This window comes from Deltaproteobacteria bacterium (genome assembly GCA_019308905.1).
Taxonomy (GTDB): domain Bacteria; phylum Desulfobacterota; class BSN033; order WVXP01; family WVXP01; genus JAFDHF01.
The window spans coordinates 1-41,228 of sequence record JAFDHF010000048.1 but is presented as its reverse complement, the minus strand read 5'-3'; the positions used below and the strand labels follow the sequence as shown (position 1 = coordinate 41,228).

At 55.9% G+C, this 41,228-nt stretch carries 31 protein-coding genes and 1 tRNA gene; 17 read left to right on the top strand and 15 right to left on the bottom strand.

The annotated features are described in order from the left end of the window. The 8 genes from JRJ26_14740 to JRJ26_14705 all read right to left on the bottom strand — a co-directional run. Nucleotides 1–877 (bottom strand): sigma-54-dependent Fis family transcriptional regulator (locus tag JRJ26_14740; protein ID MBW2058749.1); only part of this gene is annotated, 877 nt, incomplete at its 3' end. A 29-nt stretch (nt 878–906) separates the two neighbouring features. Beyond that, nucleotides 907–2,565 (bottom strand): PAS domain S-box protein, encoded by a 1,659-nt coding sequence (locus JRJ26_14735; GenBank protein ID MBW2058748.1) that lies wholly within the window; start codon nt 2,563–2,565, stop codon nt 907–909. A gap of 20 nt (nt 2,566–2,585) precedes the next feature. Further along, on the bottom strand, nt 2,586–3,794 hold the full coding sequence (locus JRJ26_14730) for a type II secretion system F family protein (GenBank protein ID MBW2058747.1): 1,209 nt from the start codon (nt 3,792–3,794) through the stop codon (nt 2,586–2,588). A gap of 75 nt (nt 3,795–3,869) precedes the next feature. Continuing rightward, nucleotides 3,870–4,973, bottom strand: coding sequence for a type IV pilus twitching motility protein PilT (locus JRJ26_14725; GenBank protein MBW2058746.1), 1,104 nt, complete (start codon nt 4,971–4,973; stop codon nt 3,870–3,872). Nucleotides 4,974–5,040: 67 nt separating this feature from the next. After that, a complete protein-coding gene (gene pilB / locus JRJ26_14720) occupies nt 5,041–6,840 on the bottom strand; it encodes a type IV-A pilus assembly ATPase PilB (GenBank protein MBW2058745.1) in 1,800 nt (599 codons plus the stop codon). A 293-nt stretch (nt 6,841–7,133) separates the two neighbouring features. Continuing rightward, a complete protein-coding gene (locus JRJ26_14715; protein MBW2058744.1) occupies nt 7,134–7,658 on the bottom strand; it encodes a hypothetical protein in 525 nt (174 codons plus the stop codon). Continuing rightward, a complete protein-coding gene (locus JRJ26_14710; protein MBW2058743.1) occupies nt 7,655–8,515 on the bottom strand; it encodes a HAMP domain-containing protein in 861 nt (286 codons plus the stop codon). The genes JRJ26_14715 and JRJ26_14710 overlap by 4 nt, the downstream gene beginning before the upstream one ends. 4 nt (nt 8,516–8,519) lie before the next feature. Continuing rightward, nucleotides 8,520–9,188: a response regulator transcription factor gene (locus JRJ26_14705; protein ID MBW2058742.1), complete on the bottom strand. Its 669-nt coding sequence runs from the start codon at nt 9,186–9,188 to the stop codon at nt 8,520–8,522. A 341-nt stretch (nt 9,189–9,529) separates the two neighbouring features. Here JRJ26_14705 and JRJ26_14700 point away from each other — a divergent pair, with 341 nt between their 5' ends. The 4 genes from JRJ26_14700 to lepB all read left to right on the top strand — a co-directional run bounded on the left by JRJ26_14700 (nt 9,530) and on the right by lepB (nt 13,652). Further along, nucleotides 9,530–10,435: an acyltransferase gene (locus JRJ26_14700; protein MBW2058741.1), complete on the top strand. Its 906-nt coding sequence runs from the start codon at nt 9,530–9,532 to the stop codon at nt 10,433–10,435. Between the two features lie 108 nt (nt 10,436–10,543). Further along, nucleotides 10,544–12,232: an arginine--tRNA ligase gene (locus JRJ26_14695; GenBank protein ID MBW2058740.1), complete on the top strand. Its 1,689-nt coding sequence runs from the start codon at nt 10,544–10,546 to the stop codon at nt 12,230–12,232. A gap of 15 nt (nt 12,233–12,247) precedes the next feature. After that, a complete protein-coding gene (locus tag JRJ26_14690) occupies nt 12,248–12,964 on the top strand; it encodes an SPOR domain-containing protein (protein MBW2058739.1) in 717 nt (238 codons plus the stop codon). A gap of 61 nt (nt 12,965–13,025) precedes the next feature. Continuing rightward, the gene (gene lepB / locus JRJ26_14685) at nt 13,026–13,652 is read left to right on the top strand and encodes a signal peptidase I (GenBank protein MBW2058738.1); all 627 of its coding nucleotides are present in this window, start codon (nt 13,026–13,028) and stop codon (nt 13,650–13,652) included. Between the two features lie 38 nt (nt 13,653–13,690). Here lepB and JRJ26_14680 read toward each other — a convergent pair whose 3' ends face one another. Next, the gene (locus JRJ26_14680) at nt 13,691–14,653 is read right to left on the bottom strand and encodes a bifunctional riboflavin kinase/FAD synthetase (GenBank protein MBW2058737.1); all 963 of its coding nucleotides are present in this window, start codon (nt 14,651–14,653) and stop codon (nt 13,691–13,693) included. Nucleotides 14,654–14,946: 293 nt separating this feature from the next. Here JRJ26_14680 and ychF point away from each other — a divergent pair, with 293 nt between their 5' ends. Continuing rightward, nucleotides 14,947–16,038: a redox-regulated ATPase YchF gene (gene ychF, locus JRJ26_14675; GenBank protein ID MBW2058736.1), complete on the top strand. Its 1,092-nt coding sequence runs from the start codon at nt 14,947–14,949 to the stop codon at nt 16,036–16,038. 92 nt (nt 16,039–16,130) lie between these two features. Next, nucleotides 16,131–18,047 carry an excinuclease ABC subunit UvrC gene (gene uvrC, locus JRJ26_14670; protein MBW2058735.1) on the top strand — a complete coding sequence of 639 codons (1,917 nt, stop codon included), beginning with the start codon at nt 16,131–16,133 and terminating at the stop codon, nt 18,045–18,047. Here the strand turns inward: uvrC and JRJ26_14665 are convergent. Beyond that, nucleotides 18,044–19,432: an amidophosphoribosyltransferase gene (locus JRJ26_14665; GenBank protein MBW2058734.1), complete on the bottom strand. Its 1,389-nt coding sequence runs from the start codon at nt 19,430–19,432 to the stop codon at nt 18,044–18,046. The two genes, uvrC and JRJ26_14665, sit on opposite strands and share 4 nt — an antisense overlap. Before the next feature lie 90 nt (nt 19,433–19,522). After that, entirely contained in the window at nt 19,523–20,503 is a 981-nt protein-coding gene (galE, locus tag JRJ26_14660; protein MBW2058733.1) for a UDP-glucose 4-epimerase GalE, read from the bottom strand. A 411-nt stretch (nt 20,504–20,914) separates the two neighbouring features. Between galE and JRJ26_14655 the strand changes: the two genes are divergently transcribed. From JRJ26_14655 to tkt, 5 genes are all read left to right on the top strand, one after another. After that, nucleotides 20,915–22,951, top strand: coding sequence for a response regulator (locus tag JRJ26_14655; GenBank protein MBW2058732.1), 2,037 nt, complete (start codon nt 20,915–20,917; stop codon nt 22,949–22,951). 233 nt (nt 22,952–23,184) lie between these two features. Then, the gene (locus JRJ26_14650; GenBank protein MBW2058731.1) at nt 23,185–25,839 is read left to right on the top strand and encodes a valine--tRNA ligase; all 2,655 of its coding nucleotides are present in this window, start codon (nt 23,185–23,187) and stop codon (nt 25,837–25,839) included. A gap of 278 nt (nt 25,840–26,117) precedes the next feature. After that, nucleotides 26,118–26,417, top strand: a complete 300-nt coding sequence (gatC, locus tag JRJ26_14645; protein MBW2058730.1) for an Asp-tRNA(Asn)/Glu-tRNA(Gln) amidotransferase subunit GatC — start codon at nt 26,118–26,120, stop codon at nt 26,415–26,417. A gap of 14 nt (nt 26,418–26,431) precedes the next feature. After that, a complete protein-coding gene (gatA, locus tag JRJ26_14640) occupies nt 26,432–27,895 on the top strand; it encodes an Asp-tRNA(Asn)/Glu-tRNA(Gln) amidotransferase subunit GatA (protein ID MBW2058729.1) in 1,464 nt (487 codons plus the stop codon). A 119-nt stretch (nt 27,896–28,014) separates the two neighbouring features. Then, a complete protein-coding gene (gene tkt / locus JRJ26_14635; protein ID MBW2058728.1) occupies nt 28,015–30,024 on the top strand; it encodes a transketolase in 2,010 nt (669 codons plus the stop codon). Nucleotides 30,025–30,053: 29 nt separating this feature from the next. Here the strand turns inward: tkt and rnz are convergent, their stop codons facing one another. Continuing rightward, nucleotides 30,054–30,983, bottom strand: coding sequence for a ribonuclease Z (gene rnz / locus JRJ26_14630; protein ID MBW2058727.1), 930 nt, complete (start codon nt 30,981–30,983; stop codon nt 30,054–30,056). A gap of 589 nt (nt 30,984–31,572) precedes the next feature. Between rnz and dnaA the strand changes: the two genes are divergently transcribed. Further along, a complete protein-coding gene (dnaA, locus tag JRJ26_14625) occupies nt 31,573–32,718 on the top strand; it encodes a chromosomal replication initiator protein DnaA (GenBank protein MBW2058726.1) in 1,146 nt (381 codons plus the stop codon). Nucleotides 32,719–32,832: 114 nt separating this feature from the next. Here dnaA and JRJ26_14620 read toward each other — a convergent pair whose 3' ends face one another. Beyond that, nucleotides 32,833–33,063, bottom strand: coding sequence for a zinc ribbon domain-containing protein (locus tag JRJ26_14620; GenBank protein MBW2058725.1), 231 nt, complete (start codon nt 33,061–33,063; stop codon nt 32,833–32,835). A 39-nt stretch (nt 33,064–33,102) separates the two neighbouring features. Further along, on the bottom strand, nt 33,103–34,101 hold the full coding sequence (locus tag JRJ26_14615) for a hypothetical protein (protein MBW2058724.1): 999 nt from the start codon (nt 34,099–34,101) through the stop codon (nt 33,103–33,105). A gap of 445 nt (nt 34,102–34,546) precedes the next feature. On the opposite strand from JRJ26_14615, the gene gap reads away from it, so the two are divergent. The 5 genes from gap (at nt 34,547) to JRJ26_14590 (ending at nt 38,047) form a co-directional block, all read left to right on the top strand. Then, a complete protein-coding gene (gene gap, locus JRJ26_14610) occupies nt 34,547–35,545 on the top strand; it encodes a type I glyceraldehyde-3-phosphate dehydrogenase (GenBank protein ID MBW2058723.1) in 999 nt (332 codons plus the stop codon). Between the two features lie 12 nt (nt 35,546–35,557). Then, nucleotides 35,558–36,757 (top strand): phosphoglycerate kinase, encoded by a 1,200-nt coding sequence (locus tag JRJ26_14605; protein ID MBW2058722.1) that lies wholly within the window; start codon nt 35,558–35,560, stop codon nt 36,755–36,757. 34 nt (nt 36,758–36,791) lie between these two features. Continuing rightward, the gene (locus tag JRJ26_14600) at nt 36,792–37,550 is read left to right on the top strand and encodes a triose-phosphate isomerase (protein ID MBW2058721.1); all 759 of its coding nucleotides are present in this window, start codon (nt 36,792–36,794) and stop codon (nt 37,548–37,550) included. 36 nt (nt 37,551–37,586) lie between these two features. Beyond that, a complete protein-coding gene (gene secG / locus JRJ26_14595; protein MBW2058720.1) occupies nt 37,587–37,907 on the top strand; it encodes a preprotein translocase subunit SecG in 321 nt (106 codons plus the stop codon). 56 nt (nt 37,908–37,963) lie between these two features. Beyond that, nucleotides 37,964–38,047: transfer RNA gene (locus JRJ26_14590), tRNA-Leu, on the top strand. Nucleotides 38,048–38,057: 10 nt separating this feature from the next. Here the strand turns inward: JRJ26_14590 and JRJ26_14585 are convergent. Next, on the bottom strand, nt 38,058–40,703 hold the full coding sequence (locus tag JRJ26_14585; protein ID MBW2058719.1) for a PAS domain S-box protein: 2,646 nt from the start codon (nt 40,701–40,703) through the stop codon (nt 38,058–38,060). Nucleotides 40,704–41,228 lie beyond the last annotated feature (525 nt).

The window sequence follows — 41,228 nt, the reverse complement described above, 5'->3', positions numbered from 1 at the left end:
GGACGGCTTCTTCTATGTCTTTATTGGTGGCGGAGATGATCCTAACGTCCACACGGATCGGCTCGGTGCCGCCCACTCTGGTAAACTCGCGATCCTGAATCACCCGGAGGAGCTTCACCTGCATGGCGAGGGGGAGCTCCCCGATCTCATCCAGGAAGATACTGCCCCCGTCGGCGGCTTCGAAAAGCCCTCGCTTGTTGGAGATGGCCCCCGTAAAGGCACCTTTCATGTGGCCGAAGAGCTCGCTTTCAAGAAGGTTCTCGGGGATGGCACCACAATTGAGAACCACGAGGGGCTGGTTCTTCCTGGGGCTGTTGTAATGGATGGCTTTTGCGACCAGTTCCTTGCCTGTTCCACTCTCGCCTGACAGGAGAATGTTGGTTTTCGTGGGAGCGACCTTCTTAATGAGGTCGAAAATGGCTCTCATCTTTTCACTTTTGCCGATGATCGTTCCCAGGCGGTATCTCTCTTCAACAACCTGCCTCAGAAGGGTGTTTTCGGCCTGGAGGGATCTGTTCTCCAGCGCCTTCTGAATCGTCATCTTGATTTCTTCGATCTTGAACGGCTTGGTGATGTAATCGTATGCACCCTGTTTCATGGCCTGTATGGCCGTATCGGTTGAGGCGTAAGCCGTGATCATCAAGACGACGGTCTCAGGGGAGATCTCCTTGAGATGGCCGAGAGTCGCTATACCGTCCATCTTTGCCATCCGTATGTCGAGAATGGCCAGATCGAAGAGCTCCTTCTCGGCCAGGGAAAGGGCTGTCTTGCCGTTGCTGGCCGTCCGGACGTCGTAGCCTTCCTTGGTGAGCATGATCTCCAGGAATTCCCTCATGCTCCTCTCGTCGTCTACTACCAGTATTTTTTGGTTTCTCATAGGGACCGCTCTCGAAGGTCTCCGTATCATCAGCTCCGGCCGATCTCGGGGAAAAAGACGGAGAAAGTCGTTCCCTTTCCAACTTCACTTTTCACCCGAATCCGGCCTCCGTGGGTCTCCACTATTCGATGGACGATGGCCAGACCGAGACCTGTTCCGGACTCTTTGGTCGTAAAAAAGGGCTCGAATATCTTACCGAGATTCTCTCTCTCTATTCCCTTCCCCGTGTCGGAGACGGAAAGCTTTGCGCTGCCGTCCTCCTTCTCGAGTTTTACCAGGAGGAGGCCGCCGTCTTTCATCTCCTGAACGGCGTTGAGCAACAGGTTCCAGAAGACCTGTTTCAGTTGATTGGAATCCCCGAGTACGCGAACCTGATGAGAGAAGACTCGGGAGACAGAGATATGCCCGTTGAACTTGGGAGAGTTCTTCAGCATCTGCAGGGTCTCGTCAACGAGATGGTTGAGAATGATGGGGACGAGTTCGCTTCTCGGAGGCTGTGCAAAGAGAAGAAAATCCGTGACCAGACGGTTGAGCCGTTCTGACTCACGGATAACAATATTCATAAGGTTCACGTTCTCTTCGGTAAGGTTGATATCCTCCTTGAGAACCTGGATTGATCCTGTCATGGAGGCCAAAGGGTTCCGGATCTCGTGGGCGAGACCTGCCGCCATCTGGCCGATGGAAACCATGCGATCGGTTCTCTTGATTTGCTCTTCCATCTCCTTGATTCGGGTTATGTCTTGAAATATCAGAATCGATCCCACCACGGCGCCGTTTATGTCTCTCAGGGAAGATCTGGAGAGGCCCAGGTGGATGTACTTGCCGTCGGGCCGCTTGAAGCCGATCTCTTCGCGCCTGGCGGTCTTTTCCCAGCCTGTCGATTCGCCGGAAGCCGTGGACGGGCAGACGGCCAGGAGATCGTCCAGGTATGAAGAGACCTGGGAGAACCGGTCTATCCCGAGAATCCGATAGGCAGTCCTGTTTAGAAAGGAGACCTTTCCGGACCGGTCCGTGGTGATCAGGCCGCTGTCGAGACTCTCGATGATATTCTGATGGAAGGCCTCGAGCTTCTCATAGTCGAGTTGTTTCTGCTTCAGCTCCCTGCCCTTGAGTCTGAGCTCCTCTCCGAGGTGGTTGACCAAGGCCGCTACAACCGCGAAAGCCAGCAGATAGAGGAAGACGCGGTAAAAAACATCCTGGCCGGTGTAAAAGAAGAATCCCGAGCCCGCGCTGGGACGTATCAGGCCGTAGTACTGCAACCCCAGGGTGGCGCTGTACAGAGCGCCGCTGACACCGGCGATCATGTATGTGCCCCGTTTGGAAAGAAGGAGCCCGGCACTGGTGATTGAGAAGATGTAAGCCAGGGGGAAGAGGCTCTCTATTCCACCGGTCAAGTAGACAAGGGCGGTGACAAAGACGGTGTCAAACAGGATCTGAGCATAGGCAAATCGATAGACATTGCGCGTCCTTCTGAGGACTAGGGCATAGATGATCGTCAAAGTGTAGGTGAGTCCGATGAGCAGGTAGAGCGAACTACTAGGGGTGATTATTGGAGTATTTTCGCTGCCTGCCTGGATCAGGGCCGAAGCGCCTAGAAGAAGGCTGACAATCAGGACCCTTGCCGCCATCAGGACTTTTAGCCTTCTGTGGATGACTGCCCGAGAAGGACCGTGGTTCTGAAGCTCCATGAGCTTCTCCCGACTTCTATCTATCCGATCGCCGAAGCCATGTTGAATATGGGGAGATACATGGCCACCACGATGGTACCGATGGTGCCTCCAAGAAAGATCATCAGAAAGGGTTCCAAGAGAGAGGTGAGAGTGGCGACCGTGGTGTCCACCTCATCGTCGTAGAAGTCGGCTATCTTGCCGAGCATCGTGTCCAAAGATCCAGTCGACTCTCCGACCGATATCATCTGCGTCACCATGGGGGGGAAGACGTCGGCCCGTGTCAAGGGTTCTGCAATCGTCTCGCCCTCACTGATACTGCTCCGAGCCCTCATAATGGCATCCTCGACGATCTGGTTTCCGGCTGTTTTTGCCACGATGTTCAGACTGTCGAGAATGGGTACCCCGCTGCTCACCAGGGTGCTCAGGGTGCGGGAAAATCGGGCAATGGCGATTTTCCGAAAAAGCATGCCGAACACAGGAACCTTCAAGAGAAGAGCGTCTATGTTTCTCCTTCCGGATCCCGTCTTGTGGTATCTACGAAGGCCGATGCCGAGAATGACCAACCCGGCCACCACGAAGATGAAGTAGCTTTTCAGAAGTCGGCTCATGGTGACTATGATCTGGGTGAGAAGGGGAAGGCTGTGGCCGGCCGAGAGAAACATCTTTTCAAAGACCGGGATCACGAAGATAAGCAGGATGGTCACGACGATGACCGCCACACCCACGATGGCGATGGGATAGACCAGAGCCGACTTCACCTTCTTTTTCAGGGCCACGGCCTTCTCGATGTAGTTTGACAGCCGGAGGAGAATATTATCGAGGATACCTCCCTCCTCGCCCGCGACGACGAGATTCACGTAGAGGTCGTTGAACACCTTCGGGTGGCGCCCCAGAGCGGCAGCAAAGGTGGATCCTGATTCCACGTCGTCCTTGATCGTGCTGAGGACCTGCTTAAAGCTCCTGTTCTCCTGCTGGGTGGCGAGTATGTCCAAGGATTGTACAAGGGGAAGGCCGGCATCGATCATGGTGGCAAGTTGGCGGGTGAAGACCGCGATGGCCTTCTCCGTGATCTTGCGACCGCCGAGGGAAAACTGGAGCTTTATCTCTTTTCCCTTTGAGAGAACCTTGGTGGGAATGATATTCTGTTGGCGGAGTTGGATCCTGAGAGCCGCTTCGCTTGCGGCTTCCAGCTCACCCCTCTTGATGGCTCCCCTCAGGGTTTTTCCTTCCCATTTGTAGACTGGCATGGGCGACATTCCTCCGATGATTGAAATTCAGAAGACCGGCAGTCGAAGACCTCCAAGCCCTGTTGTCAGGCACGGTTAGCGCATTCGACTCCGGACGGCGGTCCTTGATGTTGAGACCCCGATATTGGACAACATCTGTTTGAACTCCTCGATGTTGTAGCTCCTCTGCATGGCCTCGTTGAGGGAGACAAGCCCCTTCTGGTAAAGAGACAGGAGGGACTGGTTCATCGTCTGCATGCCGAACTTGGACTGGCCTACCTGCATTTGAGAGTAAATCTGGTGTACCTTGTCCTCGCGGATCAGGTTCCGGATCGCTGGGTTGGGAAGCATGATCTCCATGGCCAGGCATCGCCCGCCCGATATCTTGGGAAGCAACTGCTGGGTCAGGACCCCTTCCAGGACAAAGGACAGCTGAGCCCGAATCTGGGGTTGCTGATGGGGTGGAAATACGTCGATGATTCTATTGATCGTCTCAACGCAGGAGTTGGTATGGAGTGTGGCAAAGGTCAAATGGCCGGTCTCTGCGATGGTGAGGGCCGCTTGAATGGTCTCCAGGTCCCTCATCTCGCCGATGAGAATAATATCCGGATCCTGCCGAAGGATGTGTCTTAGGGCCTCGGCAAAACTCTGGGTGTCGGAGTTGACCTCTCTCTGGTTGATGATGCATTTCTTGTGGGTATGGAGATACTCGATCGGGTCCTCGATTGTGATGATATGGGCGGAGCGATCCTCGTTGATCTTCTGGATGATGGAGGCCAAGGTGGTCGACTTCCCGGTCCCGGTGGGGCCGGTGATGAGAATCAATCCCTTTGGTTTTGTCAGTAACTCGTTGATCAAAGGGGGGATGCCGAGTTTTTCGAAATCGAGAATCTCATAGGGTATCGTGCGGAACGCCCCGGCCACTGCCCCTCGCTGGACGAAGATGTTCCCGCGGAAACGACTCAGCCCCTTTATTCCAAAAGAGAAATCCAACTCGTTGTCTTCTTCGAACCGATGGCGCTGGGCATCTGTCAGCACGCTGTAGCAGAGTCTCTTGGTATCGGTGGCGGTGAGGGGTTCTGTGTTGAGCCTGACCAACTTCCCGTCGATCCTGATAACAGGAGGCGAACCCGTGGTTATGTGGAGGTCGGATGCCTTTTTCTCGATAAGCACCTCTAAGAGATTTTTCAGCTCTACCATTTCTCCTCCTCATCGTCCCCACTGTTCAGCACAAGGGAATCTGTTCGGCCTTGGATGGGTTTGCCGGCTAACGGTCATCCATGGTGGTCCGCAGGACTTCTTCGATAGTGGTCAATCCTTCCTTGATCTTAATGATCCCAGCCTGTCTCAGGCTCTTCATCCCCAGCGAGATCGCCTTCTTCTTCAGGTCGAAATTGGATGCCCTGGACAGCACCAGCTCCTTAAGTTCGTCGGTCACGGGCATTACCTCGTAGATGCCGATTCTTCCCTTGTAGCCTGTCCCGTTGCACATCTGGCAACCCTTACCTCGGAATACGCGAAATCCCTCGATCTCCTCGGGAGGTACGCCCAGGCCAGCCAGAACCTTGGGGCTGATCTCGACCTCTTCCTTACACTCACGACAGATCTTGCGAATCAGTCTCTGGGCCAGGATGAGGTTTACGGAGGAGGTGATAAGAAAGGGTTCGATCCCCATATCGATGAGCCGGCTGATTGTGCTCGGAGCATCGTTTGTATGCACCGTACTGAGCACCATATGGCCCGTGAGGGACGCCTGGATCGCGATCTGGGCGGTCTCAAAGTCACGGATCTCACCTACCATGATGATATCGGGATCCTGCCTGAGAAACGATCGTAACGCCGAGGCGAAGGTGAGGCCGATCTCCTCGTGCATCTGCACCTGGTTGATACCCATGAAATTGTATTCTATCGGGTCTTCCGCTGTCATGATGTTGTCTGTTTCTTTGTTCAGTTCCACGAGAGCAGAGTAAAGGGTTGTGGTCTTGCCGCTCCCTGTGGGCCCGGTTACGAGGACCATGCCGACCGGCTTGTGGAAGGCCTCCTGGAAGAGTCTGAGGCTTTCAGGGTCGAAGCCGAGTTTGGTCATATCGAGCTGGAGGGACGACTTATCCAGGATTCTCAGGACAACCTTTTCGCCGAAGATCGTCGGAATGACGGAGACACGGAAGTCCATCTCCCGGCCTTTGGCGAGCCGGAGTTTGATCCGGCCGTCTTGGGGAAGGCGCTTTTCGGCTATGTCCAGGCGGGCCATGATCTTCAGGCGTGAAGTTATGGCGTTCCGTATCTGGAGAGGAAGGCCCATGACTTTTCGAAGCACGCCGTCGGTACGGTATCGGACCCGGAATACCTTCTCGTAAGGTTCAAAGTGAATATCACTGGCCCCCACCTTGATCGCTCTGATAAGGATTCCATTAACCAGTTTGATGATGGGAGCATCGATATCCTCGATACTGACGTCCTCTTCTCCCGTTTCAACCACTTCGATGTTGTCCACGGCTCCATGGACGAGTTTGTCGAAGTCGCTCACATCGACGGTCTCCAGGGAATCATCAAAGGAACTCTCAAAGGATTCGGACTGGGTGTCTTCCAGGGTGTAATCCCTGGCATCCAGATTTGTGGCACCCATCCCGGCTATCTCTCCCCCTCCGCCATAGTGCTTTTTGATGGCCTGGACCAGATCCCTGTCGGTTGCCACCACGGGTTGCACATTGTAACCGGTGATGAACTTGATCTCGTCGATGACGACTATGTTGCTTGGATCCGACATGGCAACAATCAGTTTCGGGCCTATCCTCTTGACCGGGATGAGGAGATGCTTCTTCGCGATCGAAGAGGGGACAAGCTTGGTGGCCTTCTGGTCGATGTGGACCTGAGAGAGTTTGACGGATTCCACGTGGTAGTATTTGCCCAGGAAGGTTAAGAGGGTGTCCTCGTCAACATAGCCGAGTTTGATGAGGTTCGTCCCGATGCTCCCCCCTGTCACTCTCTGTTCGTCTAGGGCCCTTTTTACCTGATCTGGAGTCACCAGATTCGCCTTTATGAGGAGTTCACCCAGCCGTTTGGTCATCGCTATCCCCGGGGTTCAGTGAGATTAGAAACTGTGATTTTGCAAAATGAGTGCCACAAATGGTCACCCCCGACGCTCCAGGCCTGCGGCTTCTGCCCGGTCACGGCCTTTTCCGGGGCATCCGTGGGAACACATACAGGCAGATAGACGAAAAATCTCACATGCTACCAAGAGACTGACGGAATGAAAATCCCTCTGGACAAAGAGCCCGTTGCTCCCGGTCCCCTATTCCCTGTGGAGAAGGACGAGAAACAGGCAGTGAGCGGAGACTGACCAGGTCAGACCGGGGGCGATCAACTCATCGTGGGGAGCCTTACGGCAAAGGTGCTCCCCTTTCCCAACTCACTCTTGACCGATATGCTCCCGTTGTGCGCCTCGGCCACCCACTTGCAGATGCTCAAGCCGAGGCCGGTTCCGCCCTCATGGCGGGAACGGGCCTTGTCGACTCTGAAGAAACGGTCGAAGACATGGGGCAGTGCTTCCTGTGGGATGCCGATGCCGTGGTCCTTGACGGTGATCAGGGCGAAGCCGTCATCTTCTTCCAAGGCGATATCGATTCGGCTCCCCTCTGGGGAGTACTTGATCCCGTTCTCAACAAGGTTGAGCATCATGGATTTCAAGCGGAGAGGATCTGCCAGAGCATAGATGCTTCGGTTCTTATGAAAGGAGACGTGGATAGACTTGGCGGTGGCGAGAAGCTGGGACTGGGCCTGGATTTCGGAGAGAAAATGAGAAAGGTCGATCATGGATTTTGTAAGGGGAACCTCTCCATTGTCGGCATGGGAGAGCAAAAGGAGGTCATCCACTATCTTTGTCATGTTATTGATCTCCTCCAGTATTCATCATTCTTCCTCTCCCTGCGCAAGGCGACTTCGATTTCCCCTTTCAGAACCGTCAGGGGAGTCTTGAGTTCATGAGAGGCATCTGCGCTGAACTGACGCATCTGTTTGAAAGAACGGTCAAGGCGGGAGATCATCTCATTGAAGGTTTCAGCGAGACGGCCGATCTCGTCCTTGCCTTTCTTGATTCGGATTCTCCTGTTGAGGTTATGGGATGTGATAGCCCTGGCCGTGTTGGTCACCTCCTCCACCGGCCTGAGGGCCCTGTTCGCCAGGAAATTTCCACCGAGGCTTGCCACTGCCAGAGCCGAAGGAATCGTAATCGAAAGGATGAGAAGGAGGGTATGTAGGGCTTTCTCCATGTCTTCGAGGGAACTGGCCACCTGGACGATATTGGTGACGCGATGCCCTGCAACGATCGGAACGGTCACGATCCGGATGGGAGAGGTGCCTATGGTGCGATTAGTCTCGAAGGTCACCCTTCCCCTGGACGCGTTTCTCAAGGCTCGGATGGAAATGGGAAGCTGAAACCTTCCGAGATTGCCCGATTTCAGGCCGATCCGTCCTGTCGTGTCCAAAACCTGGATGAACTTGCCGGTGGGTCTCATGCCGGTCGCCTCTTCCACGATTCGATCCAGGTTAACCCCGTACTTGGCATAGGGACTCGAGTAGGAGGAGGCGACAAAGTCGGCTATGGTCTTGATCTTTGCATCCATGTAATGATGGAGGCTCCGGGAAAGGGTGAGATAGAGAAACCCGCTGAAAGAACAGAGGATAACTCCCAGGATCGCTACATACCAAAGGGTAAGACGAAACCGAATGCTCTGGAAGTTCACCTTCTTACTCCTTCATCATGTAGCCGACGCCTCGAATCGTGTGGATCAGCTTCACATCGAACCCTCGATCGATCTTCTTTCTGAGGAAGTTGACGTAGACGTCGACTACATTGGTATCCGTGTCGAAATGGTAGTCCCACACATGCTCGGATATCATGGTGCGCGTAAGCACTCTGTTTGGATTCCTCATGAAGTACTCGAGGAGGGCATACTCTTTTGCCGTCAACGGGATCTTCTTGCCGCCGCGGGTGACCTCATGGGTCAGCGGGGAGAGCCTCAGGTCTGAGAGCTGAAGAACAGGCGTCTTTGCTTCCCTGTCGCGCCGGAGAAGGGCACGGATCCGCGCCAGAAGTTCACTGAAGGCAAAGGGCTTGGTGAGGTAGTCGTCCCCCCCCGCATCGAGGCCCTCCACGATACTCTCCACCGAATCCTTGGCCGTCAACAGGAGGATAGGGACCGAGTTGGAACCCTTCCTTATCTGCTTCAAAACGGTCATGCCGTCGACTCTCGGAAGCATGATGTCGAGGAGGATGAGGTCATAATCGTTCACCTCTACCATGTAGAGGGCTTCCTCGCCGTCATAGGCGAGGTCCACGGCATAATACTCTTCCTCCAATCCTTTTTTTAGAAAGCTGGCGACCTTTCTCTCGTCCTCCACGACAAGAAGTCGCATCGATGCACCACCCGAGCCCCTGTGGGATTCCAGCAATCATTATACTGAGGTGGAGCAAAAAGGCAAGGGGGCCCGGGCTCAAGGGGGTCTCCGCCTTCCGAGGCGGATGTCCTAACGTCTCTCGATCTATAAGGGTGTTCCTCGGCTGTCGAACAAGAGCTTTCCCCAGAACGGGAGGCAGTCTCGCCGCCCCGAGCCTTGACAGCCCAGTTGGGCTCTGCTAGAATTTTTTTTCTGTTTTGACGCTGGGTTTGGCTCCCCGGGGCCTTTCCAGAGTCGACGAGCCCGACGCGGATAGGTGAGGATTCGGCCGTACCGATTCAGTGTGGCAGGGGGTGTTTGTGATCAAGGTGGCGGGGATTCAGATGGCTTGCAGTGAAGACAAGGAGAGAAACGTTGAAAAGGCCTTCAGGCTGGCATGTCTCGCTGCAGACCGCGGGGCCAGAATCATCTGCTTTCAGGAACTCTTTCACACCCACTGGTTTCCGAAGGAGATAGACAGGGAAAGCTTCGACCTCGCCGAACCCTTTGACGGACCCACCGTCGAAGCGATCAGGCCCCTGGCAAGGGACAAGGATGTGGTCTTGATCTGCCCGATTTTTGAGAAGGACTCTGAGGGAGGCTTCTACAACTCGGCCACAGTGATCGATGCCGGAGGCGAGATCGCCGGTGTTTACCGGAAGGTCCATGTTCCCCAGATCCCCCTGTGGGAGGAGAGGTCATATTTCGCTCCGGGCAACACGGGGCTAACCGTTTTCCCCACGTCCCACGGTAGAATCGGTATCCAGATATGCTGGGATAACTTCTTTCCTGAAGGGACGAGATGCCTCGCCTTGAAGGGCGCTCAGATTGTATTTTCGCCGACGGCGGCGGCCTTTGCCTCGCAGGACCGGTGGCAGACCATGATTCGTGCCAATGCCCTGGCAAACGGTGTCTACATTATGAGGGTGAACCGCGTGGGAAGCGAAAAGAGACAGGACTTTTACGGTCAGAGCTTCTGTGTAGGGCCGGACGGAGAGGTCGTCGCCGGTCCCAGCGGGATGAAAGAGGGGATCGTATTTGCGGATGTGGATTTCAGCGAGATCGGCCGGTACCGCAAGGAGTATCCCTTCCTCTCCGATCGCCGGCCAACCACTTACAGGGATATCTGCGACCCTGCCCTGCCGCTTCCCCAGACTTCCCAAGAGATTGAGAGACAGGAAATTGCCGGGCAAGGGGGGTCTCCTTCTATGCTCAGGCGTCACTGAAAATGCCCGTGGGGGGAAGATCACGGGTTTGCGGGGCGGTCCCTTGTGTTCCCCGGAGGGCCTGGTGGCAGGTTGGGGGGAGAGAATCCCCGACTTACTGGAAAAGGGATGACCGTCAAAGAAGCGCTCAAAGATATTCTCGCCTCGGCTGCTGAGAGAGCCATGAAAGGGGAGGGCATCCCGGGAGGAGAGATTCCCCGGGTCTCCCTGGAGATCCCGAGAATCAGGGATCACGGGGATTACGCAACCAATATTGCAATGGTTCTCGCTTCCCGTGGCGGTCGACCTCCCAGGGTCGTGGCCCAAGCCATAGTAGAGAACATCGTCGATTCTGAGGGTTTGATAGATCGGGTGGAGGTTGCGGGGCCGGGGTTCATAAACCTCTTTGTTCGGAAGGACGCTTGGGTTCGCCTCCTCGGCATGATTGAGCAGGAGGGACGGAGCTACGGCAAAAGCGAAATAGGGCAGAGAAGGCGGATACAGGTGGAGTTTGTCAGTGCCAATCCAACCGGACCTCTTCATGTAGGCCACGGACGGGGTGCAGTGACGGGAGACGTGCTGGCCCGCCTTCTGAAAGCCGTGGGGTACAGGGTCTCGAAGGAGTATTACATAAATGACGTGGGAAGCCAGATAGAGAATCTAGGGAGATCCGTATTGGCCAGGTACAGGCAGGTTCTCGGACAGGACGTCTCCTTTGAGAGCCGGTGGTACCAGGGGGAATACGTCGTCGACATTGCCAGGGAGATTGCAAGGAACAGAGGCGGGGATCTCCTCGAGTGGGAAGAGAAGGAGGCTCTCCGGTTTTGCACGTCTTTTGCGGTCTCCCGGATCATGGAGGGCATCCGGGGAGATCTCAGGGATTTCGGGGTTCGCTTTCAGAACTGGTTCAGCGAGGGAAGGCTCTATGCCAAGAGGCTGGTAACCCGGGCCATCGAGCATCTCAGAAGGAGGGGGTTGGTCTACGAGAGAGAGGGTGCAACCTGGTTCGCCAGCAGCCGCTATGGAGATGAGAAGGACCGTGTTCTAATAAAGGCCGACGGGTCCACCACATATTTCGCCTCAGACATTGCATACCACTGGGACAAGTATCGGAGAGGGTTCGACACGGTCATAAACGTCTGGGGAGCTGACCATCACGGCTACATCCCAAGGATGAAGGCGGCCGTCCAGGCCTTGGGGAGAAGGGAAGAGGATCTCAAGATCGTGCTGGTCCGGTTGGTCAACCTGTTGATCGAGGGCAAACCTCTTGCCATGTCTACCAGGGCGGGACAGTTTACGACCCTCCGGGAGGTGTTGGATGAAGTGGGTCCGGATGCTTCCCGCTTCTTTTTCCTCATGAGGAGGTCTGACAGCCCTTTGGATTTTGATCTCGCCCTGGCCAAGAGGAAAGAGAGCGATAACCCGGTCTACTATGTTCAGTATGCCCATGCCAGGATAGCGAGCGTCTTGAGAGAGGCCCGGAGGCGGGGCATCCCGATCCCATCCTTTGGAGAGATCCAGATCGGGAGGCTCACTCTCCCTGAAGAGTTGGAACTCATAAAGACCCTGTCTGCCTTTCCTGAGATCGTGGAGGGAAGTGCTCTTTCCCTGGAACCCCACAGGCTGTGTTTCTACGCCCAGGAAGTGGCAAGCCTTTTCCACTCATACTACAACTTGGGGAGCAGGAACAGGGCCCTGAGAATCATCGGCGATGACGAGGAGACCACAAAGGCACGGCTTTTTCTGGCAAGGGCAACCCGCATCGTTTTGGGAAACAACCTCAGACTCCTTGGGGTATCAGCCCCAAACCGCATGTAGGAGAGTCTGCGGGTAATGGTCCGAGATCTGAAGAGATATGGGCAACAGAAGGAGGAAAGGGGAGGGCCGGCGGGCTGGTCGATTCTCGCCGTATCCCATATGGCTATTTTCGTCATAGGTACACTGTTGGGATACTGGATCGGCCAACACTTTACCGCAGCCACGACCTCGAGGGGGGAGCCTTCGCTCTCTGCTAAAGCGGAGGAGAGGGTAGTCCCTGAGGCTGTGGTCAGGGAGGGGGAGAGAGGCGAGGAAGGCGGAACCGGTGTAGAGGGGCCGAAATCAGAGGCTCGCCCGGATAAGGAGGAGGCACGGTTTACCTTTTATGAATCACTTCCCAGAGCGGCTCTGCCCGGCACGGAGGGAACGAGGGATTTCAAGGAAGAGGGAAAGACTCCTCCACCAAGAGAGAGATCGTCTGTACCACGCGAGGCAGCGTCCGAGTCCCGGCCGGCAGGGCCGGCCCGCAAGCCTACACCTCTGGTCTACTATGTCCAGGTAGCCTCCTTCCGAGAGGAAGCAAGAGCGGAAAGACTCCGGAAACATCTCAGGGCAAAGGGGTTTGCTGCTGAGGTTGTCTCTGCCGTCGTTCTGGACAAGGGAATCTGGTACAGGGTGCGCTTGGGGCCTTTTGGGAACAGAGAAGAAGCAAGAAAAAGGGTGAAGGCCATAGCGGCGAGTGAGGGGCTCAAGCCTATTGTTCTGTCTGAAAGAGCGAAGATGAAGCGGTGAGAGACGCAGCACGCCGTGCCCCAGGCCGGAAAAGTCGCCGACAGAGGAGTGAGAGAACACCATGGTGCAAAGAGCAAAACCACAGAAGAGTCAACTGAGAGAATGGACCGAAGCGATCGTTGTCGCCTTCTTGATAGCTATGTTCATCAGGACTTTCGTGGTCCAGGCCTTCAAGATCCCATCCAGCTCCATGGTGCCCACCCTCCAGGTGGGAGATCACATCCTGGTTTGGAAGTTTATCTATGGCATAAAGATCCCCTTCGTCGACAAGAAGCTCTTCGTGAGATGCCCGAACAGGGGCGATGTCATCGTCTTCATCTATCCCAAGGACAAGAGCAAAGACTTCATCAAGCGGGTCATAGGACTGCCTGGAGAAAAGATCCAGATCGTGGGAAAGGAGATCCTCATAAATGATAAACCCCTGGAAGACCCATGGGGTAGATATTCGAAAAACCATGTGAATACGGCCTCGGTAAGGGATAACTACGGCCCCGAGGTTGTTCCACCTGGTTCCCTATTCGTCATGGGAGATAACCGGGACAACAGCCAGGACAGTCGGTACTGGGGATTCGTCGGTTTGAACGCCGTGAAGGGTCGTGCCTTTGTCATCTATTTTTCATGGGACAAAACCTCTCCCACCCTGGTGGGGAAGATCCGGTGGCGCAGGTTCGGCCATCTGATAAGATAGGGGAACAGAGAGGTGTGGAAGGGCGCGCTTTGTTGGGATCAATCGGTGGTGAGATTCTTCTCTTCCCAGGGAAACCTCTCCGAAGCGAGAATTCTCCGTGCCTGATCCATGTCCCTCTGAATTTGCTCTACCAAGGCCTCGGGGCTGTTGAAAGCCCTCTCGCTGCGGATCCTTTCGATAAACGCCACCTGGATATCCTTGCCGTAGATGTCCTGATGGAAGTCGAAGATATGAACCTCGAGTGAGAATCGATCTCCTCCAAAGGTGGGGTTCATTCCCACATTTGCGACTCCCCCGTAGGTCTGGTCCTCAACCAGCACTCTCACCGCATAGACACCGTTCTTCGGGTAGAGTTCGTTCAGGATCTCCACGTTGGCCGTGGGCACGCCAAGCAGCCTTCCCCTAGCCGTGCCCCAGATCACCTTCCCGAGAACCATGTAGTAACGACCAAGAAAACGGGCCACTTCGGCCACTTCGCCCTGCTGGATGAGGCCTCGAATCACCGAGCTGCTGACGATCCGGCCCCCTATCCGAACGGGTCCCACCACTATGACCTGGAAACCGAATTCTCGGCCGTAGCGTCTCAGGTCTTCCACGGTCCCCTGCCTCCTGAACCCGAAGCAGTAATTGTAGCCCACCACGATCTTCCGGATGCCGATTCGGTCTACAAGGACGGATTCGACAAACTCCCTGGCTCCGATGGCCGAGAATCGCCTTGTAAAGGTTGCACAGATAACCACGTCTACGCCGAGGCCCTCGATAAGCATCAGCTTCTTCTTGAAAGGCGTTATCAGAGGGGGGCAGTCGGGTCCTCGCAGCACCTTTAAGGGGTGGGGTTCGAAGGTGAAAACCAGAGATTCTCCTCCGATCTTGCCCGCTTCCCCTCTTGTACGTTCGAGAATTAGCTGGTGACCCAGATGGACACCGTCGAAGTTGCCCAGGGCTGCAACGGGATTTCGAAAGGACCGCCTGATCCTTTCGACGCCGAGTATGATCTCCATGGCTGTCCGGATCGATCGTCTTGTACTATTGCATCGAGCAGCCAGTAAATATAATGGCTGGCCACGGGAGAGTCAAGCCAGGGGGCCCTGCCCCACGCAGGATCGCCGGGCTGTTCCGGCAATTGGACCCTTGGGAAAGTGCGTGCTATAATTGGCTAAGGAAGATATGCTGGGAGGCAAGTAGTTGGAAAAGCATTGGAAATCGGTTTTGCTTTCGCTCCAAGAAAGGATCTCCTCTCTGCACGTTGGTCCTGTCGGGGTGTTTCCGGCTCTGATTTAACAGGAGAATTGTCATGGGTTTCACCTGTGGGATCGTAGGGCTTCCTAACGTTGGGAAATCGACCATATTCAACGCGTTGACAGCGGCGGGTGCGGAAGTGGCGAGCTATCCCTTCTGCACGATCGAACCGAACATCGGAATCGTGAGTGTCCCTGACAGGCGGTTGTCCCTTATCGCTGATATTATCAAACCCAGGAAAGTAACACCTACTCAACTCGAGTTTCGAGACATAGCAGGCCTGGTCAAGAATGCAAGTAAGGGGGAAGGTTTGGGCAATCAGTTTCTCGGGCACATAAGAAGCGTAGACGCCATTGCCCATGTAGTGCGGTGCTTCAAAGGCGAAGACATCGCCCATTCAAGCGGATCCGTGGATCCTCCCCATGATGTCGATATCGTAAACACGGAGCTGATCCTTGCGGATCTCGAGAGCCTTGAGAAGAGGATGGCCAAGGTTGAGAGACTCCTCAGGACCGGAAACAGGGAGATGGCCGAGAGGCTGGAAGTCTACCGGAAGATCCATGAAGAATTGAACTCGGGGAGAATGGCCAGGAGCTTGGCATTCCAAGGAGACGCCCTGAGGATACTCGAGGAGCTGCAGCTTTTGACGGCAAAGCCGATGTTCTACGTGGCCAATGTGGAGGAGGAGGCGGGGGATGGGGATTCATACGTCAAGGCCCTGGTCGAGAAGGCCGGGAGAGAGGGTATCCCCGTCGTTTCGATCTGTGGCAGCCTGGAAGCCGAGATCGCCCAACTTCCCGAGTCTGAAAGAGATGCCTTCAAGAGGGATTTCGGTATTGATCAGTCGGGTCTGGAGAGACTGATTCAGGTCGGTTACCAGGTGCTCGGGCTGGTGACCTTCTTTACTACTGTGAGTTCTGAATTGAGGGCGTGGACCGTCCCCAGAGGAACAGAGGCCCCGGCTGCGGCTGGCAGGATCCATTCGGACATGGAAAGGGGGTTCATAAGGGCAGAGGTAATCTCTTTTGATGATTTCCTGGAGTGTCGTTCCGAGCAGGCCGCCCGCGAGAGGGGACTGCTCAGGTCAGAGGGGCGCGACTACATCGTCCAGGACGGAGACGTAATCCATTTCAGATTCAATGTCTAGCTCGGAAATGGGTCTCGGCCTTGCCGCCCGCCAGCTTGATCCGGCATGGGTACCGGGTGGCGGGATGTGTCCGAATTGCAGGTACTTTGGAAATGTTTGACGAGGAGAGAATCAAGAACCTTCCAAGTCGGCCGGGTGTTTACCTTATGAAAGACAAGACCGGGAAGGTCCTTTACGTGGGTAAGGCGAAGAATCTCAGCCAGCGGGTGAGATCGTACTTTACCGGATCCGGAGACTCCAGGTTTCTTGTTAGGTTTTTTGTCTCCAAGATTGAGGATGTCGACTGGCTGGTGACGGATACGGAGAAAGAGGCCCTTATCCTGGAGAACAACCTGATAAAGAAGCACAAGCCCCGGTACAATGTCAATCTGAAGGACGACAAGACATACTACAATCTGAAGCTGGACGTTCAGAATCCTTTCCCAAGGCTGATGCTGACCAGGAGGGTACGAAATGATGGAGCCCGTTACTTTGGTCCATTTTCCTCGAGCAAGGCGGTGAGGCAGACCCTGAGCTTTGTCCAGAAGCACTTCCAGTTGCGTCGATGTAACAACAGCAGTTTCAGAAACCGGAGCCGGCCCTGTCTGTATTACCAGATGGGCCAGTGTCTGGGAGTCTGTGTGGGACTCGCAGATCAGGAGCTGTACCGGGAAAGAGTGAAAGAGGCGATCCTTTTTCTGGAGGGGAAGAATCGGCAACTCATCGAGATTCTGAAAAAGAGGATGGACTCTGCTTCCGAGAACCTTCTTTTCGAGGAGGCTGCACGCCTGCGAAACCAGATCCGCTCGATCGAGCAGACCGTAGAAAAGCAGAAGGTGGTCTCCTTCAGGCCCCTGGATCAGGATGTGATTACCTCCTACCGCGAGGGGGGACTCGTGGAGATCCATGTCATTTTTGTTCGCCAGGGAAAGCTCGTGGAGGGTCAGTCCTTTTCCTTGCGACCCCCTGAATTGGCGGATTCGGAGATCCTCTCCTCCTTTGTGAAGCAGTTCTATGCCGGGGGGAGGCTCATCCCCCAACAGATCCTCCTCCCCCTGGAGATCGAAGATTCCGGTGCCATAGCCGAATGGCTCACCGAGGAGAAGGGGAGCAAGGTGACGGTTATGGTACCCAAGCGCGGGCTCGGCCGTCAACTGCTGAAGATGGGACAGGAAAACGCCCGGATATCCTTCTCTGCCAAGCAGAGACAGGAAGAGAACATGGAGGCAGCGCTGGAAGAGCTCAGGGAGTGGCTTCGTCTTGGTCGCCCCCCAAGGCGGATCGAGTGCTTTGACATATCCAACATAATGGGCACCTCTGCCACGGGATCCATGGTGGTATTCCAGGATGGTCAGCCCGACAAGTCCAAGTACCGCCGTTTCAGGATCAAGACCCTTTCCCAGCCAGACGATTACGGGATGATGTACGAGGTCCTGATGCGTCGATACTCCAGGGCGCTCAGGGAGGGCGAACTGCCCGATCTGGTCATGGTCGATGGGGGAAAGGGCCATCTTCAGGTGGTCCTGGAGATGTTCAAGGATCTGGCTATCAATGGGGTAGACGCCGTCGCCCTGGCGAAGACCAGACGTCGCGAGATGCGTCCCAAGCTGGGGGACGGGTCAGGAGAGAAGGTGTACATTCCTCGGGTCAAGCAACCGGTCCACATGCCCAAGCACAGGGCAGCGACTTTGTTGCTTCAGAGGATCAGGGACGAGTCCCATCGATTCGCCATCTCCTATCACAAGAAGCTCCGGAAGAGGCGGGATCTCGGTTCGGTGCTCGATGAGATACCAGGGGTCGGGAAGGTGCGAAAACAGCGGCTCCTGATGCACTTCAAGTCGCTCGGGCAGATCAAGAGGGCCTCGGTAGAGGATCTCCAAAGTGCCACCGGTATCGATCGCGGTACTACCGAACGGGTCCGCCGATTTCTCCACGGTGCAGATGCATCAGCCGAGGACGAGAGAGAACCTGCATGCGATTCCGACCGGGCTCCGACTCCCATGGGGCCTGGTTTGAAAGGAGGGTTCTAGAAGAGGGCCAGTTGAGGATCTTCCTGACGGAACAGAACCGGCACCGGATAGTCCCCGGTAAAACAGGCGTAGCAGAATCGGTGGCTGTTCTCTCCCACACACTCCTTGAGTCCTTCCAGACTCAGGTAGCCCAGGGAATCGGCGGTGAGGTAGGTGCCCACTTCGTCCACCGTGTGGGTAGATGCGATGAGTTCTTCTCTCAGAGGCGTATCGATGCCATAGAAACAGGGGTGTGTGATGGGGGGAGAGCTGATCCTGGTATGGACCGTCTTTGCCCCGGCATTCCTTACCATTTTCACGATTTTTCTCCCTGTAGTGGCTCTAACGATCGAGTCATCCACGAGAATTACCCTTTTGCCCCTGATAATGTCCCTCACTGCGTTGAGCTTGATCTTCACTCCGAAATGGCGGATCGACTGCTCGGGTTCGATGAATGTCCGGCCGATATAGTGATTCCTGATCAATCCCATCTCCAGGGGGATTCCGGATTGCTGAGCATAACCGATTGTGGCGGGAAAACCTGAATCCGGAATAGGAACCACAAGGTCGGCTTCTGCAGGATGTTCTCTGGCCAACTGTCTGCCCAGCGCCAATCTCACCGAGTAGACGTTCCGGCCGAAGACGACCGAGTCGGGTCGGGCAAAATAGATGAACTCAAATACACAGAGTGAATTGGTGGTCCTCTCAAAGGGGCTTATCGATTCGAGTCCCTTGTCGTCGATGACAAGAACCTCGCCCGGTTCGATTTCTCGCACGTACTCGCCGCCGATCAGATCAAAGGCGCATGTTTCCGAGGCGACGACCCAGGCTTCTTCCAATCTTCCGAGAACCAGTGGCCTGAACCCGTGGGGGTCGCGAACCGCGATCAACTGGTCGTCGCTGAGAAAGACCAGACTGTAGGCTCCCTCCAGTCTTTGGAGGGCCGCCGCAACCCGGTCGGCCAGCGAGGGCTGGCGAGCCTGGGCGATGAGATGTACGATCACCTCCGTGTCCATGGTCGATTGGAAGATCGACCCATAGGCCTCGAGTTCGTCCCTTATCCGTCTGGCGTTTGTGAGATTGCCGTTGTGGGCGACGGCAAGACCGCCCCTGGCGTAGTCCACCACAAAGGGTTGCGCGTTTTTCACATGACTGCCACCGGCCGTCGAATATCGCACGTGACCGATTGCCGCCCTGCCCGGGAGTTCCTTGATTATTTCCCTTGTAAAGACCTCTGAGACAAGGCCCATGCCCCGGTGGTAATGGAGGCCCTTTCCGTCTGACGAGACTATTCCGGCACTTTCCTGGCCGCGGTGCTGCAGTGAATAGAGACCGAGGTATGTCAGGTTCGACGCCTCTGGATGTCCGTATATTCCGAAAACGCCACACTTCTCACCTGGTTGCATCTCCGTCCTCACTTCAATGTCCGGGGCGTGGGAGGTCTTGGTAGCCCCTGGAGGGAAGATCGGGCTCCACTCCGTTAATCTGCGAATTGTCTAGCGGTCGGCATATCCGTTCGGATGGGTGGAGTGCCAGGCCCAGGCTGTCCGGATGATCTCTTCGAGCCGGGGAAACCGAACGCGCCATCCCAGATCCTTCTTTATGCGCTCGCAACTTGCCACCAGAACTGCGGGATCCCCAGGCCTCCGCTCCGACCTGATCCAGGGGATATCTTTACCAGTGATGCTCCTGGCCGTATTTATAACCTCCATGACAGAGTACCCCGTCCCGTTGCCGAGGTTGTAAACCGTGCTTCGGAGTCCGCCTTGGAGTGCCTCAAGGGCAAGGATATGGGCATCTGCCAGATCTTCGACGTGTACATAATCACGAATGCAGGTTCCGTCCGGAGTGGGGTAGTCGGTTCCAAAAACCCTGAGAATGGCCTTCTGGTTCAGAGCAGCTCTCAGAACCAGTGGAATCAGGTGGGTTTCCTGGCGGTGGTCCTCCCCCATGTCGCCTTCTCTATCAGCACCTGCAGCGTTGAAATACCTGAGAGAGACGTAACGCAGCCCATAGGCTCTTCTGCACTTCTCAAGAATCCTCTCGTAGTAGAGTTTGGTCTCTCCATAGACGTTGGTCGGATAAGGAGTAGTTCCTTCATCTATGGGTACCGAGGAAGGCTCGCCGTACACGGCAGCCGAAGAAGAAAACACCATAACCCTAACCCCCGCCTCTAACATGGCGGCGAGGAGATTCAAGCCATTGCTCACGTTGTTCTGGAAATACTTCAAAGGGGCTCGTTCGGACTCTCCAACAAGACAGTATGCGGCCATGTGGATCACAGAATCGATCCCATAGCGGCGCAGGCATCGGTAGGTCCCATTGCGATCCGCCAGATCCCCACGGACGAGTTGAGCATCTAGGACTGCAGACCTGTGACCCTCCTCCAGGCTGTCATAGACTATGGGCTCGTGTCCAGTACGCAAAAGGGCCCTCACGATGAAGCTTCCCACATAGCCGGCCCCCCCCGTAACCATGATTCGAGACACCCTTGTCCTCCCCTGTCCCTGGAACTGTTGCCAGTATAATCGCCCACTCCCAACCTGTCAATGAGACGGCCCGGGGGAGTTCCCCATCTCATGGCGAACAAGCCTCTCGATCGGTTGTTGAAAAAGTGGAGACATTGTGTTAAACACTCTTTGGTAGAGGAGATGGATTTTCTCGGTTTCCTTGGAGAATTGGGCATTTGAGATCATCACCCTGGAGGAATGGCGTATTTTTTGCTAAGGAGAGTCCTGGAAGTCTCGTTTTCATCACGAAGGAAGGGATTACCTGAGTCTCACAGGCCCTTTCCCGGCTTTGTCTCACGGGCCGAAAGGGCTGCCGGTTGTCGTTGTCCTTTTTACCTTCGCAGGTTTCCTTCATGACCTTGCGAAAGGAGGCCAAACATGCCAAGGGAACTTTTGATCGCCGATGCCAATATTTCGGCACAGGAGGAGTTTGAGAAGATCTTCGAAGGCATGGACTCCCAGCTGATATTTGCGGAAAACGGCGAAGATGCCCTTTTGAAAATCAAGCTCTACAAACCGGATCTCGTCATAGCAGATGTGACCATGCCCAATAAAGACGGGTTTGAGTTGTGCAAGATAGTCAAGTCGAACCCGGAGCTCAGGCGAATCCCCTTCGTTTTGCTGGCGGGGATCTTTGAAGATATCGGGAAGTCCGAACAGGAGAGGGTCGGTGCTGACGGAGTCATGACCAAGCCTCTTAAGAGTGAAGAGATTCTGCCTCTTGTGGAGGATCTTCTGAAGAGGGAACCGGTCTCTCTTGAGGTCGAGGAGAGCGAGAGAATCACAGGTGATGTTGATGACGGTCTTCCCGGCCTGGGAGAGGCACCGGTGGGTGAAGGGGCTGAGGGGGAAGAGCTGCCCGACTTGGAAGAGGTGGCCCTCACCGAAATTGGGGAAGAGGACGATCAGGAGGCGATCATCGACCTCACCGAGATAGTGGACGACGAGACGGCTGGTGGTGTCTCTCTCGAAGCAGGTGGAGTCGAGGAGCCCGCGGGGCAGACAGTGCAGGCCGAGGGGGGCTCGGAAGGGGAATCCCTGGACGAGATATCCCTTGAAGGGATAGATCTGGATGAACCGGGGGGGGAACCGGAACTCGAAGGGATCGAATCGGTCGAACAGGAGAAACAGCAGGGTGAGCAGGAATTGGCCGAGAAGCCCCCCGGGCCGGATTTGGGAGAGCTGGAGCGGGGAACGGCAGAAGTCGAGCATACGGATGAGAGGGCCGAAGAGACCCATGTCGATAAGGCTTCACAGACTGAGCTCGAAGAAGAGATAGATCGGCGAATCGATCTGGTTCTTGAGGAAGCGGCAGAAGAGGGTGAGGAGGACACCCTCCTGGAACTGGAAGAGGAAGGGCGGAAACCTGACTCCCTCGAGGAAACAGAAGACCTGGAATCCCTTGCCGAACAAATCGTCCAAGGGGGGACCGGGGAGGTTGGTTCGCAGGGTGAGGAATCTCTCCGGGAAGAAGTGGAGACCCTCATCGAGGAGGGTGTGCCTGGAGATAGGGACGGAGAGGTCGAGCCGGAGTTCACTGCTCAAGACGGAGGCATCGATGAACCCGGGCGAGAGGGGGAAGGGGCTTCCGAGCCGGTTTGGCTTGAAACCCCTGGGAAATCTGAAGGTTCGATCGCCGGGGATTCGGTGACGGATTCCGGTGACGTGGAAGAACTTGCCCTGGAGGATCTGGAAAGCCTGGGCGAGACCATGGAAGAGATAGAAGAACTCCCCGTCGACAAGGAGCTCGAAGAACTGCTCGGGGAGGGGGAAGGCGGAGCGTTTGAGGGAGTCGGCACTGAGGGTGACAGAGAGGGCGAGGAGGAGCCCGGGGCTTCGGAGTTGGCTGTCGGACTCGCAGAAGAGGATCGTCAAGAGGAAGGTGTTTTTCAGGAGAGATCCGATCTAGAAAGGCAGGAGGAGGGGGGATTTGACGAAGGTGGGGCCGAGACCGTGACAGAGATCCTCGTGACGGAAGGTGCGGGGGCGGAGACCCCAGAGGAGCTTGAAGAGCAGTTATTCGAAGAGGAACTGGAGGAAGAGGGGGGAGAGATCCTCGAAGAACCCCTGGAGGGGCCGGCCGCGTCCTTTGCCTCTCAAGGGCAACTGATCAAAGAGGATGTCACGGAAGAGGAAGTTGACGAGTTTCAGAGGCAGCTTTCATCGGATTTCGAGGATTCAGAACCCAAGGTCGCTCCGGTTGAGGGGAAGCCTGATGAACGGATCGAATCCTTGGTCCGAAGGACCGTTGAACAGATCTTCAGCGGGATCTCGGACAGGGTAATCCCGGAGTTGACCAAAAGCATTGTGCGGGTTGCTTCCGAGCGGATTGAAGAGGTGATTCAACAGGTGGTTCCGGAACTGGCGGAGAATGCCATCAAGAAGGAAATTGAGAGGCTGCAAAAGGAAGGTTAATCCTCCTTGCTTTGAAAAATCCATCCGCATGGCCCTGATCTGAGATTCCTTCTGAAGTCTATTTACCGACCCTCTGTCCGAAAAGCCTGCAGGTCAGATCTGATCATCTACCCCTCCGAAGGCTCCACCATGTCTCTGGACAAAGGCTCTCATACGCCCTGCAGGCGGCTGGAACCCATTGAGCCCAGGGCGGAAAAACGAAGTGGCCCTCCCGCTGTTAGAAAGGTCGACATATGGAGAAAAGAGATTTCAACTGGGAAAAGGGGTATGAATTCAAGGAAGTTGAGAAGCGGTGGTACGATTTCTGGCTGGAGAGGAACCTCTTCCATGCAGACGAAAATTCGGCCGATCCCCCGTACTCGATCGTGATTCCCCCTCCCAACGTGACGGGCTCGCTCCACATGGGGCACGCCCTCAACAATACCCTCCAGGACATCCTTGTGCGATTCCGGAGGATGCAGGGATACAATACGCTCTGGCTCCCCGGAATGGATCATGCTGGCATTGCCACACAGAACGTAGTTGAAAAGCAGCTGGCAAAGGAAGGCTTGGACCGGCACGCCCTTGGCAGAGAGAGGTTCGTGGAACGGGTATGGAAATGGAAGGAAGAGTATGGGGGAGTGATAATCGAACAGCTGAAGCGATTGGGAGCGTCTTGTGACTGGAGCAGAGAGCGTTTTACCATGGACGAAGGCCTATCCGAGGCTGTGAAGGAGGTCTTCGTCCGCCTCTATAAGGACGGTCTCATTTACAGGGACAAATATATCATCAACTGGTGCCCCCGGTGTCAGACGGCCCTGTCGGATCTGGAAGTCGAACACGAGGAGATCCCTGCAAAGCTCTACCACCTCGTCTACCCCTTCGAGGGGTTGGAAGGCGGTATCGTCGTGGTCACGACGCGGCCGGAGACCATCATGGGAGACACCGCTGTCGCCGTGAACCCCAATGATACCAGATACAGGGATGTGGTAGGCAAACGAGTCGTTCTCCCTGTGGTAAAGCGCCGGATCCCCATTATCGCCGACGGGTTTGTGGATCCGGAATTCGGTTCGGGGGCTCTCAAGATAACGCCTGCTCATGATCCCCACGACTTTGAGATAGGATTGAGACACGGCCTTGAGATGGTGAAGGTCATCGATGACGACGGGCGAATGAACAGGGAAGCAGGCCCGTACCGCGGGATGGACCGATTTGCCTGCCGGGAGAGGATCGTCGAAGACCTTGTGAGACAGGGAGTGCTCATCAAGACCGAGGACTACCATCACAGCGTGGGGCACTGCCAGCGCTGCAAGACCATCGTGGAACCTATGGTCTCCACTCAATGGTTCGTGAGGATTAGACCCTTGGCTGAAAAGGCCATACAAGCAGTACAACAGGGTAGGACCAGAATCATCCCTTCCATGTGGGAAAAGACCTATTTTGAATGGATGGAGAATATCAAGGACTGGTGCATTTCGCGCCAGATCTGGTGGGGACACCGAATCCCCGCGTGGTACTGCGATCAATGCGGTGGGATCACCGTCTCAAAGACGGCTCCTGCGTCCTGTAACGTCTGCGGGGGCAGCGGGTTTAGAGCTGAGACCGACGTGCTCGATACCTGGTTCAGTTCCGCCCTATGGCCCTTTTCAACCCTGGGATGGCCTCAAAGAACCAAAGCCCTTGAGGTCTTCTATCCTACCTCTACGCTGGTTACGGGATTCGACATCCTCTTTTTCTGGGTGGCCCGGATGATGATGATGGGTTTGAGGTTCATGGGGGACGTTCCATTCAGGGACGTATACATTCACGCCCTGGTTCGTGATTTCAAGGGCCAGAAGATGAGCAAATCCAAGGGAAACGTGGTCGATCCCCTGGTGATGATGGAACGGTATGGAACCGATGCGTTCCGTTTTACGCTGGCCGCCCTTGCAGCCCAGGGGAGGGATATCATCCTGGCAGAGGAGAGGATAGAGGGATACCGTCATTTTGCCAACAAGATCTGGAATGCGTCGCGTTTCTGCCTCATGAATCTGAAAGACTGGCAACCGTCCGGTGAGTTACCCATACCGGAGAGTATTTCCGACCGCTGGATCTTGAGCCGTCTCGATCGGGTGATCGGAGAAGAGGTAAGGGGGCTTGAGGAATACCGTTTCAACGATGCTGCCCAGAGAATCTACCGGTTTGTATGGCACGAGTTCTGCGACTGGTATCTCGAGATGATCAAGCCCGTTCTATATGGAGACTCCGTGGACGGCGAGAGGGAAAGGACCCGAACCGTTCTCTCCCATGTGCTCGAGGTGATTCTCAAACTCCTTCATCCCTTCATGCCTTTTATCACCGAGGAGATCTGGCAGCGTATGTTCTGGACCGAGGGGAGCATCATGGTGGCAGAATTCCCAAAGCCAGATGCGAGCCGGACAGACCCTGCCGCGGAGAGGGAGATAGGTTGGGTCAGAGAGGCTGTTTCTGCGATCCGTAACATGAGGGGTGAATTCCTGGTTCCCCCCTCAGAGAGGGTACGGGCCGTTGTGGTGCCCAGTACGGCCGAGGGAAAGGAACTGCTGGAACGCAACCGCGGGCTTGTCGAAAACCTCGCTCGCACGAGCGAACTGGAGATCACCCTTGAAAGAACTCCTCCCAGAAGGGCGCTTACCGCCGTGACGGGAAGCCTCGAGGTGTTCATGCCCCTGGACCGGATTCGCGTGATGGAGGAGAGGAGGAGGCTGGAAAAAGAAATAGAGAGGGTCGACAGGGATCTGATGTCGGTCCGAGGGAAGCTCTCCAACCGCGCCTTTCGTTCCAAGGCCCCCAGAGCGGTTGTAGACAAGGAGGAGGCAAAGGAGCAGGAACTGGGTAGGAGAAGAGAGAGGCTTGAGGAGGGGCTACGGAGGCTCGAAGATCTCGACTGATCCTTGGTACGAGGTGTGCGGGAGGTGCAATGCCCTCCGATGAGAAGTCGGAGGATTCTCTGACCGGTTGATCGACCGTTTTGGACAGAGAGTCAAGTGCGGGCCAGGTGGAATCACCGTCCCGGATATTGCTATCCTTGATGGATGCCGGGCCTGTAACCGGTGCCAAGGAGTTGGGCACGCGTTTTCGTGAAGGATGGGGTTTTCTTGGTTCCAGGAAGTATCATCTGAGTTCCGGTGGGCCAGGAGTGGGCTGGCTCATGATTGAGGCGGGGGAGATGGACAGGGACAGGATCTCAAGAGAAGAGGTGCGGTACTTGGCGGGGCTGGCGCGATTGAGGCTGTCAGAGGGAGAGACCGAAACGTTTGCGGTTCAGCTCAACAGGATTCTCTCCTACATGGAGAAACTGAACGAGCTCGATACCTCCCGTGTGGAGCCCATGTCCCATGTGGTCGGCATGTCGAATGCCTTCAGAGAGGATGCGGTCCAGGAGTCCTTTTCCCAGGAGGAAGCTTTGCAGAACGCCCCGGAAAGAGAGGGGGGGTTTTTCAAGGTTCCCAGGATCGTTAAGGGATGATGAGGAAAGATGCCATGGAACTCCGCGGACTCACTATCCATGCGCTCAGGGAGATGCTTGTCCGGAGAGAGGTTTCGTCCGTCGAGGTGGTTCAGGCCTTTTTCCGGCGGATCGAAAAGATCGATCCCCAGATTCATGCCTATTTGGTTGTTGCAAGAAAGGAGGCCCTTGAACAGGCCAGGAGGGCCGATGAGGCGATCGAGAGTGGAGGGGATCTCCCGGCTCTTTGCGGAGTCCCCCTCGCGATCAAGGACATTCTCTGTACCAGGGGTATAAGGACGACCTGCGGCTCAGCGATTCTTGCCGACTACATCCCGCCGTATGACGCCACGGTCGTTCAGAGACTGAAGGCCCAGGGAGCGGTGATTCTCGGAAAGGTAAACATGGATGAGTTTGCCATGGGGTCTTCCACGGAGAACTCTTGTTTCGGACCTACGAGGAATCCCTGGTCGCTGGAACGCGTGCCGGGGGGATCGAGTGGCGGGTGCGCAGCGGCCGTGGCTGCGGATACCTGCGCTGGCGCCATTGGATCGGACACGGGGGGTTCTATCCGGGAACCAGCTTCATTCTGCGGGGTTGTAGGACTGAAGCCGACATACGGAAGAGTTTCCAGGTATGGTCTCGTGGCATTCGCTTCATCCCTCGATCAGGTCGGCCCCATGACAAAGGATGTGGAAGATGCTGCCATCCTGCTGAAAGCGATCTGCGGGTTTGATCCCAGGGATTCCACGTCGGCAAAGGTTGAGGTCCCGGATTTCAGACGGTCCCTCGTAAGGGATGTGAAGGGGCTCCGCCTCGGTATCCCCAAGGAGTATTTCATAGAGGGGATGGACCCGGACGTTGAAAGGGTCCTTGACAAAACCATCGGACTTTTCGAGGAGCTGGGGGCGAGGTGCACCACCATTTCCCTTCCCCATACAGCCTATGCTCAGGCTGCTTACTACATCATCAGTACTGCTGAGGCCAGTTCGAATCTGGCCAGATACGATGGGGTGAAGTATGGCCACAGGTGTCAGGGGTATGGAGGGATCATCGACATGTACGAGAAGACCCGAACCGAGGGGTTTGGCGCGGAAGTCAAACGGAGGATCATGTTGGGAACCTATGCGCTCTCGGCGGGCTACTACGACGCATACTACAGAAAGGCGACACAGGTCAGGAGGCTGGTGAAGCAGGACTTCGACGATGCATTCGAAGTCGTGGACGTGATTCTGGCGCCCACCTGTCCGACGCCCGCCTTCCCTATCGGAGAGAAGACAGAAGACCCCCTCCAGATGTACCTGATGGATGTTTTTACGATCCCCGTCAATATGGCGGGCATCCCCGGCATTTCTATTCCCTGCGGTTTCAGCCGAGACAGGCTTCCCATCGGCCTTCAGCTCTTGGGGAGGAGCTTTGACGAGAAGACTCTTCTCCAAACCGCCTATACCTTTGAACAGGAGACAGGGGTCTACCTGGAGAGACCGCCCATTGATTGAATCGTCACCGACTCCATGACTACCTGCCTCTATGGCCAGGGGCATGATGGCCCTTTAGGGGAGCGGAGACCCGAGGGCTGAAGGGCCGGTTTCATATTCTTTTTGTTGAGGAGGAGAAAATGTCGGCTGAGAAGAATCTGGATGAACTATGCATCAATACCATCAGGACCCTTGCCATGGATGCCGTTGAGAAGGCAAAATCAGGACACCCGGGAACACCCATGGCCCTTGCTCCCGCCGCCTACGTGCTTTTTACGGAGTTCATGAGACACAACCCCGAAAACCCCCTGTGGCCTGACAGAGATCGATTCATACTCTCTGCCGGCCACGCGTCCATGCTCCTCTATAGCCTGCTCTTTCTGGCTGGGTATGATCTTTCCCTGGACGACCTCCGGAACTTCCGGCAGTGGGGGAGTAAGACGCCGGGGCACCCGGAGCACAGCCCCCGCGTGGGGATCGAGACTACCACAGGGCCTCTCGGCCAGGGTTTTGGCAACGGTGTGGGTATGGCTCTGGCAGAGAGGCATCTGGCAGCCCGCTTCAACCGGCCGGGCCATGAAATCGTGAGCCACTGGGTTTACGTCCTGTGCAGCGACGGCGATCTCATGGAGGGTCTGACTTCAGAAGCCGCCTCCCTGGCCGGCCATCTGGGACTTTCGAGGTTGGTTTACCTTTATGACGATAACAGCATTACCATCGAAGGAAAGACATCCCTGGCTTTCTCGGAGGATGTGGCAAAACGCTTCGAAGCCTATGGATGGCAGGTCCAGCACGTGGAGGACGGCAACGACCTCGATGCTATCCGGACTTCCCTCGAGGCCGCCAGGGATGATCAGGAACGGCCCTCTTTGATCATACTGAGAACCCACATCGCTTACGGGAGTCCGAACAAGCAAGACACGGCCGCTGCTCACGGAGCCCCTCTCGGGGCCGACGAGATACGCCTGACAAAAGAAAACCTTGGATGGCCCGCAGAGGAGGAGTTTTTCGTTCCCGATGAGGCCCTTCGACATTTCCGCCAGCGTGTCGGCGAGAGGAAACGTGCAGAAATTGATTGGCAGGAGGCTTTTTCCTCTTATAGCAGGGCCTTTCCGGATCTGGCTTCACAATGGCAACGTGTCATGGAGAGAAACCTCCCCCCGCAATGGGACCGGGACATCCCTGATTTCACGCCGGACCAGAGTCCTATGGCTACCCGGGTCGCCTCTGGAAGAGTTCTCAACAGCTTGGCGCCTCGTATTACCGAGTTGATAGGGGGATCGGCGGATCTGGCCCCCTCCAACAACACCTACCTCGAGGGCGAAGGCGACTTCGAAAGGGAGAGCTTCCAGAACCGGAATCTTCACTTCGGTATCCGGGAGCACGCCATGGGAGCGGTCCTTTCCGGCATGGCGCTCCACGGGGGGGTTCGACCTTTCGGAGGAACGTTCCTGGTCTTCTCAGACTATCTCAGGCCCTCCATAAGGCTTGCGTGTATGATGAGGCTTCCGGTCGTCTACGTCTTCACCCATGACAGCATCGGGGTTGGGGAGGACGGGCCCACCCACCAGCCCATCGAGCACCTCGCCTCCCTGAGGGCGATCCCGTTCATGACCACGATACGCCCAGCGGACGCCAATGAAACCGCCGTGGCCTGGCGTGTGGCTTTGGAACGGAGAAGCGGCCCGGTTGCCATCGTTCTTAGCCGCCAAGGGCTCCCCATCCTGGATCGTTCGGTTTACCCCCCTGCCGACGAACTTCGAAAGGGGGGCTACGTGTTGGGCCGGGAGAAGGGAGAACTGGAGGCCATCCTGATCGCGACCGGATCAGAGGTCTCCCTGGCCCTTGAAGCATGGAAGAGACTCTCCCATGAGGGACTCGGAGTGAGGATGGTTAACATGCCGAGCTGGGAGCTCTTTGAGGCCCAAGACGAGCATTACAGACAGGCCGTGCTGCCCCCTGAGATCAAGCCTCGCCTGGCTGTTGAGGCGGCCTCTCCGTTTGGCTGGGAGCGTTATGTGGGACTCGAAGGGGAGGTGATGGGCATAGACAGGTTCGGAGCTTCAGCACCCGGGAAAAGGGTGATGGAGGGATACGGCTTCACCGTAGAGAACATCATGGCCAGGATGAGGGCGATTGTGAGCAGATAGCAACCCGGCGTGGTGTTTGCCCTTGGGGTCTACCCGGCGCCTGTACCGTCACGGTGGAGTATCTCGATCTCCATGAGATCCTCGGCCACCATGGAAGAGGGGAAGATCTTGCGGGCCTCTCTGAGAATCCTTTTCTCTTGCCCGTGGTAGCGAGGCGATATGTGTGTCAGAATCAGGCGTCTTACCCGCGCCTTCGAGGCCAACTCTGCTGCCTCGGTTGTTGTAGAGTGCCCCCTGGCCTTCGCCTTGTCGAGATCCTGAGGCAGAAACATGGCGTCGTGGACGAGAAGATCCGCTCCAGAGGCCGCCCGTAATGTCTCTTTTGAGGGTCTTGAATCGACTGCGTAAACGACCTTGATCCCCGGCCGAGGTTCTCCAAGAACCTCCCATGGGTGAACCTTCCTTCCCCCTTCAAGTTCAACGGTTTGACCCGCTTGGAGTCTCCCCCAAAGGGGCCCCCGGGGTACCCGGAGTCTAAGCGCCTCTTGCACACGAAACCTTCCAGGTCGCTCATTCTCCTCGAAACAATAGCCCAACGTCAGGACGGTGTGGTCCAGGGGGAATGCATGAATCCGGTACTTAGGTGAGACAAGAGCCGGTCCGGACTTGATCTCTCTTACGGCGATCTCAAAGGAGGGTCTGAAATTGAGGTCTTCACAGACATGGCGGATCCAACGGGCCAGACCGATCGGGCCGATCAGTTCCAGGAGCCGGGAACGGCTGCTCTGGGTCATTGTCATCAGAAGACCCGGAAGCCCCAGGACATGATCGCCGTGAAGGTGGGAGATCAGAATCGCCTGGATCGACGCGATGCCGAGACCGGTCTTGAAGATCTGGGTTTGGACCCCTTCGCCGCAATCGAAGAGAAGTACATCTCCTTCCCATCGCATGGCCACGGCGGGATGCTTGCGCTTGGCAGTGGGGATCGTTCCCCCTGTTCCCAAGAAGACAACTTTCATGCGGAGTTTATAGCAGTTTTTGAGGGATTTTGAAATAGGGAATCTCTCTGTTTTCGGAACAGTAGGGCCCATCCGTAGAGAAATCCGTCAAATAGAGCAAAAAAAGAAGAAAATGAGAGAAAACAGGAGAGCACCTCTTGTGGAAAAGGATGTTAACAACAGTGGATTGATCAAACAACAGGCCGAAAGGATTTGGCAAAGCCGATTTTTTCTGGAAGCCCTTGTTCCCCTATCGGCCCGGGCCTGTCCCCCTTGGGGAGGCTCTTTGGCAAAAGGAATGGAGGTGTGGAAAAACCGAGAGCCGCGGTGGAAGAGATTCCCAAAAACCGGGTTTGACATGGTTCCGGCCTCCCCATATAGAGATGGTGAGAAGCTGTTCTACCCTTCTCCTCACGCCCCCGACTCGACAAGGGGGAGGAGTAACCGATTCACAGTGGTTGTCCGCCTTCTGAAGGAATCAACGGAGCGAACCATGAGTAAGCCTTGGGAGACCAAGACAGCAAACAGCCGGGGTGCCTGCTCCCCTGGGAAAGGGGACTTTGGGTTCCGTGGAGTCAGGTCCGCTGAACTCCCGAGAGGAGAGAGAGGGGTGGGGAAACTCTACCGGATTTCCAGCCCACTCAAGTCCGAGGCCAATTCCAGAAGCAGGAGAAAACGTGCGCTAGCGGGACAGATGACGCTCCCGGGGCTGGGTCCTTCCAATCCCTTTCCCATTGGCAATCAGCGGTTTACCTTTGACCGGTTCGTGGTCGGCCCCTGCAACAGGTTTGCCTACCAGGCGGCACGGGCGGTTGCCACGCAGGGCCGGAGCAACTACAGTCCTCTCTACCTTTATGGAGAAAGCGGCCTGGGCAAGAGTCATCTCTCCGGAGCCATTGGTAATTTTATTCGTTCCAACGAGCCCGACACTCGAATAGTCTATGTGACCGCAGAAGAATTCGTCAACGAGATGATATCGGCGATCCGGAGAAACGAGATGTGGGAATTCAAGGAAAAGTACAGGAAACGCTGTGATATTCTTTTCATCGACGGAGTTCATTTCTTCAGTGGAAAGGAGAAGACCCAGGCCGAGGTTTGCCATACGCTCGACCATCTGTACAACTCGGGCAAGAAGGTGGTTGTCACAGGTGCCGTCTCTCCCCACGAGTTGGGTTACATGACAGAGGGTCTCAGGTCTCGCCTGGGGAGCGGCTTGGTTGTCGATATCCAGCCTCCGGACTTTGAAACGCGGAAGAGGATTCTCCGCCACAAGGCGGCCTTTGATGGAGTGGTTCTCCCCGATGAGGTTGTGGAATTTCTGGCCTCCCGCATATCCGGCAGCATTCGTAGACTCGAGGGGTTGTTGATCAATCTCATGGCCAAATCTTCTCTCCTGTTTCGCCCCATCAATCTCGAACTCGCCCAGGAGGTGACGGGTTCTTTCCAGGTGGCCGAGAACAGGCAGATCACCATCGAGTCGATCCAGAAACTCGTGGCCCACCAGTATCACCTCGAGGTGGAGCAGCTCGTCTCTCCTTCCAGAAGGAAGAGCATCTGCCACCCAAGGCAGCTCGCCATGTACCTGTCCCGGAAGTTCACGACCCAGTCTCTGGAGGCCATTGGAAAGGCCTTCTGCAGGGACCATGCCTCTGTGATCCACTCGATCGGAGTCGTGGAAAGGGAGATCCAGGAGAAACCCAAGATCAACCGGGAGCTTGAGTTTCTCGTGGAGAAGCTGAGGCGTCGGGAGAATTGAAACCGGAACAAGAGAACGGGGATGTGCCCCTCTCAGGGGGAGGGGAAGGTGGAGTCGGCATGCCTGGGAATCTGTAATCGAAAAGTCAGGAAGCCCCGGGACCAAGGCCACAGATCAGTGCTTGACGCCACAGGACGCACAGCCCGCCGGAGACGGTGCGCACGAGCTGCAGGGCGAACTCGCGGTGCTTTTGAAGTTGCCTCCCACGGAAAAGGCACAAACCGACATGATACGACTCACCTGACGGGCATCGCACCCGGGACAGGTCGGTTCTTGAGAGTTGGGGAGAACGAGCTTCTCGAATTCCTTCCCGCATTTTTCGCAACGATACTCGTATATGGGCATGGGTTACTCCTTTCAAAAGGGCGAGATCGATTGAAGGTGTCATTTCTGGGATGTCTGCAGTCGTTGAGCCGTTTGATTGGCCCGTAGAGCCATCCCCTTGTTCTGTTCAGCGAGGCTTTCCAGCGCGATTTCACGGCAGACCGCAACGGCCTGATTGAGATAGGTCCGTTTCCCCTTGAATCTGCGATCCACGGAAGAGAGTCTACCGAAATACCAGAGAGCACTCTGGTAGTTGTTGTTGTAGTATGCATCCAATCCCTTTGCATACTTGTAGAGGAATTCCAGCTTCTCATCCTCCAGGGCGAGCCTCTTCGCCTTTTCTAGGATGCGGGCAGCCATATCGTAGTATCCACTCTCCAGATAGCTCAAAGCCGCGATCCGGTGAGCCTGTATGGGCCCCTTGCCGAACATGGAAGCGAAAATCTTCTCCAGGCGTCTCCTTCCGTATACCTTGTCAAAGAGCTTCCTGTTGGTGATCAGATACCGGACAAGGAGCTCATTCTCTCCGTATCCCTCCATGAGTTCGGCCAGTTGATCCAGAGTGTCATCGAAAAGTGCACCTATGTCTGCGATACCGTCCCGGACGCCCTGTTCCGCCCTCATAACGGTCCTCTCGAGCCGTTCCAAAAGGACTTTCCTGTTCAGGGGCTTCTCCATTCGGATGTCACGGTGCTTGGGACGGTAGATCTCGACTTGGTAAAGGTTTTCCCGGAGTTTCATGGCTTCGTGGAAGATAGACCCTACCGCAAGGTCGAAGAGCCTCTCCCCATCGCGACAGGAGGGGACCTTGTTGTTCCGGAAGAGAGCGTGGCAGTTGCCTTTCAGACGGAAAAGAATACTGTCCCCCTTGTCGTCGATCAGGGTCTCGATATGATGAAAACGGAGTTCTCCTTTCCGGTAGAGGGCCCTTATCTCCCTGTAGGTCACGGCAGCCTGGAGAAAATCGCCGACGATCTCGACGTTCTGTTGTTTCTTTCTCCGATCTAGTGCTCTGGTTTTGTTGGGATTCATACACAGAAAAAATATGATTCCCTCCATTCTTTGTCAACCGAGACTTATCAGAGGGGTTCCCCCATTTCTCGGAAGACATGTCCTGGGGTGTCTTGGTTTCTAAGGATATTTCTTGATTCTCAAGGGGAAACCCCTTGTTCCCAGGCTCCTGAGCTCACGCGGTGACTCTCTCGAGTCTCGCGGGTGGGCAGTTCCTGCCCCTTCCCCACGAACACGACCCACGAGTCACGAACACGACCCACGAACACGAATCACGAATCACGAACACGACCCACGAACACGAATCACGAACACGAATCACGAACACGAATCACGAACACGACCCACGAATCTCGGTCAGGGATAGCCGTCTTCTCCCAATGCCGGCAAACTCGAAAAAAGAGTTGACTCAGGAGGCGCTATCCAGATAGATTTAGGTAGTTCAGATCCCAAGCACACGGCAAAAGATAGGGCAAGAGGGGAGGAAGGGAATATGACAGTCAGGGTCGGTATCAATGGTTTCGGAAGAATAGGGCGCCTCGTTTTCCGAGCAGCGGCAGCCAGTAGAGACTTGGAGATCATCGCGGTCAACGATCTGACCGATGCAGAGACCCTCGGCCATCTGCTCAAGTACGATTCGACCTACGGACATTATCAAGGCAAGATTGAGACCAAGGGAGGGGCCATCGTAGTGGACGGACACGAGGTCAAGGTCCTGGCCGTCAGAGAGCCGAAGAAGCTGCCCTGGAAGGACCTTGGAGTGGAGGTAGTCTTGGAGAGTACGGGACGCTTCCGGGACAGGGAGAGTGCTTCCAAGCATCTCGAGGCAGGGGCGAAGAAGGTTGTAATCTCGGCCCCGGCCAAGGATCCGGACAAGACATTGGTCTTGGGGGTCAACGAAAAGGAGTATGACCGCGAGGCACATCACATTCTATCCATGGGGTCCTGTACGACCAACTGCCTGGCGCCCATCGCCAAAGTGCTCAATGACGAGTTCGGCATCGAGCATGGGCTTATGACGACGGCCCATGCCTACACCAACGACCAGGTGATCCTCGATTTCCCCCACAAAGACCTGCGTAGGGCCAGGGCTGCGGGTCTATCCATGATTCCTACGACAACCGGAGCCGCGGTTGCAATCTCCCTTGTCATCCCGGAACTCAAGGGCAGGCTCGACGGAATGGCGATACGCGTGCCCACTCCCACGGTCTCGGTTGTAGACCTGGTCTGCAGCCTCAAGACCTCTGTTACGGTCGATTCTGTAAACGGGGCTTTCAGGAAATACGCCGACGGGTCGATGAAGGGGATTCTCGCGGTCAGCGACGAACCCCTCGTCTCGAGGGACTACACCGGAAGTACTTACTCATCCATTGTGGATGCCCTCTCCACGAAGGTGGTGGGGGGAAATCTCGTCAAGGTGATCTCGTGGTACGACAACGAGTGGGGCTTCTCGACCCGGATGGCCGAGTTTCTGGCCTACATCTCGATGTGATGGGAGAGAAGAATGGATGGGACCATCAAGTTCATCGATCAGATCGACCTGCAGGGGAAGCGGGTCTTCATCAGGGTGGATTTCAACGTCCCCTTGAAGGAACGCGAGGTGTCGGATGATACCCGTATCCTTGCAGCTCTTCCCACTATCCGATATGCTCTGGACAACGGTGCGGCCCTTCTGGTGCTGGCCTCACACCTAGGGAGACCCAAGGGGAAGCGGGATCCCGGATTGAGCCTCCTTCCCGTAAGCAGGCGGCTTTCCAAGCTTCTCGGTGAGGACGTGATCCAAGGGGAAGACTGTGTGGGAGAGAGGGTGGAAAGGCAGATCGAGGCGATGGGGGAGCGTCGGGTGATCCTCCTGGAAAACCTGAGGTTTCACCCGGAGGAGGAGGCAAACGATGAGACCTTTGCCAGGGCTCTGGCTTCTCTGGCAGAGGTATACATAAACGACGCCTTCGGAGCCGCCCATCGGGCCCACGCTTCCACGGTGGGCATGGTGCGCTATTTCGGCACAAAGGGTGCCGGGTTCTTGATGAAGAGGGAGATCGAGTATCTCGAGCGGGTCCTCGTGTCTCCCGAGGCGCCCTTTGTAGCCGTTCTCGGGGGGGCGAAAGTTTCTGACAAGATCGGGGTAATCCAAAATCTTCTGGGCAGGGCCTCCGTCTTTCTGATAGGCGGGGCTATGGCGTATACTTTTATCCGGGCGGGAGGCGGAAAAACAGGAAGATCGAAGGTGGAGGATGAGAGAATCGAGCTGGCCCGTGAGACTCTTGCAGAGTCCAAAGCCAGAGGCGCCACACTGCTTCTGCCGGTCGATCATGTCGTGGCTGAAAGGATAGATCCCCAGGCGAAGTGGAAGGTGGTCGCCACAGAGGATTTTCCTCCAGACTGGATAGGGGTCGACATCGGCCCTGAGACGGTACGGCTGTACTCGGAAAAGATCGAAACGGCCAGGACCATTGTCTGGAACGGTCCTATGGGTATCTTTGAGATGGAACCCTTCAGCCGCGGGACCCGTGGCATTGCGGAGGCGGTCGCCCGGTCCAAAGCTCTGAGTTTAGTCGGCGGAGGGGATAGTGTAGCGGCGGTGAAGATGATGGGGCTGTCTCAAGGGATAAGTCACATTTCGACAGGAGGAGGGGCCTCCCTGGAGTTTCTCGAGGGGAAGAGGTTGCCGGGGATCGAGGCACTGAGGGATGTCTCACCATGACCGGATCGGTGAGGTAGGACGGGGGATCAGCCTTATGCGGAAGCCAATTGTGGTGGGAAACTGGAAGATGAACAAGACGGTCCAGGAGGCCGTGAACCTGGTACAGGAGTTAAAACGGCTGATAGGTGAGAGAGATGACGTGGACCTCGCCGTGGCCCCTCCCTTTACCGCCCTTCTACCGGTGGGTCGTGAGATTCAGGGAACCTGTATCTCCCTTTCGGCTCAGGACGTCTTTTGGGAAAAGGAAGGGGCCTTCACGGGTGAGGTTTCCGTGACCATGTTGAGGGATGTGGGTTGTCGGTACGTCATACTGGGGCACTCCGAGCGCCGCCTGTACTTCTGCGAGACCGACGAGTCGGTGAACAGGAAGATCCGGGCCGCTTTGGCGGGGGGACTGGAACCGATCGTGTGTGTGGGCGAATCCCTTGAGCAGAGGGAATCCGGGAGAGCCTCCTCGGTCGTCGAGGGTCAGGTCAGGGCCTGTCTTGAGGGGATACCTCAAGAGAGCATGCCTGCCGTTGTGCTGGCCTATGAGCCTGTATGGGCAATCGGTACAGGCAAGACGGCCACCGCGCAGCAGGCTGAGGAGATGCATGGCCGGATCAGATCCGTTCTCCGGGAGATGTTCGGCGAGAAGACGGCCGAGAGCACCAGAATCCAGTACGGCGGCAGTGTGAAACCGGAAAACATAGCAGAACTCATGGAGCAGCCCGATATCGACGGTGCCCTCGTCGGCGGGGCGAGTCTCGAGGCGGATTCCTTTTCAAGAATTGTTAAATTCGAAAAAAAGTGATAAACTCAGGGGGAGATTTGGAGAGGAGAGCTTCGGATGTTCCCTTCTTTTGTCCTCATTGTCCACATAATTGTCTGTTTGGCCCTCATCCTGATCATTCTCCTTCAATCGGGGAAGGGCGCCGAGATGGGGGCGGCTTTCGGGGGTTCGAGCCAGACTCTGTTCGGGAGCCCGGGTGCGGCGGGGTTTCTCACCAAGATCACGACAGTGGCTGCGGTCGTGTTCATGCTGACATCCCTTCTGCTTGCCTTTTGGTCCATTCCCCAAAGGGTGAAGCTGACCCCCACCAGACAGCCGGTCTCCGAGGAGAGGGCTCCGGCTAAGGGGGAAACGACTCCGGCGAGGACGCCCGAGTGACGGCGGCCTTGCCTGCCGGGACAAACGGGAAAGGCTCACAGGGAAGAACGTGAAGAGCCGAAGTGGTGGAACTGGTAGACACGCCATCTTGAGGGGGTGGTGGGCGACAGCCTGTGGGGGTTCGAGTCCCCCCTTCGGCATTACGAACCATCAGGAAGCCGCCTGTTTCTTGAGCTCCATGCCGTTCGTCACCAATCTTCGGATGTCGTTGATCCTGAAGGGTTTTGCGATGAAGAGGTCAACCCCCGCGTTTCGCATCTTGTGAGGGTCGACATCGAGGCCCCAGCCTGTGATAATGGCGACGGGGGTCGCGGGATTGAGTTCCTTGATCTCTTTGGCAAGCTGCCAGCCCGACATTCCCGGCATTCCGAGATCGGTGAGGACCATGTCGAATCGGTTGGTTTTGAAGGCCTCTAGCCCCTGTTTCCCGCTTTCCGCTATGGTCACCCTGTGACCTTCTTGGGAGAGGATTTCGCGAAGGCTGTTGCGAATCTCGGGTTCGTCATCGATGACGAGAATGGCGGCCTTCTTCCCCCCACTCGGGACCTCTTCTTGGATGTTCTTTGGCTGGAATTTTTCTGCAATTGGAAGCTTCACGCAGAATGCCGCCCCTTTTGTTCTCCCGTTGGCGACGAATATTTCTCCCCCGTGGCGCTCCACGATCCTGTAAGAGACACTGAGGCCAAGGCCGCTGCTTTTGGGACCCTTGGTAGTGAAAAAGGGATCGAATATTTTTTTTCTTGTGGCCTTTGTGAGCCCTATCCCGGTGTCTGTCACCCAGATGCTGGTGAAATGACCGTCGGTTTCCGTTCTTATGGTCAATTCTCCGCCTCCGGGCATGGCGTCGAATGCGTTGATCACGAGATTGATCAGAACCTCCCGGAGTTCAGACGGAATACCGGCGACCGGCCGGTTGGCTTTCAGTTCTTGTTTGATGGTGTATTTTATTCCCTTCGATTCAGCCTCGTCTTTCCACCGGGGACGGGTAAGCTCAATCACTTCTTTAACGAGTTGGTTGAGTCTCACTTGGACAAAATCCCTCTCAGGCTTTGTCCGGGTGAACTCCTGAATCCTGCGGACCGTCTCGGCCGCGTCGGTGGCAGCCCGATCGATGACCTCAAGGCCGTTGAGAAGGTGTTTCGTGGAACTCCTCCTCTCCTTCCTCCCATGGGTGGTGAGGTAGAGTTTCATGAGTTCGGCCCTACCGAGGATAGCGGCCAGGAAGTTGTTGAAATCATGGGCAACGCCACCGGCCATCTCTCCCAGAGCCTTGAGTTTCTCGGCTTGGACGAACCTGTCTTCCATCTCCTTTCTTTCGGTAATATCGTGACCGATCGCAATGGTACCGAGGGTCTTGCCGGCAGAGTCGAGGATAGGCTTGTTGGACCAGGAAACCCACACTTTCCGGCCGTCCTTTGTGATATTCACATTCTCATTGACCTGATACTTAGCCGGATTTCTGGGGATGTCCAGGATCATCTCTTTCAGCTCAGGGGGCACTATGGTGCCTACCACGTTCCTGCCCATAATCTCACTTGCCGTGAATCCGAAAAACCTCTGGGCATATTCATTGAAGAACGTTATGTTGCCTTCCAGGTCCATTTTGATGATGATGCTGTTTGCGTGTTCCACCAGCTCCCTGTACTTCTGTTCAGATTCGATGAGAGCCTTCTCGGCCTCGACTCTTTCGGTGATATCGATGGCCATTTCGTACCGAACCATCCGGCCGTCCGGCCAGCGGATAGCCCTGTCGATGCACCGGTAGTGGCGGCCGTTCTTCCGGTTTTTGAACTCCGAGATGTAGGACTTTCCGAGATTCTCACCGAAGATCCTGTTGTTGGTACAGAAGTCACACGGCCGGGTCTTGCCGTGAAGAGCCCGGAAGCACTTCCTTCCCACGATTCCATGTCCGAATCTGTTCATCGCCGCCTTGTTTGCGAAGAGCAGCTCGTATGAGTTGGGATCCGATACGTAGATGATCTCGTCGATGCTGTCGAGGATGGACAGGAACTGGCGTCTCTCGGCATCGAGGGCATCCTCCATGTGCTTCCGGTCCGTGATATCACGTCCGGTTGCCAGGACCGCAGAGACATTTCCATAGTGATCGAATATGGGGCTCAGGGTCATGGAGAACCAGAGGGTTTTCCCACCCCAAGACAGGGAACTCTCATAGTCGACTGGCTGGGCCTTCTCAAAGACCCCTGCGCTCTTCTCCCAGAGCACATCTGCCACGTGGGACGGGAGTAGTTCGTCCACCCTCCGGCCGATCAGCTCGGAAGGATCTGTATCGTTCTTTTCTTTTCCCCAGAAAAAGGAGAGACATTTGCCCTCGCGATCGACAACGAAGATGAGGTCCTGCATGGCCTGGAGGATCGCCTGTAGATGCTGTTTGGACTGGCTCAAGGCCTCTTCTGTTTTCTTCCTGTTGCTGATGTCCCTGGTAATCTCAACGACGGAATAGACGGAACCGTCCTCGTCGAACATGGGGGAGGAGGTAATCTCCCAGGTTATTCCGCCGGGGTTCCCGATTTCAGCGGTGTGGATCTTCCCGTCTTCGAAGGTCTTCACCGCAGGGCACCAGCTGCACGTTTGCCTCATGCCGTGATACACCCAGTGGCAGGCCTGCCCGATGATCGCCTGGCCGAAAAGCCTCTTCATTATAGAGTTGGTGTAAGAGATTCTCAGGTCGCGGGTGATGACGGATATTCCGTCCCCGATGCCCTCGAAGATCGCTCTCAGCTTGTCCCTTTCCTCCTTGACTGTCCTCTCGAGATGCTTTTTCTGAGAGAGTTCCACGTGAGTCCCCCCGAGTTTTCGACAAGTCACAGAGGCGCCTGCAAATCGGATACCATAACTAGTCTCCCGGTACGGCCCTTGTGGACGGAATCCGTACCCCATGGCGGATATTGTGGCGATAGGACTTTGACATCTCTCGTCAAGGCATTGACAATAAGAGGAAAAGAGTCAAGGATTGATCACCCCTTGTTCTGACAGGAGGTTGCCGGGGAATCCGGGCTTTGATTCCTCCTGTGGAGATCGAACTCGAAGGAAGGCGTCCGACCCGAGAGACCCGGTTCTCCAGAAAGGGGAGCCAGAGGACCCTGGAGCAGCAAGGGGTTCCCCTTGAGAATCGAGAAACATCCTCGAGAATCAAGAGACCTCGAAGGAAGTGTGCCAAAGGACGGGAGAACTCCTTTGATGCAACGAGTTGACAAAGGGCGGGTTTTCACATATCCTGCTCAGCGAGGCTCCAAAGTCGCGGTGGCCTTTGGTTCCCAGGGATTGGGGAGAGATCGCCTTCGGATAGCCGAAGGGGGTTTA

Bases quoted from the DNA above. Each gene is read 5' to 3' on its own strand.
- JRJ26_14615 (MBW2058724.1), bottom strand. From the start codon at position 34,101: ATGGAGGGAATCATATTTTTTCTGTGTATGAATCCCAACAAAACCAGA.
- JRJ26_14715 (MBW2058744.1), bottom strand. From the start codon at position 7,658: ATGACAAAGATAGTGGATGACCTCCTTTTGCTCTCCCATGCCGACAAT.
- ychF (MBW2058736.1), top strand. From the start codon at position 14,947: ATGGGTTTCACCTGTGGGATCGTAGGGCTTCCTAACGTTGGGAAATCG.
- gap (MBW2058723.1), top strand. From the start codon at position 34,547: ATGACAGTCAGGGTCGGTATCAATGGTTTCGGAAGAATAGGGCGCCTC.
- JRJ26_14705 (MBW2058742.1), bottom strand. From the start codon at position 9,188: ATGCGACTTCTTGTCGTGGAGGACGAGAGAAAGGTCGCCAGCTTTCTA.
- JRJ26_14605 (MBW2058722.1), top strand. From the start codon at position 35,558: ATGGATGGGACCATCAAGTTCATCGATCAGATCGACCTGCAGGGGAAG.
- JRJ26_14725 (MBW2058746.1), bottom strand. From the start codon at position 4,973: ATGGTAGAGCTGAAAAATCTCTTAGAGGTGCTTATCGAGAAAAAGGCA.
- galE (MBW2058733.1), bottom strand. From the start codon at position 20,503: ATGGTTACGGGGGGGGCCGGCTATGTGGGAAGCTTCATCGTGAGGGCC.
- gatC (MBW2058730.1), top strand. From the start codon at position 26,118: ATGGACAGGGACAGGATCTCAAGAGAAGAGGTGCGGTACTTGGCGGGG.
- secG (MBW2058720.1), top strand. From the start codon at position 37,587: ATGTTCCCTTCTTTTGTCCTCATTGTCCACATAATTGTCTGTTTGGCC.
- gatA (MBW2058729.1), top strand. From the start codon at position 26,432: ATGGAACTCCGCGGACTCACTATCCATGCGCTCAGGGAGATGCTTGTC.
- JRJ26_14695 (MBW2058740.1), top strand. From the start codon at position 10,544: ATGACCGTCAAAGAAGCGCTCAAAGATATTCTCGCCTCGGCTGCTGAG.
- JRJ26_14600 (MBW2058721.1), top strand. From the start codon at position 36,792: ATGCGGAAGCCAATTGTGGTGGGAAACTGGAAGATGAACAAGACGGTC.
- JRJ26_14735 (MBW2058748.1), bottom strand. From the start codon at position 2,565: ATGGAGCTTCAGAACCACGGTCCTTCTCGGGCAGTCATCCACAGAAGG.
- JRJ26_14690 (MBW2058739.1), top strand. From the start codon at position 12,248: ATGGTCCGAGATCTGAAGAGATATGGGCAACAGAAGGAGGAAAGGGGA.
- JRJ26_14680 (MBW2058737.1), bottom strand. From the start codon at position 14,653: ATGGAGATCATACTCGGCGTCGAAAGGATCAGGCGGTCCTTTCGAAAT.
- lepB (MBW2058738.1), top strand. From the start codon at position 13,026: ATGGTGCAAAGAGCAAAACCACAGAAGAGTCAACTGAGAGAATGGACC.
- rnz (MBW2058727.1), bottom strand. From the start codon at position 30,983: ATGAAAGTTGTCTTCTTGGGAACAGGGGGAACGATCCCCACTGCCAAG.
- uvrC (MBW2058735.1), top strand. From the start codon at position 16,131: ATGTTTGACGAGGAGAGAATCAAGAACCTTCCAAGTCGGCCGGGTGTT.
- JRJ26_14730 (MBW2058747.1), bottom strand. From the start codon at position 3,794: ATGCCAGTCTACAAATGGGAAGGAAAAACCCTGAGGGGAGCCATCAAG.
- JRJ26_14655 (MBW2058732.1), top strand. From the start codon at position 20,915: ATGCCAAGGGAACTTTTGATCGCCGATGCCAATATTTCGGCACAGGAG.
- tkt (MBW2058728.1), top strand. From the start codon at position 28,015: ATGTCGGCTGAGAAGAATCTGGATGAACTATGCATCAATACCATCAGG.
- JRJ26_14650 (MBW2058731.1), top strand. From the start codon at position 23,185: ATGGAGAAAAGAGATTTCAACTGGGAAAAGGGGTATGAATTCAAGGAA.
- JRJ26_14665 (MBW2058734.1), bottom strand. From the start codon at position 19,432: ATGCAACCAGGTGAGAAGTGTGGCGTTTTCGGAATATACGGACATCCA.
- pilB (MBW2058745.1), bottom strand. From the start codon at position 6,840: ATGACCAAACGGCTGGGTGAACTCCTCATAAAGGCGAATCTGGTGACT.
- JRJ26_14620 (MBW2058725.1), bottom strand. From the start codon at position 33,063: ATGCCCATATACGAGTATCGTTGCGAAAAATGCGGGAAGGAATTCGAG.